Source organism: Flavobacterium piscisymbiosum (assembly GCF_020905295.1).
Taxonomy (GTDB): Bacteria; Bacteroidota; Bacteroidia; order Flavobacteriales; family Flavobacteriaceae; genus Flavobacterium; species Flavobacterium piscisymbiosum.
This window is the reverse complement of the sequence record NZ_JAJJMM010000001.1, coordinates 2248585-2306255: the sequence shown is the minus strand read 5'-3', so window position 1 is coordinate 2306255 and position 57671 is coordinate 2248585. Positions and strand designations below refer to the sequence as shown.

The following is a 57671-nucleotide window of genomic DNA, read 5'->3' as shown; positions in this document are numbered from 1 at the left end:
ACGGTACTCGCTGTTAGTAATTTCTGTTTCATCCATATAAAATGAACGAACCGTTACTGTTTTAGTCGGAGCATCTTCAACATTAGCTAAATCAGCATCTGATTTACCCATAATAAAAGATCCACCTGGAACTAACGTCATTCCATAAGGTTTTTCAGGATGCCATTTCCCTCCTGTAACACCAACTAACTCACCTTTGTCTCCTGACTTACCACAGCCAATTACCAGTGTTAACATTGCTGCAAATGCAATAAACTTCTTCATATAAATTTGGGATTATCTATTCATTATTATAAGTCCGTAAACGTATTTATTATTTATCTAAAAAACAATACTAGTTGCGAAATTTATTTTACCGTTCAAAAATAATGTTAAATAAAATAAAAAAAAAATATTTCATCGATAAACTAACAGAAAAAATCGACGTAAAACGTTAAATTTTATACTTTATGTTTATTTTCTTACTAATATATTTTAACATTTTTTTTAAACTCAAAAAAAACCGCAATTTTCTTTAAAATTTTACTTTACAAAGCGTTTTTTCGCTGTGCTTTCCACCATCTTTCTGGCAATTCTTGGTTACAAGCGCTCAAATATTCGTCGTATGAACACGGTAATAACGTATTTCTTTTCAATTTATTGTGACCATTTGATTCGAACGGAATTTCGATCCACCAACGATCTGTTTTATCGCTTTTATAAAAAACCAATTCTTCATCTTCAAGCGGAACAATATATTTCAAATACGTTGCCCGACTACCAAAAGGATATTCTTTCGATCGATAATGATATCCTTCGATAAAATACCAAACAATTTGTGCAATAATACCCGCTTCCGGCGCGGTACTATTATGATTAAAAACTCCAAAACAGGAAACTTTATCACTAATTCCGGCATATCTGGCCAATGAACATATTTCTTTTCCGTTGAATCCGTTTGGTTCAAAAGAAACCATATTCGCTGATGCTGATGATTTTACCGAATTAAGATCTATGCTTACCAAATCAGCATCTCTAAAAACCGGTTCTGCCAATGCTATTTTATTCGAAATTTCCCCTAAACGATACGCATCAAAAAACAACTTTTCGATCAAATCGATTTCTTCCTGAGAATTGTAATAGGTTTGATATCCTATATTACAGTAGTTAAAAAGATTATTTGGTTCATCGATAATAATCTTAGTCAGATAAGAATTAGCCGAAACGGTTTCGTTTTCTTTACCAAAATCAAATTTATTATCTACAGCAACCATGTTTACCATTTGCTCTAAATCATCGTACGCACGGTACAATGCATAGGTCAAATCCTGGGAACCTCCTATAACTATAGGAATCACTTTATTCTTAATTAAAGTAGAAGTTACCTTTTTTAAGGCAAAATAAGTATCCTCTACAGAATCCCCTGCAAGGATATCTCCTAAGTCAGCAATCGATGCATCCCAATTACCGGGAAACATATTATACAGTTTCTTACGAACTGCATTCAAATTAACCTCATTAATTACATTGCTGTTACGGCGATCTTCTAAAACACCTACTATTGCAATTGTAATTTTACTAATATCAGGAAACTGATCCTGTGTATGCAAAACAATTTTGCTTCCCAATTCTTGTGAAGACAACGAACTAATGAATTTTAAAATTCCGTCATTAACTGGTTCTAGAAAATCAAATTCCATTTATTTATTTCTTTTTAGCAGCTGTTTTTTTAGCTGGAGCTTTCTTAGCGGTTGTTGCTTTTTTTGCTGGTGTCTTTTTTGCCGGTGCTTTAGCGGCAATCATTTCCTGAACCTGAGCCAATGTCAATTTTGTTGCATCAACATCTTTACTTAATTCAATTTTGATTTTACCTTTTGTAATAACCGAACGACCCCAACGTGCTTTTTCAACCAAAATTCCTTCGTCTTCCCAATTGTGAAGCACTTTATCTATATTTTTCTGTAATTTATCTTCAATCAATTCTTCGATTTCTTGTTGTGATAAATTATCAAAATTGTATTTTTTACTTACGTTGATAAAAATTCCATTCCATTTAATGAACGGACCAAAACGTCCCACACCTTTCTGAACTCCTTCACCTTTGTAAATTGCGATTGGTGCATCAGCAATTGCTTTTTCATCGATTAATTCCTGAGCTCTTTCTTTTGAAAGACTTAACGGATCTTCTCCTTTTGGTAAAGAAATAAATACACTTCCGTGACGAACATAAGGACCGTAACGACCATTACTTACTTCTACTTCTTCTCCTTTATATTCTCCTAAGTTTTTAGGCAATAAAAATAAATTCAATGCTTCTTCAAGCGTAATGTTTCCGATATTTTGATCAGACATTAAACTTGCGAATTTTTTATCTTCGTCATCTGCTTCTCCAATTTGAGCCATTGGTCCAAATTTTCCTAAACGAACAGAAACTTGTCTTCCATCAGCATCTTTACCCAGAATTCTTTCTCCGCTTTCACGTTCTGCGTTCGCTTCAACCTCTTTTACATTTGGATGAAATTTATTATAGAACTCCTGCATCATGATTGCCCAGTCGATATTTCCTTCGGCAATCTCATCAAAATCCTGTTCTACTTTTGCAGTAAAATTATAATCCAGAATATTCCCGAAGTTTTTCACTAAGAAATCAGTAACAATTGTCCCAATATCTGTTGGAACTAATTTTCCTTTATCTGAACCTGTATTTTCTTTCAACAACTTCTCTCCTACCTTATTGGCTTGCAAAGTAAGTTGTGTATAATTACGTTCCTGACCTTCAAGAGTTCCTTTTTCTACATAATTTCTGTTGATGATAGTCGAAATAGTTGGCGCGTACGTAGACGGACGACCAATTCCTAATTCTTCTAATTTTTTCACCAAAGAAGCCTCTGTATATCTTGCCGGTGGTCTTGAATATCTTTCGGTTGCTGTAATATAATTGTTAACTAATTTTTCGTTTACTTTTAATGCAGGCAACATTCCTTCTTGTTCTTCTTCATCGTCATCATGACCTTCTAAATACACTTTTAAGAATCCTTCGAAAAGTAAAACTTCTCCTGAAGCAGTAAAAATTTCGCTGTGATTATTGGCTTCTATTTTTACGTTTGTTCTTTCCAATTGTGCATCACTCATTTGAGACGCCAATGTTCTTTTCCAGATCAAATCATACAAACGAGCCTGATCACGATCGATGTTTACCGTGTGACGTGACATATCTGTAGGACGAATTGCTTCGTGCGCTTCTTGTGCTCCTTTGCTTTTATTGGCAAAAGTTCTAGGCTTAGAAAATTCTTTCCCATATGATTTTATAATTTCAGCTTCGGCAGCATCCATTGCATCTTTAGAAAGGTTTACACTATCGGTTCTCATATAAGTAATAAGTCCGGCCTCGTACAAACGTTGTGCAAGCTGCATGGTGATTCCAACTGGTAAATACAATTTTCTCGCTGCTTCTTGTTGCAATGTAGAAGTTGTAAAAGGTGCTGTTGGAGATTTTTTGGTAGGTTTAGTTTCTAAATCAGCTACCTTATATTGTGATCCGATGTTTTTATTTAAAAAATCTTCGGCTTCTTTTTTTGTATTGAAATTCTTTGGTAATTTGGCTTTGAAAGATTTTCCAGCCTCATTCACAAATTCTGCTACGATAGAATAACTCGCAACTGCATTAAAGTTTTGAATTTCGCGTTCTCTCTCTACAATCAAACGAACTGAAACTGATTGTACACGTCCTGCTGATAAACCTCCTTTAATTTTTCTCCATAAAACGGGAGATAATTCATAACCTACTAAACGATCTAATACACGACGTGCTTGTTGTGCGTTTACTAAATTATAATCTATTTCTCTTGGATTCTCGATTGCTTTAAGAATCGCTGATTTTGTAATCTCATGAAAAACAATTCGTTTGGTTTTTTTTACATCTAGTTTTAATTCTTCCGCCAAGTGCCATGAAATAGCCTCACCCTCGCGGTCCTCATCGCTTGCTAGCCAAACCATTTCGGCATTCTTAGATAGTGTCTTCAACTTGCTTACTAAGGCTTTTTTATCGGGAGAAACTTCGTATTTAGGTTTAAACCCATTCTCGACATCTACTCCTATTTCTTTTGATGGTAAGTCAGCTATATGTCCGTAACTTGACTCTACCTGAAAATCACTTCCCAGAAATTTCTCGATCGTTTTCGCCTTTGCAGGTGACTCCACTATTACTAAATTCTTTGCCATTGCTCTATTTTTCTGCAACAAAAGTATCTATTTTTTTTAAATATCAACCTTGCTAATTGATTTTTGAGGTATTTTAATGTTATGTTTCCTAAAATTGCAGATTTATCTGTATTCCTACCTATAATATATATAGGTACAAATTTTAAAAGTTTATAACCACTAAATGTTCTTTTTTACCCGAAATTTATTAGCCCGGATTATAGTAAAAAGCTCGGAATAAAAAATGCAAAAGTTTCTTGTTTTAAAAAAGCGACTCCTGAAGCTTCGGGAGAAGCTCTTTTTTAAAACATTAGAAACTTTGCTTTTTTTATGTCCCGATAGCTATCGGGATGAAGCGGAAAGCTGGAAATAGCTTCTTAAAAACAAATTAGAAAAATTCAACCGCAGAGTTTGCTAAGTTTTTACGCAAAGTTCACAAAGTTAGATTGAGCTGAAAATTTCAGGCTAAGTTCACAAAGCTTTGAGGATTATGTTTAGATTTTTAATCTGCGGCGAAAAATTTAACCGCAGAGTTCACAAAGGTTTTACACAAAGTTCACAAAGTTAGATTGAGCTGAAAATTTCAGGCTAACTCCGCAAAGCTTTGAGAATCATTTTCTATTTTTTAATCTGTGGCGAAAAATTTAACCGCGGAATTCGCAAAGGTTTTACGCTAAGTTCGCTAAGTTTTGATTTAAGCTCAAAATTTCAGAAGAAGTTCACAAAGCTTTGTGTTAATCTAAAATCTGAATTCTAAAATCTAAAATCTTTTCTCTGCCATCTTGTCATCTTTATACCTTTTACGTTATCTTTGCACTTTGAAATTATACAATGGAAAAGATTATTGAGCAAAGCAAACAGGGCGAAAGTCTTGTTTTGGAGAATAAACCTGAGAATACTAAAAAACTTTTTATAGAAAGTTACGGTTGTGCGATGAATTTTTCGGACAGTGAAGTTGTAGCTTCTATTTTATCGATAAACGGATATAACACTACACAAACTCTTGAAGATGCTGATTTGGTTCTTGTAAACACTTGCTCGATTCGAGACAAGGCAGAACAGACTATTCGTAAGCGTTTAGAGAAATATAATGCGGTAAAACGTATTAACCCAAAAATGAAAGTGGGCGTTTTGGGCTGTATGGCCGAGCGTTTGAAAAGTCAGTTTCTGGAAGAAGAAAAAATTGTTGACCTTGTTGTTGGTCCTGATGCTTACAAAGATTTGCCGAATTTATTGGCAGAGGTTGAGGAAGGCCGCGACGCTATTAATGTAATTTTATCGAAAGAGGAAACGTACGGTGATATTTCGCCGGTTCGTTTGATGAGCAACGGAATCACAGCTTTGGTTTCGATCACTCGTGGCTGCGATAATATGTGCACATTTTGCGTTGTTCCTTTTACTCGTGGTCGTGAGCGTAGTCGTGAACCTCAAAGTATTATGAAGGAAATTCAGGATCTTTGGGATAAAGGCTTTAAGGAAATTACACTTTTAGGTCAAAACGTTGATAGTTACCTTTGGTACGGCGGCGGTTTGAAAAAAGACTTCGTAAACGCATCGGATATGCAAAAAGCGACAGCGGTTGATTTTGATCAATTGCTTGAAATGGTTGCTGTTGGTTTTCCTAAAATGCGTATTCGTTTTTCGACTTCTAATCCGCAGGATATGCATGAGAGTATCTTGCATGTTATTGCGAAATATCCAAATATTTGTAAGCACATTCACTTACCGGTTCAATCAGGAAGTGACCGAATTCTAAAAGAAATGAATCGTTTGCATACTCGTGAAGAATACATGACTTTGATTGATAAAATCAAGGCGATTATCCCAGATGCTTCGATTTCGCAAGATATGATCGCTGGTTTCCCAACAGAAACCGAAGAAGATCACCAAGATACAATGAGTTTGATGGAATATGTAAAATATAATTTTGGTTATATGTATTCGTATTCTGAACGTCCTGGAACTTTGGCAGGAAGAAAAATGGAAGATGATGTTCCGGAAGAAACTAAAGCGAGAAGATTGCAGGAAATTGTCGATCTACAACAAAAACATGCCTGGTTTAGAAGTGAAGAATTCGTTGGTAAAGTTGTAGAAGTTTTAGTTGAAAAAGTTTCTAAAAAATCAACCGAAGAATTCTCAGGAAGAAATTCTCAAAGTATTACGGTTGTTTTCCCTAAAGAGAATTATAAGATTGGAGATTTTGTAAACGTAAAAATTACAAGTTGTACTTCTGGAACACTTAAGGGTGAGGCAGTTGGACTTAGCAGCATGAATTAATTTTTTTTGCCACAGATTAAATGAATAAAATGATTTTTTTTGTATTATTTTTCTTATTTAAAGTTTAATGGTAAAAATTAATTAGTTTATGCAATATTATAGAGAAAAAGAGACTTATAAGATTATTGGAATATGCATGGAAGTCCACAATAATCTTGGACCAGGATTATTAGAAATAGTTTATAAAGATGCTTTAGAAATAGAATTTAGAGAAAATAACATCCCTTTCGAAAGGGAAAAAGAATATTCAATTGAATATAAAGGTAAAATCTTACCTCATAAATTTTACGCTGACTTCATTATTAATGAAGATATTGTTTTAGAGGTAAAAGCAATAAAAGAATTTTCGAGTGAACATATTGCTCAGATTTTAAACTATATAAAATTGTCAGGTTCAGAATTGGGATTACTTATCAACTTTCAAACAAAATCTCTTCAGCATAAAAGATTTATTTTATAATTTAGAGAATCTGAGTTAATCATTTAATCTGTGGCAAAAGAAAAAAAACATACATGGAAACAGTTCAAGCAATAAAACAACGATTTGAGATTATAGGAAATGATCCTAAATTAAATCGTGCCATCGAAAAAGCCATTCAGGTTGCTCCTACTGATATTTCGGTAATGGTAACTGGGGAAAGTGGTGTTGGTAAAGAAAATATTCCAAGAATAATACATTCGCTTTCGCACAGAAAGCATGGTAAATATATTGCGGTAAACTGTGGTGCAATTCCAGAAGGAACTATCGATAGTGAACTTTTTGGTCACGAAAAAGGCGCTTTTACAGGAGCTACAAGCACCCGTGAAGGTTATTTTGAAGTTGCCGATGGCGGAACTATTTTTCTGGATGAAGTGGGTGAATTACCACTGACAACTCAGGTTCGTTTGCTTCGTGTGCTTGAAAATGGTGAGTTTATAAAAGTAGGTTCATCACAAGTTCAAAAAACAAATGTTCGAATCGTAGCGGCTACAAACGTAAACCTATTTAATGCTATTGAAAAGGGAAAATTCCGTGAGGATTTGTATTATCGTTTGACCACTGTCGAAATTACTTTGCCGCCCTTGCGCGAAAGAAACGAAGACATTCATTTATTATTCAGAAAATTTGTTGCAGATTTTGCACATAAATACAAAATGCCACCGTTAAAGTTAGATGACGATGCGGTTCAGCTTTTGCAAAAATTCAGATGGAATGGAAACATTCGTCAGTTGCGAAATGTAGCCGAACAAATCTCGGTTTTAGAAACAAATCGTGATATTACTCTGGCGACTTTACAATCGTATTTACCAACTGAGGGCACTAATTTGCCGTCTGTAATTAGCGACAAGAAAAAAGAAAGTGACTTTAGTACCGAAAGAGACATTTTATATAAAGTGCTTTTTGATATGAAAAGCGATCTGAATGACCTAAAAAAACTGACTCTGGAATTGATGAAAAATGGTACAAAAGTGCAGGATATCAACCCTAACTTGATTCAGAAAATATACGGTTCGCAGGAAAATGAAAGCGAAATAGATTTTGAAGAAGAACCTAGAACCGCTGTTATGACGCCTGCAACCCGCGAAGATAATTATCAGATGCAGGACGATAACTACTTGTTTGCCGAAACCATTGAAGAAGAAGAGGTTTTACGTTTAGAACAAAAAGAAATCGAAATGATCAAAAAATCATTAGAAAAAAATAAAGGAAAACGAAAAGCTGCCGCTGATGAGTTAGGTATTTCGGAAAGAACTTTATATCGAAAAATTAAACAATTCGATTTATAAAAATAAATAAATTCAAAATTTAGAAAGGTTAAAATCTAAAAAACAAATTCCAAATTGCTTTATCTGTTCGCTAACGCCCAGTTTCAAATTAGTATATTTGAAAAAAAATATTCCTTCAGTTGGAATTTTAAAAAATTGGAATTTGATTACTTATTAATTTTATGAAAAAAATATATTCTTTATTAGCCTTAATGAGCCTTTTTATGTTAAGTGGCTGCTCTGTTTATAACTTTACAGGAACAGGGAAAATTGATGCAAAAACATTTCAGGTTAATTTTTTCCAAAATAATGCCGATTTGATTGAACCTGGAATCGACAGGCAATTTACATTGGCTTTGCAGGATTTAATTCAAAATCAAACCAATCTAAACTTAGTAAGTAATAGTGGTGACTTGGTTTACGAAGGAGAAATTGTAGATTACAGAACGACTCCAATGACAGCAACTGCCGTAACATCAGGTGGTGATGTAGGAGCAGCACAAAACCGTTTAACAATTCGTATCAATGTACGATTTACCAATAAAAATAAAGAAACAGATGATTTTGAGAAACCATTCGAATTCTATTATGATTTCCCGGGAAGCGGTTTACCAACAGGTGCTACTTTAAATGCTGCGCTTCAGGCTATTTTCGAAAGAATCACGCAGGATATTTTTAATGATTCACTAGCTAAATGGTAAAATTGTTTATTTGTTAAAATCGGTTAATGATATAATTGATTTTTTTAATGATTAAATAGTTAAACAAACAAGAGATTAAAAGAATAAAAAATGAATGTAACTGATTATACCTACTTAATGAACAAACCCGATGCTATCACCGAAAAGCAAGCGGACGCATTAGGAAGTGTTTTGAATGAATTTCCATATTTTCAAAGTGCGAGAGCATTACGATTAAAAGGACTTTACAATCAAAATAGCTTTAAGTATAATTATGCCTTAAAGGTTACAGCAGCACATACAACAGATCGCGCTGTATTATTTGATTTTATTACTTCAGAAGCTTTTACGTCTATCCAAAATGATCTTTATGATCAAAAACTAAGAGATCTTTTAGAAATTAAGGTTTACGATAGCGAAATTGTTTCTTTTGAAGAAATCAAAAAAGCAACAGAAGTTCGAATTGACCCAATTGAACAATCTATTCTGAATTCTATAAAAGGAGCCACAAATACTACTTTTACAGAACCAACAGCAACAGAAGAAAAGCCAATTATAATAATTGATGAACAGTCGATTTTGAATTCTTTTAAAGAGGTAACGCCAGATACTTTTGAAGAACCTGCAAAAATTGAAGAAAAAACAATTGAAATAATTGATGAGCAATCGATTTTGGATTCTTTTAAAGAAGTGACAACAACTACTTTTGAAGAACCCGTAAAAATCGAAGAGATCAAAGTAGAGCCAATTATAGCACCAATTACTGAGCAATCAATTTTAGATACTTTTAAAGAAGTAGCACCAACTGCTTTTGAGGAACCGGTAAAAATTGAAGAAGACACAATTGAACCTATTACCGAGCAATCTATTTTAGATACTTTTAAAGAAGTAGCACCAACCACTTTTGAGGAACCGGTAAAAATTGAAGAAAAAACAATTGATCCGGTTCTGGAGCAGTCTATTTTAGAATCTATAAAAGAAGTTGCCAATATAACTTTTGAAGAAGCAGTAAAAATCGAGGAACCAAAAGAGGAACCAATTGTTGAGCAGCCAGTTTTAACTTCGATTAAAGAACATACTCCAACCTTTTTTGAAGAAATAGTAGAAGAAGAGGAAATAACAGAACCAGAAATTCCTGCAGTAAGAGTTGATCCTATCGAACAATCTATACTGAATTCTATCAAAGAAGCAAATGCAGTAGTTTTTGAAGAACCAAAAATAGCAGAAGAACCAAAAGAAATTGAAGTTCCGGAAACTGTAAAAATCGCAGAGGAAAATCTGGAAATAGGAAAACCACTTGATTTTTCTGTTAATGAAAAGCATTCATTTCAAGAATGGCTTCAATTAGCAAAAACAGAACCAATAGACAGAACAGAAGGCCCTGAGGAAGCAAAAGAGACCCCCAAAACTGTCGAACCAAAACCTGAGACAAAAATAATTGATCCGGAGAAAAAGAAAAAGGCAGAAATAATCGATAAATTCATCGAGACGAACCCAAAAATATCTCCAATAAAACAAACTGCAATAACCCCTGCAGTACAATTCGACATTAACAAAGAAGATAATTCCTACTTAATGACGGAAACTTTGGCCAGAGTATATTTGGAACAAAAAAAATATACAAAAGCAATACAAGCATATGAAATATTAATTTTGAAATATCCAGAAAAAATTAGTTTCTTTGCAGACCGTATTTCGGATATTAAGATTTTACAACAAAATAACAATAATAATTAAGCAATGAGCACATTTTCAATTTTTTTAGTTTTAATCACAATAGTTTGTTTTCTATTGATTGTAGTAATCATGGTTCAAAACCCTAAAGGAGGCGGATTATCGTCTACAATTAGCGGAACTCAAATGTTAGGTGGAGTACAAAAAACAACTGACTTTTTAGATAAAAGTACCTGGACATTAGCTACTATTTTGATTGCTTTAATCTTGCTTTCAAGTTTAAGTTTTACAGGATCATTAAGTGATACTGACTCTAAAATTATTGACAAATCTGAAGTTCCTGCTACTAGCACACCTGCTGTTCCAGCTCAACAAACACCTGCTCCGGCAACTCCTGCAGCAAAATAATAATTTTGAAATAAATATAAAATGCCAGCCTGTCAAAGCTGGCATTTTTTTTAGGAAATAATGTCAGTTTTAAGAGCATGGCACAATTTCTGAAAGTTACTTTAGCATTAAAAAAATATAAACTATTAATAATATAAATCATGACTTTAAACATTAAACCGCTTTCAGACCGCGTACTTATTGAGCCTGTTGCAGCTGAGACTAAAACTGCGTCAGGGATTTTTATTCCGGATACTGCCAAAGAAAAACCACAAAAAGGAACTGTAGTTGCAGTAGGAAATGGATCTAAAGATCACACTATGACCGTAAAAGTTGGCGATACTGTTCTTTATGGTAAATATGCAGGAACAGAATTAAAACTTGAAGGAACTGATTATTTGATTATGCGTGAAGATGATATCTTAGCTATAATCTAAAAAAAAGATAGGTCTCAAGAATTAAGTATTAGGGAAACCTGAAACAAATAAAACATTAAACAAAAAAAGAAAATGGCAAAAGATATAAAATTTGATATTGAAGCACGTGACGGATTAAAACGTGGTGTTGATGCATTAGCAAATGCTGTAAAAGTAACTCTTGGACCAAAAGGTCGTAATGTAATTATTGGTAAATCATTTGGTGGACCAACTGTTACTAAAGATGGTGTTTCTGTTGCAAAAGAAATCGAATTAAAAGACCCATTAGAAAATATGGGCGCTCAAATGGTTAAAGAAGTTGCTTCTAAAACCAATGATTTAGCGGGTGACGGAACTACAACTGCTACAGTTTTAGCTCAGGCAATCGTAAAAGAAGGTCTTAAAAACGTTGCTGCAGGTGCAAACCCAATGGACTTGAAACGTGGTATCGATAAAGCTGTTGAAGCTATCGTTGCTGACCTTGCAAAACAAGCTAAAGTAGTTGGAAGTGATTCTGATAAAATCAAACAAATTGCTTCTATCTCTGCAAATAATGACGAAGTTATTGGTGAATTAATCGCTACTGCTTTCGCTAAAGTAGGAAAAGAAGGTGTTATTACTGTTGAAGAAGCTAAAGGAACTGACACTTTCGTGGATGTTGTTGAAGGTATGCAGTTTGACAGAGGATATCTTTCTCCTTACTTCGTAACAAATCCTGAGAAAATGGAAGTTGAATTAGACTCTCCATACATCTTATTATACGACAAAAAAGTATCTTCTTTAAAAGAATTACTACCAGTTTTAGAGCCAGTTGCTCAATCAGGAAAACCATTATTAATTATTGCTGAAGATGTTGACGGAGAAGCTCTTTCTACTCTTGTAGTAAATAAATTAAGAGGTGCTCTTAAAATTGCTGCTGTAAAAGCTCCTGGTTTTGGAGACAGAAGAAAAGCAATGCTAGAAGATATTGCTATCTTAACTGGTGGAACTGTAATTTCTGAAGAAAGAGGTTATACGCTTGAAAATACAACTATCGAAATGTTAGGAACTGCAAAAAGAGTTTCTATCGATAAAGACAACACTACTATTGTAAGTGGTGCTGGTGAAGCTGATATCATCAAAAACAGAGTAAACCAAATTAAAGGTCAGATGGAAACTACTACATCTGATTATGATAAAGAAAAATTGCAAGAGCGTTTGGCTAAATTAGCTGGTGGTGTTGCTGTTCTTTATGTTGGTGCTGCTTCTGAAGTTGAAATGAAAGAGAAAAAAGACAGAGTTGACGATGCGTTACACGCTACTCGCGCTGCTGTTGAAGAAGGAATTGTTGCTGGTGGTGGTGTTGCTTTATTAAGAGCAAAAGCTGCATTGGCTGATCTTAAAGCTGACAACGCTGACGAAGCAACGGGAATTCAGATTGTGTCTCGTGCTGTTGAATCTCCATTAAGAACTATTGTTGAAAATGCAGGCCTTGAAGGTTCTGTAGTAGTAGCAAAAGTTGGTGAAGGTTCTGGTGATTTTGGATACAATGCTAAAACTGACGAATATGTAGATATGCTAAAAGCTGGAATTATCGATCCTAAAAAAGTAACACGTGTAGCATTAGAAAATGCTGCGTCTGTTGCCGGAATGATCCTTACTACAGAATGTGCATTAATTGATATTAAAGAAGAAAGCGCTGGCGGAATGCCAATGGGTGGCGGTATGCCAGGAATGATGTAATCATTCTCACTTCTTAAATTTTAAAACGCCAGACATAAATCTGGCGTTTTTTTTGCCACAAATTACACGAATTTTCACGAATTATTTTTTTCTAATCTTTATATATATTTTCTTTTAGCCACAGATTAAAGGATTAAAAAGATTATTCTTTACCGCAAATTTCACAAATTACCGCAAATTATTTCCCTAGGTACTCTGCTTAAAAATTTGTGCTAATTTGTGAAATTTGTGGTAACCTTTTTTCTACACAAAGCATACCTGAAAATTCGTGAAATTCGTGGCAAACTTTCCTTTAGTTTAACATTCTGTTTTTCATTAAAAATTCAGTTATTAATACCTTTGCAGTTCTATTAAAATTGCAAAATGAGAAAATTTACCGCTCACCTATTACTTTTTACATCCTTACTTCTTACCACTTTTTCCTATTCTCAGACCAATAAAGACGCTTATGTAGTTTTGGTTTCTATGGATGGATTTCGTTGGGATTATCAAAAACAATTTAATCTTCAGAATTTAAAGCAAATTGCAAAGGAAGGTGTTCACGCCAAATCGATGAAACCTTCTTATCCGAGTAAAACTTTTCCGAATCACTATTCACTCGTAACGGGACTTTATCCCGATCATCACGGGATTATCAATAATGTTTTTTATGATGCCCAACTCAACGAATCCTTTTCATTATCAAGCAAGGCAAAAAATGATTCGCGCTTTTATGGCGGAAACCCAATTTGGAATGTAGCCGAACAACAAGGCGTAAAATCAGCTTCTTTTTTCTGGCCGGGTTCTGATATTGACAAAAGAAATCCTGGTATTTATAAAAATTACGATAATAAAATTCCATACGGAGCCAGAATCGATACGGTTTTAAAATGGTTACAGCTTCCTGAAAAACAACGTCCGCATTTGGTTACTTTGTATTTTGATGAACCCGATCATACCGGACATAATTTTGGTCCGCTTTCTCCGGAGAACAAAAAAATGGTGATCAAAATGGATTCTATTATGGGAGAATTGTCCCGAAGATTAGATCAGCTAGCCATCGGAAAACAAATCAATTTAGTTATTGTTTCAGATCACGGAATGGCCGCTATCAGCAATGATAAAAAAGTAGCCGTTCTAGATTACCTAAAACCGGAATGGCTGAATTATAAAGATGTAATTAACCCAATTATGAGTCTTCAGGCAAAACCGGGTTATCAGGATTCGATTGCAAATGCCTTAAAAAAAGTACCCCATATTAAATTCTGGAAATCTACCGAAGTTCCTAAAAGACTCCATTACGGAACCAATCCAAGAGTTCATGATTTTGTTATTGAAGCAGCTAAAGGATACAGCTTAGTAGGCAAAGAAAGTACACATATAAAAGGTGGAACGCACGGTTATGACAATAACGAAAAAGATATGCACGCCATTTTTTATGCAAAAGGCCCGGCTTTTAAAGTTGATAAAGAAGTAAAAACGTTTCAGAATGTTTCGGTTTATCCTTTAATTGCGCATATTTTAGGACTGCGGATAGATGAAGTTGACGGGAAATTTAGCGAAGTGAAATCGATGTTGGTGAATTAATTAGAGAATGTGCCAATTTAAAAATGAGATAATTGGAAAATTGAATTAACAGATTAATTTGCTATTATCAGAAACAAATGAATAGCGCCCAGCTTTAGCTGGGGATATTAAAAGAATAAAAAAAGGCTTTAGCCAAACTTAACATTTGGCTAAAGCCTTTTTTACAATCTGATTTTTTTTTACTCCAGCTAAAGCTGGAGCCTATTCAAATTAGAAATCGCTTTAATCTAATTCCAAAATTATCTAATTTTTAAATTGGCACACTCTCTAATTATCTAATTAAAAACCTGTCGAAACAGAAACTGATTTCCATTGCTCCAAATCTTTTTGAACCTCTGCAATTTTTACATTTGCCATATTATAGGCATCTTCTCCAACAAATAAATGCAACGCAGGATTTTCTTCTTTGCTCATTTTGATTAAAGCGGTTGCAAATTTTACAGGATCTCCCGGCTGATTTTCGTTGATACTATCTTTGTGAGCGATTTCAGATTCTCTAACCGCCTTATAGTCCGCAATTGGACTTTGTGGTAATAATAAAGAACTGTCTTTTAGGAAATCGGTTCTAAAATATCCCGGATATACAATGGTAGCATTGATCCCGAATTCTTTTACTTCTGCAGATAATGACTCGGTTAAACCTGCTACAGCAAATTTTGTAGAACAATAGATTCCCCAACCCGGAAAACCTCCGTGATAACCTCCAACAGATGAAATATTAAAGATATGTCCGGATCTGTTTGCGCGCATATACGGTACTGTATTCCTGATTACATTTAATAAACCAAAAACGTTTACCTCATAATTTTTTCTGGCTTCGGCATCGGTTAACTCTTCTAATGCTCCTAACAAACCGTAACCTGCATTATTTACTAAAACATCTATTGTTTTAAAATAACTTACCGCAACTTCAATTGCATTTTTGACACTTTTTTCATCAACCAAATCCATTTCAAGGGGAAGAAAATTTTCAGAAATACCTCCAAATACTTTAATCAATGCATCTTCACTTCTTGAGGTTGCAGCCACTTTATAACCTTCTGATAATAATTTTTTAGCCAATTCTAATCCAAGTCCTTTTGAAGCACCTGTGATAAACCAAACTTTGTTATTTTCCATGATTTTAAATTTTTACATTTTAATTACAGGACAAAGGTATTGGCGAAGTGCTATTTAAAAATTGAAGGAATCAAACCAGAAGTTACAAAAATCAAACAATTTCGGTTACACGATATGCTTTTGGTGAAACCTGAGTGCTTTTCTTGAAAAAATTGATAAAATGAGACAATTCTTCAAAACCTAAACACCATGCAATTTCATTAATATTCCAATTGGTTTGTTTGAGCAGAATCATGGCTTCCTGAACAATTCTTTCGGATATAATTTGCGATGTGGTTTTTCCGGTAGTTTCTTTTAATGCTTTATTCAAATGGTTTACATGCACATTTAACTGATTTGCATATTCAGATGGAGAACGGAAATTAATTTGCTGCGAAATAGATTCAATCGGAAATTGTCTTTCGAGCAATTCCATAAATAAAGACGAAACTCTAATTGTAGCATTTGATTTACTGTATAATGAAGCAGTTACCGTTTGTGTTTTGAGTGCCAGATGGATAATTTCGAACACCAAATTTCTAAGTACATCATATTTAAAAGCATAATCCGAGTCGATTTCATCAAACATTCTTAGATATAATATCTTTAAAGATTCAGCCAGTTCTTTCGAAACAGGAACAATTGGGTTTCCTCCAGGCTGGAATAAAGGATATTCTTTTAAATTACCAAACTGACTAAAAAAAGCATCGGTAAAAATGCAGAAAAATCCGGTTTGGTTTTCATCAATATGTTCCCAACTGTACGGAATTTGCGGATTGGCAAAAAACAAAGCCTGATCGTCAATCGAAACTATTTTATCAGCATAATGCACTTTGTTTTTTCCAATGATTAAACTTATTTTATAAAAGTCTTTTCGCGTATATGGCAAAGGATTACAAGTACTTCCGACATAATCATCGAGTTTAAAAACATTAAAATGTCCGATTTCTTTTTTAAGATTCTCAGGCATTCCTTTTATTTTTACAGTATAAAAATCTTCGAGGGTTTCTGTTCGTTTCATTTGACAAAGTTACGAAAATCAAACAAATTAGATAATGAGAAAATGTGACAATTAGATAATAAATGGCGTGTCACCCTGAGCGAAGTCGAAGGGCGCTCCTATTGGAACGTGGACCTCTCCCGAAGTTTCGGGACGCTCAGCCTGACAAACTACACAAAGAATTTAAAATTAGATAATTATAAACGTCTTGTAAACGCAACAAACCCGACAGGTTTTAAAAGTCTGTCGGGTTTCTCGTTTAAAAATTAATCTTAACGTGCCAATTGGATTGCCCTTCGACTTCGCTCAGGGTGACATTCGATAATTAATAATTAATAATTAACCATTTACCATTATTAAGAAACCACCTTATACGTAGGATCTTCTATAACATTAACTTTAATAACCGCTTCGGCATTTTTAAGCAACGTAATACAATCTGGACTTAAATGCTGAAGTTCTATTACTTTATTGAGCTGATTGTATTTTTTAGTCAAATTATTCAAGGCTTCAATTGCCGACATATCAGCGACACGACTTTCTTTAAAATCAATAATCACGTGATCCGGATCATTTGCAACATCAAACTTTTCGAAAAAAGCAGCTATCGAACCAAAAAATAATGGTCCGTAAATCTGGTAATGTTTTACTCCTGCTTCATCAATAAAATGTCTTGCACGGATTCTTTTGGCACTTTCCCAGGCAAAAACAAGGGCTGAAATAATAACACCAATTAAAACTGCTAAAGCCAGATTGTGCAATACAATTGTAATTACTGCAACCAGAATTCCAACAAAAATATCGTGCTTGGGCATCTTATTGATGACTCTAAAACTTGCCCATTCAAAAGTTGTAATCGCCACCATCATCATTACACCTACCAAAGCCGCCATAGGCAATTTACCAATTACCGGAGCACCAAAAAGTATGATTAATAAAATCGTTAAAGCTGCAATAATTCCTGAAAGTCGTGCTCTTGAACCTGCCGAAAGATTGACTAAAGTTTGCGCAATCATTGGGCAGCCTCCCATCCCGAAAAAGAAACCATTTAAAATATTCGAGCTTCCTTGTGCGATACATTCGCGATTGCTGTTTCCTCGTGTTCCGGTAATTTCATCGACAAGATTTAACGTAAGCAAACCTTCGGTTAAACCTACGGCGGCAACAATTACAGAATAGGGAAATATGACTTTGAAAGTTTCAAAGGAAAGCGGAATATTCGGAATATGAAAAGGAGGAAATCCACCCTGAACAGAAGCAATATCTTCGACCGTTTTGGTTTCGATATTAAAAATCAAAACAATAGCAAAAACTACCATTATCGCAACTAACGAAGCCGGAACTGCTTTGGTCAGTTTCGGAAAAAGTAATACGATTCCAATTGTAAGTGCAACTAAACCCAGCATAATATACAAAGGCGTTCCTTGTAACCACGAAACTTGCCCGCTGACAACCGTTTTAAATTGCTCAAGTTGCGACATGAAAATTACCACAGCCAAACCGTTTACGAAACCAAACATAACCGGCTGAGGAACCAACCGAATAAATTTTCCGAGTTTAAAAAGTCCGATACAAATCTGGACTACGCCGCCAAGTGCAACAGCCGCAAAAACATATTCTATCCCATGAGATTTCATTAAAGCAATCAAAACAATAACGGTTGCTCCTGCCCCGCCTGAAATCATTCCGGGTCTTCCGCCAAAAATCGCAGTAACTAAACCGGCTATAAAAGCAGCATATAAACCAACCAGAGGTGGAAAACCTGCCAGGATAGCAAACGACAATGATTCCGGAATCATCGTCATAGCGACTGTTAAACCTGCTAAAATTTCGTTTTTGTAATTGACTTTTTGTGTAAAGTCAAAGAGATGGAGCGCTTTTTTCATAAGCTGCAAATGTAGAAAATAATGCCCAAAAAGAATAGTAACCTTTTCAAATCTGAAAAAGTACTATACCAAACAAAATAAGCTTTTAAACAGTTAACTAAACTGTTTTAAAAGTAAAAGCAAAAGCGAAATAATAAAACTTGTCATAACTTAATTTTCAGAAAAACATCGTACAAAACTATCTATAAAATGGTATATAAAGCTACGTATTTATACCTGTTTTTTATTGATCCAACCTCATCACAAGAGGGACATCAAAAAAACATTAAAAACAAATTAATCTAATTGTACACAAGTATAACCCAGACAATTTACATAATCAATAATGTTTTTTGGCTCTAAATCTACACCTTCTACACGCAATATTTTGTCGCAATCTTCCAGATCAAAATTAATTTTATAATCGGGAAACTGGGTAAGAATTACGGCAATAATATAATTGGTATCTGCTTCTTTTTGAACATTTGTTTTAAAAACTTCAACTACCATAATTATTTATTTTTAATACTTTATGAAATAATAAATGAACTATAGAACTGCGCTATATCACAAATTCTGAACTAAAAAGGATTGTAAGAGATTCCCAATCTAAAATATCCCTGAGCATCTTCTTCGTGCTCATAAATATAATTAGACGTTCGTTCACCTCTTTCTGTTACACGAGTACTCAAAATATTATTAACACCTCCTTTTAAAAAACCAATTATCTGAGGCGCGATGCGGTATTCATAGGTAATACCAGACTTTAATTCTAACTGATTTAACTCGTAAATTCCTTTTAAATTTGAAGCATTTAAATTTAAATAAAAACTTTCAGAATTTAGTTCTGTTCCAAAGGAAATTCTTCCGTTTTCTAAAAGTTCTCTTCTGAACAATAAACGCTGGGGAAGAATGAAATCCAGATCCCATTTTGAGTCCTTAAATTTATGGTTAAGAGTAAAAAGTGGCGTGATCGGGATAATTGCCGAAGGATCGATCATAGCCAAAGCCCCAACGGTAATGGTAGTGTTTGCGGTTCTTTTAATAACAATATTGGCCGTTACAAACCCTTTTACACGCTGTACATTATCCTGATTTCCGTCGACAGTTGCGGTGGCATTGTAAATAACCGGTTTATTAAAAATTTTAGCCATATAAGTGGCGCTCAAAGCTCCGGCAAAATAATGAAATTCTTCTTTTTCTTTTGTGTATGTCGAAGCCGAAGCATAATTGTAAATATCGCCAAACTCATAGGTTTCGTATTTATAACGCAAAGATCCCGTTAGAACAAACCGTTTTGATGGTGTGGCAAAAAACGGAACATTGATCGCTACTTTTAAACGATTATGACCATCTATTCTACCTCTTTCAAAACGATCTCCAAAAAGCCGTGAATCATAATTTGTTGGTCCCAATTGTTCGTATTGTACGTCTAAAATTCTTGTGGTCGGAAATTTATCCGTTATTGCTTTTACTACGGTTTGCATAGGAGCTTCTTTATCCTGAGCCACCGTTCGTATCGACGCACATACGATTAAAACATAGATGATTTTTGCTTTCATAAAGGGAATAAATTAAAATTGTTCTTGGAATTAATACACAAAACCCGAAGCAAAAGTAATTGTGAAGCGGCTATTATAATAGCATATTTATACCAATGGCGTATCATTTATACGAATGGCGTTTGTATAATTTATGCTTTACAAAGTGCTACAAACTATAATATTAGATTAATTTTGCCGTTATGACGATTCTTAAAATTTATCAGAACTTTTTTCTCCGAAATATCATCGTAAACACCTTTATAGTTTTGATTATTTTGGCTTGTGTTTATGACGAAATAAAACTAGATGGTCACGATTGGTCTTATATGCTTAGTAAAATAGCCGTTGGGTATTTGCCTTGTATTATATGGGTTACCATCTTTAACATTTTTATCATCAGACCTTTTTTATTCAAAAAAAAGCTAAAAACATTCTTTACGCTATTTGTCATTTACTGGACTTCATTTTACTTTTTTATGAATTGGTTTTTTCCGCTGGTTGGTTTGGGAAATTTCAAAACGCTTCAAATATTATCTCTAATTATCAACGGAATGTTTTTTTATTTTATTCATGTTGTAATCACTAAAAAAATTACGGATGCAGATAAGGATATCATGAATTTCAAGTCTGAGCTTTCGTTTTTGAAACAGCAATTGAATCCGCATTTTTTACTGAATGCCATGAATAATTTATACGGAGAATCGTTATCTGATCCTGATAAATTGCCGGACAGAATTTTAAATCTTTCCGATATGCTTCGTTATCAGATTGAAGCGACCAAAAAAGATTATGTTTTTCTGGAAGAAGAAATTGCCTTTATAAAAAAATACATCGAATATTATACTTTCCAGAACGAACGCCTTGTGGTGACTCAGCATTTTGAGGGCGATTTTGATAGTATCGATATTCCACCTTTGTTCTTTTTGCCCTTGGTAGAGAATGCAGTTAAATTCTCTGCCGAAACGCCGAAACCTTTTATAAACGTTGATCTAAAGGTAAAATGCAACCAATTGACTTTTACTTTAAAGAACAATTATCTCGAATCAGGTTCACGGCTTTCGAGCACCGGAATTGGAATCGAAAACCTAAAAAGACGTCTCGAAGTTTACGGTTTACGACACGAACTAAACTGCAAGAAAGAAAAGAATATCTTTATAGTAAAATTAAAAATATGGCAATTACCTACCGCTGTCTTATCATAGACGATGAATCGCCGGCACATAAGGCGCTTGCATCGCACATCTCTAAATTTGACGACCTGGAACATTCCGGAAGTGCTTTTAGCGGTATGGAAGCGGTAAAAATGCTCAACGAAAACACCTATGATATTATTTTTCTGGATATTAATATGCCTGTAATTTCCGGTGTCGAATTGATGGAGTTACAACCCAAAAGACCGCTTACCATTGTAACCACAGCTTATTCTGACTTTGCTCTTTCGGCGTATCAAAATGATGCTATAGATTATTTACTAAAACCTATTTCGTTCGAAAAATTTTCGAAAGCGATCGAAAAAGCCAGGATTTATTTCTCCGGCGCTACCACAAAAAAAGAAACCACTACAGATACTAAAGTCCTTTCGCACCGCGTAAACGGACAAATGACAGAAACCCTTCTAAGCGATATTATTTATATCGAAAGCTTGGGCAACTACATGAAATTGTACAGCACCAAACTAAAATCGCCTATTATTATTTACGGTTCGCTCTCGAGCATTGCCGCAGAAATTGACAGCGCTAATTTCATTCAGGTACATCGTTCGTTTATTGTAAATATTACCAAAATTAAGGCTGTAACTTTTAAATCACTTACAATGCTTAATGGCGAAATTATTCCTGTTGGAAGGAAATATCAGATTTTATTGGATAATTTGGAAATTAGATAATTTTGCTTGGGCTGGGCTTGAAGGCACATATATATTCAATAAAAATTACCCAAACGATCCTAATGATAAAAATTATACTGATAGAAATAGAATATTAGCAAGAGGTTCAATCGAAAAGTATAATAAGCCACGAGGAAATCAAATACCAATAGGAAAACCTTGTAATTAAAATTTAATATGAAAAATATAATTATCCTTATTTCAATAATTACTACCAGTCTAATTTCAAATGCTCAAAATACTGTTGATGATTATGACTCTATAAACGCTTACTTAGATAGCCGAAATATTAATCCTAAAAAACCTAGTATGGTCATTAAGGAAAAAGGCAATAATAAAGGAGCATTAAGGATTTTTTACGGAGGTGACGAATTATCACATTACACTAACAACTATAGAAGCCCTTTATTTAATCAAAAAGCTTGGGAAGAAATGTGCAAAATATATTCTAACGACACTATTCCTCGATCTTGGAAACCTATAGATTTTCCTAATTATAATTTTATTTACCAAGAAAAGAAAGGCTTATGGAACTTTGAATTCTTTGATAAGTATGAAAGAAGTCCAATGAATGTTTACTTTATTTCTGAACCAATGTACTACAATCAAAATAAATATGTGATTTTCGAATTTTCTGAAGGAATTACTGGCACTGGTGGAATTCAAAGAAATCAAATTATAATTATGAAAAAAAATAAAGACAAATGGGAAGTTGTCGAAACTATCTACGATTATATATTACATTAATAATTCTGAATTTTAAATTCCCAAAAAAATATGTGATTTAGCATTTTCATTGACAATAACAACGATTTTCAATCCGTACGACTAACAATAAAAAAGCTGCAAAACCAAAATTTTGCAGCTTTTTTCATTTCAAACCTCAAACAAAAAGCAATTTACAATCACGCATTACAAATCCCACCAACCCTCATAGTTAATTTTCATTTTGTGGTATAAATCTTGATATCGCTTAAAAAAGCCTATATAAAAGCTATAAACCAAAAATTGCAATTCTTAGATCGCAATTATATTAGCTAAACCACTAATCACTAACCACAATTAACACATGAAAAAACTACTACTTACCCTTACGTTATTATTCAGCTTCTCTGGTTTTGCGCAAACCATCAACGGAATTCCCATTCAGGATCTCGATGTAGAATACCTTCAGATCATTGGAACTTCAGTATATATGTCTTCTAAAGTTAAGGTTTCGATCGACATTGGACAAAGAACAAAACTGATGTCGAGCAATAATGATACAGCGCGTTTAAAAGATAAAAACGGAGAAGTTTTGGTGTTTAATTCTATTATCGATGCTTTAAACTTTATGGCGGCGTACGGATACGAATTTATACATTCGAATATTGTAGCTGAGGGAGGAGAAAATGTTTATTATTATTTGATGAAAAAAAAGGCTAAATAGCCATACGCAACGATAGCGGAGATCTGCAATTACAAGTGTTCGAAACCTTATTGCTCCGAAAGAGCTTTGGCAATAGCATGGTGCGAAGCACTATGAATAAAAAACGATTATAATTTTAAGCCGTGTAAGGGCGCAAGCCTCATTTCAAAAAGTATGTTTAACCTATTTTACATGATGTTCTCCTGGAAAATACCTTTTTATTTGCATCTTCATTCTCTATTTTCTTTTACCCTTTCAGGGCAATTTGCACTTTTGGTTTAATTCGTAGCGCGTTGCACTACGCTATTGCACTTTAGGGCTTTCAGCCCATTTTTAAAAATTCCGCACACTCATGATTTGTAATCCGTGCAATAGCAATAAAATGCTAAGCAAAAAAACATTCTAAAAATCTCTAATCCTTTTTCCCATAAAAAACGCCTAATTCTCATTAGTTATAAATCATTTTCTTAAAAAAAATGCTTTCCTAGACCAATTTTTCTTACATAAATAATTATATTCGCGATGCCACTAAATCGTTAAATTAATTCCAGAAAAATGACTCTTTTTAAGTTCCTATTTCGAAAATCAAATATAGAATGCCCACGATGTCTGGGCAAAACATTTGTTGACTGGGACGATATACATCGTATGAACAAAGCACTCAAATGGACACCTGCGCCGTGTGCCTATTGTTTAGGCACTGGAAAGGTAGATAAAGAGATGCCTGCGAAAGTTGCGATAGATTATACGTACCTCACCATCGATTTGCCGGAATCAGAAATGGAAAAAATAAAAGAAGGTGATACAGAAATACTGGAAAAAGGCAGATTGCACGAACTTTTTCTAGATGATCTTATAAAATATGCCGAAAATCACTTTTTGCACAATCAAATGGATGCTGAAAGTATTGCCGATTTATACTTAAAAACAGAAGAGGAAAATGCTCTATACTCAGTAGAAAGAAAAAGCCTGATACTATACGTCGAAAAAATAATAGAATTTAAAAAAGCTGAATTTAATTAATTCAACAAAATTATCCTGTTCCTGTCCTACTTTGGTTCTATTTACGATTTAGCAATAAAAACCTTATATCTTCAGCTCTTTTGGATAAAAGAAACTTCAAAAACAGGTATAAATACGTATAGCCAAAACTTATTTTACGGATAATTTTGCAGTAAATAATTTTTACTTTGAGTTGTTTTCCGTAACCGGAAAATTATTAAAATGATGTCTTTTTTTTTTGGAACAATAAAGTGAGATTTCTAATCGATGCCAACGATTAAAAGTCTCACTTTTTTTATTTCTTTAGTTGAAATTTTTAAAGAAGAAAGTATTCTGCTAAAATTTAAAACTGAGAATTAACCCTAATCGATGCTTTTACTAAAGCCAGGGCCTTAATAGTACTTATAGGGAATTCTATAGTTTGATGATCCGGATTTTGCGCCACCAATTGCACGTAGGATTCTTTTTCTGATTGTTTGAGAAAACGTGTAAAAAAGAAATCATTACCATCGTTGTTGATATATACAAGGTACAGTTCGCCCCAAACAATATTTCTCTCTAGATGAAATACTTTTTTATACACTACTATATCCCCACTTTTTAGCACAGGATACATACTATCGCCAATAACATATAAGGCACCGTCGCACTCAGAAATTGTAGGTATTGAGACATGATCTACAGGAGTTTGATATTCGTTGTTGCCAAACAAATCGATAATTCCTGAAGTGGTTTGAATATTATAAAGAGGAATTGCTCTGTTTAATGAATTTTTATCTGTTTTTTTATAGAGTTTTGAATTGTTTTCTTCTAAAACATCAAATTTCAACATCTCTCCCTTACCTGTTAAAAGCCAATCGAGGTTAATATCTGTATATTTATTTAAGATATTTTCTAATTTATCAAGACCTATTGTTTTATTGTTTTTTAGCTGACTGGCAAAAGAACCATTAGACATACCCACTTGCTTCTCTAAGGCGCTTACCTTAATACCTTTATAATCAAGATAGTGTTTAATTCTTTGTATAGTATTTTCAGCCATAAAGCATAATTTTTTAGAAAAAATCTTACATTTATTAGTTATTTAAGAAATGTCCTACTATATTTGTTGCGCAATAAGAAACAAATTAAGCAATGGACAAACGTACGAAAAAAAACACAAAATACACTTACGATCCTAGCCTGATTAAGGCTTTGGTCGAAAAATACGGGTATACACCTTCTTATATTCGTCAATGTTTAAACCTTAATTCTAATAGTATTACTGCCGATATCATAAAAGCGGATTACAAAGAATTAGAAAAAAAACTAAAAGATATACTCCTGAATTTCAACAATAAAGCATAAAAATTAAACAATACAATAACTAACAAGAACGAAAAAAGGCAAGTAGCAAAAGTTCTAATTAACTAACATAATTTTAAAGTTTCTTCTATTATAAATGTTTAGTCACCGCTATAAAGGCAGCAAGGTGCTCCTCCATTCACTAAGCTGCCTGCAGTGATTCTTTAAAAATAAAGCTTTTAAAATTTTTCGTTTTTAAGCCAAAATCTTTTAACCTTTAAGAAATGAATACAAATTCATCCTTTTTTGTTTATGCTCTCCCAAAATCAAATTCGCTGGGACATTCTGTAAAAGATAAAGACATAGCTCACGGGCTTAAAAAAGTAGTTGATGCTTTCGAAAAAAATTTTGAAGGATATCAGTCCGGAAATATACAGTTAGAAATTTTCTACAAAAAAGATGATAAGCATGAATTGGTACTCGCACAGCAAACCATATCAAAAATGAATATTTTTCTGGGATTGCCTGTACATACATGGGAGAATTCAGGCGACGAATATCTTAAGAGTGCTATACGCTGGGAGAGTTCATCTAAAAGTATTTTCGACGTTTTAGACTATCTTGCCGTACATAAAAAGGAACTTTTACCGCTTTTTCATTTTACCGTATTGCAATTTTATCATTACGGCACAAAAATAACTGAGAATGCACAAATAACCTATATCGTAGATTCTGCCAAATTATTTATTGATCTTTATATGATCCTGCCCTATTCCTTACACGAAGAAAGGATGTATCAACTTATAGCCAGTTTATATAAAGAACTTCCCTTTAAGCTAAATCCTAAAAACTTCAGACGTCTTGGCCCTAAAAATAACAGGCGTGCTTTATGGAAACTTGATGATGAAACACAACAGCTTCTCGAATCGTATTTAGAAATTAATGAGGATTTATCTAGTTAAATATTTTTTATAATGTAAATCAATATCTCATCTTCTAATTCTTTAGATAAGTTTTCATGTTGGAGCTGATGCTGAAAATCACGCTCTATTTTTTTTCTGAATTTTTCGGCATTTATTTTACTGATACAATAATCATCACAAATCATTTTGAATCGATCATCTACCAAATACATGATCTTAATAGATTCGATATATTCGGCAAATTTTGCGTTGTACAATTCGTTTGGGAGGGACATAGAATGATTTTTTTAAATTAAGTAAACCACAAAGCAAAATAAAAACACTACAGGCATAAACTACATAATGACAGCTAACAAATTAATCTGAGAATTCTTAAAAGTTACGTTTTTCTTTTGTTTTTAATACATTACGTGCGATCAGTACTACTATAGATCATTCTATTTTTTATAAATCATTATTCTTTATAAATCTTAGGCAGTATTAAAAGTCTTATAAAATTATAAGGTTAAAAAGACATAAATCGTTTTTTAGAAACAAACTATGTTTCAAATTATAAAATGAAACAAGCTTTGATTATGCACCAAAAGTAAATGCATTGATATTGGGATATCTTAAATAAATTCCAAAAAATAGAAATTCCAAAATAAAACAAGGAAATTAAGATAAAATCTATAAAATTATTTCGTCGTTTAATCAAGAAAGTAATTAGAAAAATCCGTTTTTATCAGCGTTTTCGCTTTAGCGAATCAGTAAAATCAGTGTCTAATTGTGACGCGGATAAAACAGATTTACTTCGTAAAAACGCGAAAAAAAACGGATTTGACTTGCAATAATTTTATTTTCTAAAAGCATAACTTAATGACATTGCCCGAAGCTTCATAATAAACTCCAAATTCCAAAATAAAACAGGGAAATTCCAATCTTGAAGCTCAATGTCATTAAGTTAAGATAAAATCTATAAATTATTTAGCCGTTTAATCAAGAAAGTAATTAGAAAAATCCGTTTTTATCAGCGTTTTCGCTTTAGCGAATCAGTAAAATCAGTGTCTAATTGTGACGCGGATAAAACAGATTTACTTCGTAAAAACGCGAAAAAAAACGGATTTGACTTGCAATAATTTTATTTTCTAAAAGCATAACTTAATGACATTGCCCGAAGCTTCATAATAAACTCCAAATTCCAAAATAAAACAGGGAAATTCCAATCTTGAAGCTCAATGTCATTAAGTTAAGATAAAATCTATAAATTATTTAGCCGTTTAATCAAGAAAGTAATTAGAAAAATCCGTTTTTATCAGCGTTTTCGCTTTAGCGAATCAGTAAAATCAGTGTCTAATTGTGACGCGGATAAAACAGATTTACTTCGTAAAAACGCGAAAAAAAACGGATTTGATTTGCGATAATTTTATTTTCCAAAAACTTAACTTAATGACATTGCCCGAAGCTTCAGAATTCCAAATTCCAACCTTTGTCCCTTTGAACCCCTAATCAAGCTATATTCCCAAGTCCGTTCGGAAGTGGTCTGTAGGCGTAATAATGCAAAACTTCTTCGATTGCTATTTTGAGCGCCTCGTTTATTGGTACTAAAATAACGCCCATTCTAAGGTCTATCTGTTTCAATCGCATATAATAATCAGTAAAAATTGGAACATATTTACCGTTGTTAATAGCTTCTTCGGCTGCGATGAAGTTTTCCTGTTGTTGTTCTTTGATGATTTTGCAGGTAGCCAAACGTAGTTTTCCGTATTTATCAGTGTTGGCAGCATAGCCAAAAAGTCGGCATATTAGCCCGCGGTACCTATAATTACTGCAATTTCCTTTATGTTCTAACACAGAACGCGGACGGTATATAATGCAATTATGAGTAGAAGTCTGATTCAAAAGTGCTAAGGTTTCCTCGGCTTTGCCATTCAAAAACAAATGAAAAGCCCAAGGCAAAAATTCTAAAGGCGAAGCATCGATATTGGGTGTAGTGCAGCATTTCCCACAGCCTGCATTACAATACAAATGAGTTTCTGACTGAAAAGCAGTAATTTCAACTTCAAGACGGTCAAATAATGCTTCAACCTGCCTAACCTTATCTTCTATTCCCATCCTTTTTTTGGTAAGGTAGGTTAATAGAAATGGCTCTGGCCATGATGATGATAGTATTGGGAAAAGAAATTCCAATCCAAAATCTGGATAAATTCCAAATTCCAAAGTTTGCCTTCTTTAACTTTCTAATAAAACCTTAGAAACTTAATCTTTGTAGAGTTTCTTGCGAGGATTTCTCCTCCGTCGAAATGACAAGATTGTGTTTAAACTTTGCGTCTTAGCGCCTTTGCGCGATTAATTTTATTCTCTAAAAAACTTATCCCTTTGAACCTTTGTCTCTCTGAAACTTAAAAAAAGCCTTTGCTCCTCTGTCCCTTTCCTAAAAACCTTAGCAACTTAGTCTCTTAGCGTCTTAGTCCCTTAAAAAAACCAATTGCTCCGGAAGACCATAGCGCCCATAAAATTAATACCGGCTGAAAAAATAATCTGGTCAATCGCGCCTGATCTGTGTTCATTCCAAGAGCATCTATTCCGTTTAGATATTGCGCAATATTTCCAGGAAAAACCATTACATAAAAAATAGCCAGAAAAATTCCGATTTTTACTTTGTGACTGGTCATAAATACCACGGCAAGTCCAATAGCCATTTCTACAATTCCGGAAAGTATCACCACAAGATCTTTATCAAGCGGAACCCAATTAGGAACCTGCGCCTGAAAATCGGTACGCTGAAAAGTAAAATGCCCAATGGCGGCCATTATCATAAAAATTCCCAAAAGTATTCTAAAGAAATTTTGAGTTTTAGTAGTCTGTATATTTTCCATATTAAGGTGTTTCTTAGCTTAAAGTTTTAATTTCCTGTTTCAAAATCTGAGTTTTACTTCAAAGCGAACTCTTTCAAATTTACGATAATCTGTAGTACTTTAATTGCAAAATTCTGCCGGAATTGTTGTGTGATATCCATGTCATTACCGCCATTCAACCTTTAAAAGAAAATAATAAAACTTTAATACAAAATCCGTTCAGAAATCAAATTTCCGATGCTACTTTTGCGTTTTAGAAATACCACTAAATTTAAGCCCCAAAATGTATGAAGCGAGAACATTATATTCCCTTTAATAAGGAATTCTTACTCGAACAACAAATCGTTGCTTTCTCTGATGATCAAAAAAAGGTCGAAGATTTCAAAAAATTATTTGATATCATCGAGCACTATTTTCATTACGAAGCCTTTAACCTGAACCGAAACCTAAAGCAAAACTACGCTTTATTCGATCCGGATTTAAGCCTCAAAGAACGTCAGGCATTTTTAGGCAAAAGTGATTTTTCTGTTTTCAAACAAACCCTTCTAAAAGTTTTAGATCAGGGCAATTATCGCCGTGTAGATCAGGAAACTTTGGACAAATCCTTTGAAGATTCGGATTTAATTGGCCTGAATCTTTCGATAGATTTTAACGCCTTCAAAGATTACGAATTGTACGTTCGCGGTCACCATCAGGCAAAAGAAAAAGTAAAGAAATATATTTTCTGGAAGAAAGAAATCGAAATCGAATATTACGATCGTGTCCTGATTTACCTTAACTATAACGAGAAAGAATACTTAAGCGAAAACAAAGTCAAATTAGGCAAAATGCCTATAGATCCCGGAACAATCGCTTTAAAAATCTTTAAGCGTGTTCCTAAAAACGATCTCGAAACCATTTTCCCCAATGCTATCCCAAGAATGTCTACCAGAGACAAATTATTCTTTTGGGTTCCGGGAATTGGAGGCGGAATTTCGTTATTAAGTACCACCGTAATTCCGGCCTTAATTGGTATGTATGCAGCGTATCAATCCGGCGAAACGATCGATTTGCTCAACAGCAAAGCTTCGTTAAATCAGGGTTTAATTGCCCTTGGCGTTTTGTCGTTGTATTTATTTCGCCAATACAGCAATTTTGTAAACAAGAAAATCAAATATTCTAAAATACTTTCAGACAGTCTATACTTTAAGAATCTGGGTAACAATAGCGGCGCTTTTTATTCGCTATTAAATTCATCCGAAGAGGAAGTGCTTAAAGAAACCATTCTCGCTTATACTTTTTTATACCAAAGCGACCAACCTTTAACCGCCGAAGAACTCGACAACCAAATAGAATCCTGGTTCTCGACAAAACTCAACACCGATCTTGATTTTAATGTAAAAGATGCTTTATCGAAACTAAAAAACATTGGCCTTGGCATAGAAACCAACGGAAAATGGGACGTGATTCCGCTAGACAAAGCCCTTATTACGATCGATGAATTGTGGGATAATGTTTTTGAGTATGCAAATTCGTCTGTCAATATTTAGGAGCTGTTTCCTGCACCCGAGCCTGAAAGTGCGAATTGGCGAAGCAATACACTTGTATCTTTTATGTCCGCCGCGGCGGACACAAAAGAATACCGCTTATATCAGAGCTAGGGCACTTGTTTTCATGAGAAAACTTATCTTCTTATTGTCATACAATACCTTATTTAAAAAACTCATTTTTAATACATTATTACGAATGTCACCCTGAGCGAAGTCGAAGGGCGTTCCCATTAGAACGAGGGCTTCGACTTCGCTCAGCCTGACAATTGTTTAAAAAATAGGGATAACAAGATAATGTCGAACGTTAACCAGCGCATTTTTGTCATCCCGAGGCACGAAGGATCCCCACAAGAAACTAACACAAAGCATATCAAGATTGTCGAGCTACTCGTGTGGATCCTTCGTGCCTCAGGATGACAAAAACAAAAAATCTGTGTAAATCCGTGTTTTTGCGAAGCAAATCCGTGTCATCCGCGTGCTATGACAAAGATTGTCGAGCTTCTTGTTTGATCCTTGCTGCGTTAGTGAACTTCACTTGAAACGGATTATTTTTTAAGTCAAATTCATAAATCGATCAACGAAAAAGAAATTTGATTAGATTTACGCAACTAACCTCAAAACCAAAACAATGAGAACATTACAACAATGGTTTGATGAATATGCCGTAAGTCATCAAAACCCAAAAAACAAGGCAATACATTATATTTGTGTTCCTGCAATTTACTTTTCTATAGTTGGATTATTAATGAGTATTCCGAGTGGTTTTATTGCCAATACATTAAAACTAAATGCGCCTATTATCGAAAATTGGGCTGTTGTAGTGCTCATTTTTGTACTCATTTTTTATATTCGTTTATCGGTTTCAATGGCTTTTAAAATTGCAATTTTATCAGCAATATGTTTGGTTGTAAATTATTATATAGGCCAACTTGTTCCTTTATGGATTTTCTCTATAGGCGTTTTTGTGATCGCCTGGATTGGGCAATTCTACGGACATAATATCGAGGGCAAAAAACCTTCTTTCTTAAAAGATCTTCAGTTCCTGATGATTGGACCGGCCTGGGTGGTAGAGAATTTGTTTTCTAAGAAAGTAAACCAATAATGACAAAATCAATAGTTCTCCTTTTATTATTTTCGATAGTAAGCTGCTCCCAAAAAAACAAAGAACAAGGCGTGTCTCTTCCTAAAAAAGTCACCGCAAAAAAAGAGGTCATTAAACCTGAAACTAAAACAGATACCGCCAAAACTGTTTTAGAAGAAACGTTTACAGATAGTACTCAGGTTGGCATTAAAGGAAAATTTAAATTAATCGTCAACCAATTTCGATCTGATGACAGCACCTATGTTGAAATTCATCTTTTTGAAAAACGAAACAACAAATGGTCGATCAAACAAAAACTGGAATACCTGAAAGATGGCATAACAAATTGTGATGCCGAACTTACAGATTTCAATAACGACGGATTCAATGACCTTACTTTTCAATCTTCGGTTGCGGCAAGAGGCGCGAATGAAATAAGAAAACTGCTCATTTTTGATCCGTCAAAAAAGGAATTCGTTCTAATGAAAAACTCCGATCATTATCCTAACTTACAATATAACGAACTTTTAAATTGTGTTGATGCCTGGCTGGTTTATGGAGGAAGTTCAACGGTATTTTTAAAAATAGAAAAAGACAGCTTAAGAGAGTTTGCCGGGGTTTCACTAGACAATAATGAAAGGGAAATTTATACCATCGACAAAAAAGGAAAACGCAAAACCTTAAAAAAAGAATTTGTAAAAGATTTAGAAGTTTATACAAGATATAAAAACTACAATCCTTTGACTGAGTAGTGATTTAGAATAAGGTTCTAATAACGAGCACTTCGACTTCGCTAAGTCTGACAATATTTGCAATGATTTTTTTACCCAATCTTGTCATTTCGACGGAGGAGAAATCTCCGTAAGTAACTCCTCAACGTAAATCCAATCTATGTCGAGCTCCTCGCGAGGATTTCTCCTCCGTCGAAATGACAATCATTATGGTTATTTTGTGTAAAATTAAAGTTCTTACAACTGAAGGTAAATCTGCGCAATGAGGACTTCGACTTCGCTCAGTCTGACAATATTTACAATGATTTTTACGCAATATTATGTTTAAACTTTGCGTCTTAGCGCCTTTGCGAGATTAATTTTATTTTCTAAAAAAGCTTAACTTAATGGTATTGCCCAAAGCTTCGGGCGCAAGATTAACTCCTGAAAAAAAAATACTTTTATCATAGAAATTGCAACGACAAAACATAATTTTCATCTTTTAAATTCCTTTACAATTTTCCATTAACTTTATCATTATCAAACCAATACATCAACAACATGAAAATTGATATCAACAATGAAATTAAAATTGAAAGTTATGATGTTTTCACGTACAGAAGAATCAGACGTGCTATTGGTTATCTGGCGATAAGTCTTCCGATACTTCTAGTCGGTTTTTCTTTGATTTCTTACTTTCAAACTGATATTCAGCATTCTATCAGTCATTATTATTATACTCATTTACGAGAGTTTTTTACAGGAACTTTATGCGCTGTTGGTTTATTTTTAATTCGGTATAAAGGTCATGGAAATGTTTCGATCTGGAAAAACGATAATTTACTCACCAATATTGCCGGAATCATGGCTTTGGGCGTTGCTTTTTTTCCTACTAACCCCGACAAAAATAAAATAGACCCCAAGATTTACACGCTCATTTCTTCTAATCAGGAATGGCTCGGCTGGCTTCATTATGGTTTTGCTGCTATCCTATTCTTCATAATGGCTTTACTGGCCATTAATGTTTTTACGATAGGACAAAAAAACGAAACCAGAACTCCAAAAAGCATCTTAAACGAAAATAATATTTACAGAACTTGTGGTTATTCAATTATACTATTTGTTGTTTTGGTGCCCATATCAGAGAAACTAGAACGATTTGAATATTCGACTTTGGTTCTCGAAGCATTGTCTCTTTTTGCTTTCGGGATTGCCTGGTTAATAAAAGGGCGTGCATTAGGAGATAGTGGTATAAAAGGTAAAATGCTTTATCAGGAAGATAATCCGATTGATACTGAAAAAATATTGGAAGAATAAAATCGTAGGCAATGAATTTAAAAAACAGATCTTTTCATGTATTAATCAGATTTCATTTGCTTGACAAAAATATCTTAACTTTGGTCTATTAGTATAATGCTATTTTACTACAAATAACTAGTCCAGATGTTACGACCTTGGTCCTTAGAAATTCAGTTAGACAAAAAATCGAATACCGCACTTTATCTGCAAATTGCCGATGCAATCATCAATGCCATAAAATCAGGTAAATTATTCAGTGGCAATGCACTACCCGGAAGCAGACAATTGGCAGGTTTACTTCATGTAAATCGTAATACCGTAATTGAAGCCCTTGATGTTTTGATCGCCGAAGGCTGGCTGATTACAATGGATCGAAAAGGAACATTCGTAGCCGATATATTACCCGAAATTGGCCTTGAAAAAAAACAGCAACAAAAAGCAAATACTAATGAGGACGAGGTAAAGCCATATCTTATTTTTGATGATGGCCTCCCCGACAGCCGCCTTGCTCCTATGACAGATTTGGCGCGTGCTTACAGAGAAATATTCAACAGAAAATCGCGTTGGCAAATTATGGGCTACAGCAATGAATTTGGGAATACTGAATTTAGAAAAGCAATTGCCCAAATGCTGAATTTTAAAAGAGGAATGAATATTTCGCCCGATCAAATTTGTATTACGCGCGGCAGCCAAATGGCGATGTATCTTGCTGCGCATTCCTTATTCTCGAAAGGAGACTATGTTATGATCGAAAACCCGGGGTATAAACCGGCATGGAAAGCGTTTGAAAATGCTGGTGCAGCTTTGCTCCCGATAAGCATTAATTCTGATGGTTTAAATTTAGATGAAGTCGAAGAATACTTAAAAAAATACAATTCAATAAAAGCCATATATGTTACGCCACATCACCAGTTTCCTACTACGGTAACAATGAGCCTCAAAAAAAGATTAAAGCTTATTGAATTATCCAATCAATACGGATTTACGATTATCGAGGACGATTATGATCATGAATTTCATTTTGGTCAGCGCCCTATTTTACCCATTTCAAGTTACGAAAGTGCCCGAAACTTTATTTACATTGGCACTTTAAGTAAAATTGTGGCTCCGGCATTGCGTATTGGTTATTTGGTTAGCACTATTGAAAGGATTGAGAAAGTAGGCGAACATCGAAAAATAATCGATGTGCAAGGCGATAATATCATGGAAGAAGCAGTATTACATCTTATTAATGAAGGCATCATCAAAAGACATCTTAAAAAAACGAACTTGATTTATAAAGCAAAGAGAGATTATTTTGAAAGTCTTTGTCAGCAACATCTCAAAGACAAAATTACGTTCTCTAAACCAGAAGGAGGTTTGGCCTTTTGGATTGTTCCAAAATCAGAAATTGACATCGCATTTGTCTGCCAGCAATTATTAGCTAAAGGCATTAAGATTATGAATCCTGAGAATTTTAGTTTTACAAATTCTGCGTCCGGATTTAGATTGGGTTATGCGTCGCTGACAGAGCAACAAATGGAACAGGGAATTATAGCCCTTTCAGAATACCTATAAAAAAACTAAAAGCTAAAATACTTTCAGTCTAAATTCTTCAATTCTATTTTGGGAGAATAATTAATTGCAATTTTCCATTTCGATAATAGAAAAACCATTTTCACGAATTTGGTTTTCTACTTCTTGAGGAGCTTTATCTATATGACAAAACCTACATTCTTTTGAAGTTAAAGGCTGACCTTCTTGCGAAACGGTTTTTAAATAACTTTTACCAAATTCAAAAATCTCATTTTCATCATTTGTATTCTCGTCTACCAGAATATCAAAATGCATAATTTTTCCGTCTTTTCGGGTTACATAAGTATCCCATACTGCTACTTTCATATTATATACTATTAAATAATTGATTTTTTTTAATAGAACAAATTTACGCTGGTTATCTAGCAGCGACATAATCCAGTTTTTTCATTTATTACACATTACTGGTCTGGTTGTAATTTTAAAAACAAAGCAAAAACTGGACTACTTTAAATACCAAAAACTGGATCGCAGCTTTCGTCCATACAAGTCTTAATTTTGCCACATGAAAGAGATGATAATTTCCAATTTAAAAGAGGTTCACGATCGAATCGAAGCTGCCTGTAAACTTTCAGGCAGGAATCCGTTAGATGTACAATTGTTATTGGCGACTAAAACTGTTCCTGCTGATAAAATCAGGATTGCGATCGAGGCCGGTGAAACCTTAATTGGCGAAAACAAAATGCAGGAATTACGGGATAAAGATCCAGGATTAAAAGAATTGAGTATAGAACGTCATTTTATTGGTCATCTTCAAACCAATAAAATCAAAGATGTACTGAAATATGTTTCGTGTATACAATCTCTTGACCGATTGAGTCTTGCACAGGAACTCGACAAACAATTGCAAAAAGAAGGACGAAATCTGGATGTTTTTATTCAGATCAATACTTCATTCGAAGAAAGCAAATTTGGACTTAAACCTGATGAGGTCATCTCTTTTATTCGTGAAATGAAACAATACGAGACTTTAAAAATAAAAGGCCTGATGACGATTGGTTTATTAGATGTCGAAAAAGTAAAAATGCAGCCTTCTTTACGATTACTTCGAGAAATCAGGGATGAAATTTATAAGGCGAAAATAGAAGGAATAAGCGAATTAAAACTTTCTATGGGAATGTCTCAGGATCTGGAACTGGCTATTGCCGAAGGATCTAATCTGGTGAGAATTGGGACTTCGATCTTTGGAAACCGCTTTTTGGGAAAAGAGATATGGAATGAAAATATTGCAGAATAAAATCTAATTTTGCACCAAATAAAAATTCAGATGAATCTATACGAACTTACCGTAAACGATACCGAAAAAATAACTTTAGCCGATTTACTTTTTAGTGAAGAAAATAAAGCTGCCTTAAATCAAACCATCAAAGAGCATCAATATCTTGAAGAATTAAAAAAGTACAATCTTAAAGTAGATAACAAAATATTACTTCACGGTCATTCCGGCTGCGGTAAAACGACAACGGCAAAAGCGATCGCAACTGCTTTGAACAAAAATATCGTAATTATCAATCTGAGTACTTTAATCAATGCCCGAATTGGTGAAACTTCAAAAAATGTAAAAGCGATATTCGATAAAGCGATCAGAGAAAAATCTGTATTATTTTTAGACGAATTCGATCAGATTGGTAAAAGCCGGGATAGCGATGACAAAGACGTTGGCGAAATGAGACGTTTGGTAAATACTATTATTCAGTTGATTGATTATTTACCAACGGATAGTTTGCTTATTTGTGCTACCAATCATTATCATACCATTGACACCGCTTTATTGCGACGATTTCAATTGCGCTTACAATTCGAAATGCCAAGCGAAAGCGAATTAGATCTTTATTATGATAAATTACTAAGCAGCTTCCCTACTCATTTACAAGATATTCCACGCAGGTATTCTATTTCTTATGCTGAGGCCAAAGATTATGTTCATACTATAATGAAAAAGCAAATTATTGCAGAGTTGGAAGTTCAGAAGTTGTTGTAAAAAAAGAAAATATATAAATAAGAAGTCTGCAAAATCAATTTGGTTCTGCAGACTTTTTTTTGAACTTTTAACTAGCACATTAACTCCTTATAGATTAAACAAAACTAGTATCGTTATTATATTTTTAGTTGAATTGAACACTATTCGAAAGAAAAAATCAGACAAAACAACACAAAATGAAATTTATCGTTTAAAGACTATTCTGATCCTTTATATTTTGTTTAATTTTGAAATTCTTCCCTATATTTTTTTTAACACAATGGCACGATTATTTTCCATTTTATTTCTTTTACTTTCTTTTACTATTCATTCGCAGTCAACTAAAGAAATGATTGACAGTTTGAATGGTATAAATGATCATCAGAAAAAAGTAGAACTGTGTCGGAAAATTGCATTAAATCTTCAAAAATCTGATTGGGACAGGGCATTAAAATACATCGAATTAGCGGAGACGGAAGCAAAAAAAACAAAGGAATCAGAAGTTACTCTGGCAAATGTTTACATTACAACAGGTAAAATGTATGCATCAAAAGACGTTTTAGATATTGCTCTACAGTATTATTTGAAAGCGTATGATATTTATAAAAACAACGGCAATCTTGAGGAAATATCCAAATTAGAAAACAATCTGGCAATTATTTATGCGGTAGGAAATAACAAAGAAAAAGCATTAAAATTTTTCCTTAACGTTTATCGCTATCAGCAATCTAAAAATGATTCTGTTAAGCTTGTAAAAATCTTAAACAATATTGGTACTTTATATCTCAATACAAAATTAGATTCTTCCTTGTATTATTATCAAAAGGCGTATTCTATAAATAAGTTCATAAAAGACGATGCTTTAAAGATTAATGTCTGTACCAATTTAGCAAGAGCTTATGCTTTAAAGAAAGATAAGACCAATGCTGATTTTTATTTTGACAAAGCTTTTTCTTTATTAAACAATCATATTGATAATTTAGGACAGGCTTTCGTTTATGAATCTTTCTCTGAATATAAACTTAAAGAAAAAAAGTATGATGAGGTAATTGTAAATGCAAAAAAGGCATTAGAATTACGTAAAGAAAATCTATATACCTATTCAGGTCTAAACCTCAACAAAATACTTTATCAGGTATATGTTAGCAAAGAAGATTATAAAAATGCGGTGTATTATTTTCAAAAATACAATGCAATCAACGATAGTATACATGTCGAAGAAAAAGCTGTAAACATAGAAAGAATAAAACTTGAACAGGATTACAAAGTTCGTACCCAGATAAAAACACTTATTGAGCAAAAAAGGCTATTCAAGTATTTTGTAGTTGGTTTAATACTGGTTGTAGGCATATTGATTTTAATTATTTTATTGATAAAATATCGTAACAGAAATATCAAAAACCAGCTCGAACAAGAGAAGTTAAAATCGAATATGAAAGCCTTAAACGAAAGCCTTGAAGCCAAGAAAAAGGTACTCATAGGAAAGGCAATGGCAGAAATACATCGTACAGATAGTATTAATGAAATCCTGACTGATCTTAAACAAATTAAACTCAAAACGGTTAATAAAGAGATGCAGCAAGCTATTGATATAGTCTTAAAACGTCTTGAAAAAAATCTGAATACCGATATCTGGAAAGAATTTGAAATAAGTTTTGAGCAGGTTCATAAATCTTTCTTTGATAAACTAACGGTCGATTATCCTTCTCTTACTCCTAAAGACCGCAGATTATGTGCGTTGCTATATCTGGATTTAACCACAAAAGAAATTTCACAAATTACAGGTCAATCTTTCAAATCCATAGAAAATGCCCGAACAAGACTTCGCAAAAAGTTCGATTTAACCAATGAGAAAGTAAATCTTTCCACTTATCTCAATACCATTTAGTTCACATACTCCTTAATTTAAATTTAAACTAATCACCTGTTTTAGTTTACGTTATACTATTTTGAGTGTTTTTTGGGTGATGCTTTTTCGCCTGAGAGTGTTTTTGTAATAGTCCTTTTTTTCCAAAACAGATGGCTCCATTCTACATTTACCCAATCGATGTAAATACGCCGGAATGAACGCTAAGAAAAAAAAAGAACCTTCTAAAAGTTTAGAACAACTTTTAGAAGAAGCAAAAACAAAAAAGAAAACCCTTTTAAAAATTCTTGAAAAAATAACAAAAGACAATTCTAAAGATCAACCCCAAAATTGATTTCCGGAAACCGTTTCTATGGTTTACTATCAACCATAAAACAGCATGACTATTAACTAAGCAAACTGAAATATTAATTTTAAATTTAAAAGAATGAACCAAATTTACTTCAAGACCAAGTATTTGTTTGTGTTGTTAGGTTTCTTTGCCTGTTCCGTAGGAATGGCTCAGTCACCGTTGCAAAACAAACCACAAGGAAATCTAAAAACGGCATTAGGACCGTCAGTCACGAGCCAGACAAAAGAACAGGTTTCTAAGACAAATAGTGACCCTAATTTTGGTCAGGATCCTAGTAATCTCATTACGCAGCAAGACCCGAAAATAAATGGTAAAGAACTTTCTCAGGAAGAAAGTGATGCAATAAAAAAGCAATTACAAGAAAGCGAAAAATTATTTGGGCAAAAACTAAATAATACCATTGAGAAAACAAATCCGCAGGATTCTGTGAGTACAAAAGTGAAGTCTTTTGCTAAATCTGCCAATCTAACGGCTAAAAATATATTCGAAGTAAAAAAAACCGATTTTGATTTATCGACTTCAGACAAAATGCAGTTAAAATCAATCTCTGATAATCATGGCAGAACGCTTGCCACTTATCAGCAATTGCATAATTCTGTTCCTGTCGAAGGCGCAATTTACAAGGTTAGAGAAAATAAAACCAAGATTGATGCTTTTGGCTTCACTGCCAAGAAATTATCAGTAAGCAACAAGTATAAAATAAATGCATCAACAGCTTTAGAAAATGCACTTAAAACTGTAAATGCTAAACAATATATTTGGGAGAGTAAAAAATTAGGTGCCGCAGTTAGTAAAGATATTAGCACTAAACCGCAGGGGGAGCTGGTTTATGTTGGGCCTAATTTTTCTTCCGAACTTAAAGACTATTACCTGGCCTGGAAATTTGATATTTATGCAACTAATCCGCAATCCAGCCACACTTTTTATGTAGATGCAAACTCAGGAAAAGTAATTCTTTCTATCGATTTAAGCAGTCATGCTTCCTTTACGGGACAAAGCTTAGGTAAAGGTAAATCAAGATATTCTGGAGATGTAGAATTTAATACAAAACAATATGCTGACGGATACAGACTAGAAGGACTACAAGGCAAATACAATGTACCAATGTTTACCTGGAATATGAACCACGCCGATAATGCTTCGGATGAAGTAATCACAGAATTTATTGATGATGATAATATCTGGAATGAGTTGCATAATAAAGATCATGATGAAGTTGCTATGGATATTCATTGGGGTATGCAAAAAACCATAGAATATTATGGCGAAAAATTTAACCGAAATAGTATTGATGACAAAGGAATGAGCATTATTGGTCTGGCACATCTAGGAACCAATGTCGAAAATGCTTCCTGGACTGGTGGTTGGGCACAATTTGGAGATGGTTTTGATAGTCCGTATGTTGGTTTAGGAATTACAGCACACGAATTAACTCACGGTGTAACACGTTTTACAGCTGGTTTAATTTATCAGGGAGAATCTGGTGCTATGAATGAATCTTTCAGTGATATCTTTGGTGTAGCTGTTGAGTTTTATGTTGGAAAAGATAAAAGAGAAGACATCTGGATGATGGGGAATGAATTGTATACTCATGGCAGCATGAGAAGCATGTCTAACCCAAAGGCTCAGGCGCAGCCAGACACTTATGGAGGAGTAAATTGGGTGAATCCAGCAGCTGTTACTTACGATAATGGTGGTGTACATACGAACAGTGGAATTACAAATTACTGGTTCTATCTTTTAAGTGAAGGCGGACAAGGCGTAAATGATCTTAATAACAGCTATGATATTAAAGCTATCGGACTTGATAAAGCAGAGAAAATTGCCTACATAACGCTTACAGAGTATTTATCTCCTTCTTCAAACTTTAGAGATATGCGTCAGGCAACTTTAATGGTTACAGAAGATCTATACGGATTAGGTTCTGAAGAATACAAACAAGTTACTAATGCCTGGTATGCGATTGGCATTGGAGCTGCTTATTCAGATACCCAAATATCTGTGGTTTCAGTTGAAAATCCTTCAGTTACTTGTGGGTCTTTAAAAGGAAATGAACCTTTTTATATTAACATTAAAAATACCGGAACTACTGTAATTAAAGCAAACAAAACTTTAAATTACAAATTAAGGTTAATGACAACTGGTTTTGGTGGTAGGTATAATGTTATTTACACCAACGATGGTGCTGTTAATTTTGATAAAGATCTGGCGGTTGGCGAAGAAAGGACTATAAAAATCCAGGACAATATTCCTTATATTATAAGTGCAATCATCGTAAACTATGTAGAAGTTAAGATTGATCTTAATCCTATTACAGCGTTTGGTCCAAAAGATGGGGTTTCTTTTGTTTCGAATTTTATAGTTCCACCTTCACAAAAAGATTTTGACATTAAAGTTGTGGGATTAAATCTTCCGGCATATACGGGAGGAACTTTGTCAGCAAGTCATCCTTTGGCAATCACGATCTATAATTTAGGGTGTAAGGATATACCGGCTGGATCGCAATTAAAAGTAGGATATCTAAATACGCTTCCTGGAAATGTAACTGTATGGAAAGATATTACACTGGATGCCGTTTTTAAAGGAAACTCAGAAATGACAATTCCTTTTAATGTTAATATCGACTTATCGGCAGTTGGATTGCATACGTATTCAGCTTTTGTAACATACAGCCAGGACCCTGTAACAACTAATAATAATGGTACGAATGCAGTTTATAACGGTATTGTAAATCAATTTCCGTATTATCAGGATTTTGAAGAAACACCGGGAGGCTGGTATTCAAATTCACTACAAACCAATCAAAAGTTTATATGGCAGCCCTCTACGTATTCTTTCAGAGATACCAAATCGAAATATTTGTGGGGATGTGTCCCTTTTGGAAGTACTGAAAAAATAGCTCCAAATGCTGATTTTACATTACAATCGCCAATATTTGATTTTACAAATATTACTTCTCCTTATGCTGAGTTTGATTTGGTAAATGTATTTTATAAAGGATATGACGGATTAATTGTTGAATATTCTGAAGATAATCAAAACTGGAAAAAAGTTACAGGTGTTAATTATCCTGAAACTTTACATTATAATGATTTAGTATCAGGACCTTGGTTTACCGGAATTAATAATGATTTTAAGAAAAAACCAATTATAATACATTTAGATGAACTTGCAGGTAAAAAAGGAGCTTTCCGTTTCCGCGTAATGATGAGCGATTATGACAGTGGCTTTTTAGGAGCTATTATAGACAACATTCGTGTAAGCAATGCGACATATGATTTGGCAGTGACAACAGCAAAAGCAGAAGCCGGAACATGCGATATTAATAATGATAATGTAACGGTAACGGCTAAAATCGCTAATTATTTCAAAACAACCGAAGAGAAAGTAAATGTTACAGTGAAAATTCTTGATAGTGAAAAAAATGAAATTTTTTCAAAAATTGAAAAAGTAACATTGGCATTCACTAAATATGGAGATACATTAAGCTATTCGATTCCAAATATCAATTTAAAATCTATTGGCAGAAATACCATTACGGTTTCTGTTTTTCCTGAAGATATGAATCAGGATGTTAGGCCGGAAAACAATTCTTTTACATTCAATTTCGATAATTGGAATAATGAGGACATGAAAGTATCTGTACTTCCATATACAATGGATTTTGAAGAGGCAACGAAATATAAAGGATGGAGAGCTACTGAAAACATCAATAGTGCAGGTTGGCAATACGGAACCAGTAAAGATTTAGGTTCACCAGGATGGTTTTTAGAAGGTCATGATCACTTTATGGCGAGTAATGATGACAAATGCAATTGCGACGCTTCAAATGATATGTTGATTTCTCCTGTATTTGATTTGAGTAATTATAAAGAAGCACATCTAGTATTTGATGGCTTTGGTGACGGACAAAGACTTTCTGACGGATATGTAAAAGTAAGTACCGATGGAGGTAAAACCTGGGAACAGATATTTAAAATGTCTTATATCACTAATTGGATAGAGTACCATGTAGATTTAACACCATATGCAGGAAAACCTTGTGTTCTTATAGCATTTGTACACGATGATAATGGACTGTTTGCTAACGGTTTTGCAGTAGATTATATTAGAATCAAAGAAACAGCAGATTATTTGCAGTTATCTAATCTAAGTGTAGCCGAAAAAGTATTTGAAGATGCTCCTACACACCAATTTTTTATGAATGTCAAAAATTTATCATATAGCACCGTTAATAAAGCGACTTTAGAGTATCAAATTTCTCAAAATGGTATAGCGGTGGGGCAACCGGTAGTGTTAGAAAAAGGAGATCCGATATTTCGATATCAGACTATTGTTTACACCATAAATGGTATTCCGCAATTACCGGCAGGAAATTATGAAATTAATGTAAAAGCATACGTAGATGGCCAGCCAAAGGCTATGATAGAAAGTCTTAAAGGAACTTTTGAAGTTATTGCAAAGGCTCCAGACTTAGATACTGAAACTTTTTCAAATATGCCGGAAGGATCATTATTTGGAGCAAAAGGATTTGTTTCAAGCCAAAGTGATAAAACTTTTCCATGGAGCGTAGTGGTTACTCCGGGTAATCAATACTTAGCGATTCCTACAAAAGATCATACGGGAGATACTGCTGCAAAAATGCTTTACCATCCGCTTGAAAATGGTTCTAACTATGGCGAATTAATCATGCCGCTATATAAGTTGTCTGATAATGCAACTGCCATGGAGTTTTATTATGCAGTCGACAGTAATACCAACAACGATCTTAGTATAGACATTAAAACCTTAGGAGGCGAATGGATTGAAGCTTGGAAAATCACGAATCAAGGAAAACATTCGGACAAAGAATGGCAAAAAGGAGTCGTTAATTTTAATAAATATAACGGAAAATCTGTCATGATACGATTTAGACATTCTTTGACAGAAGGTTATTCTTATATGGTATTAGATGATTTAAAATTAATCTCAGACCCTATTGTAGATGTATCAGTTCAAATATTGTCACCAAAAGATATTTGCGGCGGATCTGAATTTAAAGTGAAACTAACCAATGAAGGACAAATTGCAATTGCAGCAAAAGCAATTCAGTTAGATTTAGGATATACAAACACGCTTGAAAATATTTCAGAAATTGTTGATGCCGGAATTCCTGTGGGAGAAAGTATAGAGTATATTTTTAAAAAACAACCAAAACTTGATGAAAGTGGTGACTCTCACTTATTTAATCTTATTGCGAAATTAGAAAGTGATTTTATTCCGATGAACAACGAAATAAAAAACTATCTATATCAGGGAGTATCAGCAGATATTAAAATATTCGATAGTCCAATAATTCATGGATATGCAGGTAAAAGTTTGTATCTAAATGCAAAAACTAATTTTACTGGTAAAAAATTGAAAGTTGCTTCATACAAATGGAGTACGGGTGATGTTTCTAATGCTATTGAAATTACCAAAGAAGGAGATTACACTGTAACATTAGTAACAGAAGACGGATGTATACTGACAGAAACTATAACGGCAAAATTTGACAGTTTCGAATCAGATTTAGCAAGCGGAGGTCTTTGTGGTCCTGAAGTTGTGTTGAATCCAGGAAATTACAATGCTTACGAATGGTTTGACGGTTCAACAGAACCAACTCGTGTAATAACTGAAAGTGGTAATTATTTTGTAACGGTTTACAATGAAAACGGAATTGGTAAAACTTTTAGCACTACCATTTCTATTCTCGAAAACAATATTGTACCGGAAATTCAGGTAACAGGTGACAAAAAATTAACCTCTAATGTTGAAGCAGCATCTTATCAATGGTTTTTAAATGAAAGACCAATACCAAATGCAACCGAAAAATCGATCATTACCTTCTGGGAAGGAAATTACAGCCTTCAGGCAACTAATGCTAACGGATGCAATAGTCTGTCAAAACCGTTTGACTCAAAAGGTATGCTTTTAGGAAAAATAACAAATCCTTTTAGAGTGTTCCCTAATCCTGCTGTTGATAATGTAAATATTTTTCTTGGAGATAACCTTCAAGGAGAAACAAAAATCAACATTTACGCTATGGATGGCAAGACAGTATCTACAAAAACGTACACCAATGTGCCATCAAACATAAATGTAAGTACATTAACTCCTGGAGTTTACATTTTAGACTGTACGATACAAGGTAAAAAATATTCAGCCAAGATTATTAAAAAGTAACTCAATTACTGATAGAACGGTAGCTCTCTTTTGAGAGTTACCATTCTTAAAAACAACTAAAAGCTATGAAAAAATATACGCTAATACTATGCACATTATGGTTAAGTGCTACTTGTATGGCTCAAAATCAAAAAGTTAAACTGGGCGTAAAAGCAGGTTTAAATATTTCGAGCCTTACTTTTGATGAAAGTGAATTGAACTCATCAAGCAAAACAGGATTTACCGCGGGATTTATGGTCGACATTCTTATGGCGAAAAACTTCTCGATTCAACCTGAATTATTGTACAGCGAGCAAGGAGTAAAAAGTTCTTTTTCGGATCCGGATGTAACCAATTCGAATTATAAAGGTACCATTAAACTGAACTACTTAAACATTCCTGTAATGCTAAAATATTATGTAGTAAAAGGACTAAGCCTACAGGCAGGACCTCAAATAGGAATACTTTTAAAAGCAAACAATAAATATCAGGATAACTTTTTAGGTTATAACAATCATGAGAGTTTTGATCTTAAGAAGTATTCAAGCAGTATTGATACTTCTGTAAATCTTGGATTGGGTTATCAGTTTAAAGATAAATTTTACGCAGACGCAAGATATAATATTTCGTATTCGAATGTTTTCAAAGAAAGCGACGTAGATTATTTCATTACTAATGATATGAAGAATCGGGTTTTTCAAGTAACGGTTGGCTATTTTTTTTAATTGAATTATTGTTTTTGAAGCTATCAGAAATTTTCAAAGATTATGTTTTTATTGTTTTTAAAACATACTTTACTAGATTACTGAAAAACTTTTAAGGAAATAATAGTTAATAATTAGGAGTGAAAATTAAGTTTTTCACTCCTTTTTTGTTTTGAATTTAAATGATTTTTGTGAAATTTAAATTCCCCCTGAAAAAATATTTTTATATTATTTCTTATATTCGCTAAAAATAAACCGATCATTTTAAGCAAGTTAACATCAGATTTAAATTAATTTAATGAAATAATTGTAAAAGGAATATAATTGACATACTTATAAAACATTAAAAAAAATGGAAAATAAAAAATCAATCTCATTTGCCTTGTTGGTGGTAGCAATCATTTTGGGCGTAACATTATTTAAACAATTCGACTTTAAAAATCTAAAATTTGAGCAGCCAGCTTTGGCAGTTATTTATATAATTGTGTTCGTATGCTCTATTTACTTTTTGGTAAAAAAGCCGAAAAAAAGTTCTGAAAAATAAAAAACTACTTCAGATATAAATCTTGTGATATAAAACCCTTTATACAAGTTTAAACTTCTACTTAATCATTTAATTAATTGTGTAATTGATTTTTAAGAGCGTACAATTTATTTCTTAGATTTTTCAACAATAAAGGATCCGAAGCTTTAGTGCTTACCTCTGTTAAAAATATGGCTTTCCCGATAGTCATCTTTAACGCATGCCCTTGTTTGTTAAAAAGCTCTGAGATTAGTTTTGAAGTCTGCAACATAGGATGAATTGATTTTAGCATACTAAAGAAAAGACCGTTATTTCCATGAAAATAGATTGGAAGAATAGGCACGTTTGCTTTCGAGATAACCTTCCCTACTACAGGATGCCACTCTGGGTCTGTAATTTTACTGGTCTTAAAATCATAAGATGAAACTTCTCCGGCAGGAAAAATGGCAACAGGAGTACCTTCGCTCAATGCTTTGAGTGTCATTTTTAGTCCTGTAATACTTGCAGAATTTTGTACGTTTTCAAATGGATTAACAGCAATAATACATTTTGCCAGATTCGGAATTTCCTTTAATAAAAAATTACCCATATACATGGTATCAGGACGTCTTTTGGCAATTGTACTTAATAAAGCTAAGGATTCAATACCGCCGTAAGGATGATTTGCAATCACAATAAAAGCTCCTTCACTAGGAATATTCAGTAATTCTGCGCCATCAAATTGTACCTTGACACCAATTCTTGTTAAAACATAATCTGCAAAATCTGCGCCTTCGAGATTACCTCCCTCTTTTACAATGGTATTCAAATTATTAATCTTCATTACTTTCATTAAATAAGAAGATAAACCGGGAATTGGAATTTTAGAAAGACCAGCCGCTTCAGAAAATTTTTCTTTGGATATCAATGTCATATGCTATAGCTATTAAGGTTGAGTGTAAAAACTAATAAAAACCCTAAAAGGAATTGGCACTAGTAATGATTATTATTTATTAAGGAAATTTGGTTTATTTATAACTTCAGGATTGCAACAAGAATTTTGATTTATGAACAGAAAAATCATTCTATAATCTACATATTCTTTATTGCGATCGCGGTAAAGATACTCGATTTTATATGCGAACATAGAATATGGAAATAAAACAACAATAAAAACCACAAATTTTAAAAGTAGCTTAACATTAAACGATTTTAAATATTTAAGCTTAACAATATCAATGGTATTAATTGAATGAAGCTTATTGGTGCAGTATTGAATAAAAAATTGCATTTACATTTTGTCCCGATTTTGACTATTTTAAATGATCTTTTTGATAGTGAGAAAAACATCTATCAGTATACCTTTACATTTATGATAATGAAAGTAAAAAAAGGATCAATTGGACGTTATGCCATCTTCTTTTTCACAATTTTTTGTGGTGCTTTCTTTATGCTTAAAAGTGAAAATCATCTGTTATTAAAAACGAATAATGGTACATATTCACAAAAAACAGATAACCAAATTTCGAATTCTGTTTTTAATGTATTCGATATTCAAGAAGGACTTGCGATAGATGATGATTTAAATCAACCACTATTAGACATTAATATATTATTTGAAGAATGGAGTGCTTATACTTTAAATCTTCATTTTTATTCTACACAGCCGGTTAGTATAACCAGTCATAACTATTCGTATATCACTTTACCTCGATATATTTTATTTCATTCCCTACGAATTCCTAGTTGTTAACTTCTTTTTAGACTTCATTTATAAGTTTGTAATTAGGGGTAAAATTTAACTTATGCTTTTGCTAAAAGCAAGTTGCTAAGTTTCTTTCCAAAGTCAGCGTTTTAGGTTAATACTCTAAATATGGCTGCAAAAATCCAAAAACAGATTATTGGTATTACCCTATTGATTCTTATTGATAAGTATCAAACTATAAATGAATCGTTTACAGATTAATATTCGCTTTGCACACATTCATTGTATCTTTTTTAATTTTTTAACAAGATAAATAATACAATAAATTTAATTTTTAAATAAAAATAATTATGCACTTAACACCAAGAGAAATTGAGAAACTCATGTTGCACACAGCAGGAGAACTTGCTCTAAAAAGAAAGGCCAGAGGTCTAAAATTGAATTATCCGGAAGCAGTGGCTTTAATTAGTCATTTTTTACTGGAAGGCGCAAGAGATGGCAAAAGAGTTGCCGAGCTAATGCGTGACGGAGCTCAGATTCTAACAAAAGATGATGTAATGCCGGGAGTAGCTGACATGATTCATGATGTCCAGATTGAAGCTACTTTTCCTGATGGAACCAAGTTAGTAACCGTACATGATCCAATTCGTTAATCCCAATTTATTATGACTCCAGGAGAAATTTTTGTAAAAGAAGGCACAATCATCTGCAATGAAGGCAGAGAGACTGTAAAAATAAAAGTGACCAATACAGGAGACCGCCCTATTCAGGTGGGTTCCCATTTTCACTTTTTTGAAGTGAATAAAGCGATGAGTTTTGATCGTGAAAAGGCTTTTGGAAAAAGACTGAATATTGTTGCCAGTACGGCCGTTCGTTTTGAACCGGGAGAGGAAAAAGAAGTGATACTTGTAGCAATTGGCGGAAACAAAAAAGCAATGGGCTTTAATAATCTTGTTGACGGATTGGTAGATTCTGATACTACGAAAAAAGAAAGTTTAGCTAAAGCGAATCAATTAAATTTTAAAAATTCATAACATGAGCTTAAATGTAGACAGAAAGCAATATGCTAATATATTAGGTCCAACTACTGGAGACAGAATTAGATTGGGAGATACTGAAATAATCATTGAAATCGAAAAAGATTTTACACATTATGGCGATGAAGCTGTTTTTGGAGGTGGAAAAACGGTTCGTGACGGGATGGGACAAAATGTTGAACGCACAAGAGATCAGGGCGTATTAGACCTTTGTATCACCGGAGCAACTATTATTGACCACTGGGGAATTGTAAAGGCAGATATTGGAATCAAAGATGGTAAAATCATAGCGATAGGCAAGGCGGGAAATCCAGATACCATGGATGGAGTATCTCCTAACATGATTATCGGTGCATCTACAGAGGTTCATGGTGGTAAAGGTTATATCGTAACTGCCGGAGGAATTGATACACACATTCACTATATCTGTCCACAACAAATTGAAACGTCTCTTTACAGTGGTATTACAACCATGATTGGCGGAGGAACAGGACCAAATGACGGAACAAACGCAACGACTTGTACGCCAGGTAAATTCAATATTCAGAGAATGTTGGAATCTGCAGAAGAATTTCCTATGAATTTAGGCTTCTTTGGTAAAGGAAATTGCTCGGCAGAAGCACCGCTTGAGGAACAAATTGAAGCAGGAGCTTTAGGTTTAAAAATTCATGAAGACTGGGGAGCTACAACCGGAACAATTGATACTGCACTTAAAGTAGCGGATAAATATGATGTTCAGGTGGCTATTCATACTGATACTTTAAACGAAGGTGGATTTCTGGAAGACACCATGAAAGCGATCAATGGAAGAGTAATTCATACTTTCCATACTGAAGGTGCCGGTGGTGGACACGCTCCGGATATTATCAAAGCTGCAATGTATCCAAATGTATTGCCTGCTTCTACAAATCCAACACGTCCTTATACCGTTAATACGATAGACGAACATCTAGATATGCTTATGGTATGTCACCATTTGAGTAAAAATATCCCTGAAGATGTAGCATTTGCTGATTCTCGAATTCGTCCTGAAACTATTGCTGCCGAAGATATTTTGCATGATATGGGAGTATTCAGTATTATGAGTTCCGATTCTCAAGCTATGGGAAGACCTGGAGAAGTAATTACCAGAACATGGCAAACGGCAAGCAAAATGAGAGATCAGCGTGGTCAGTTAGAAGAAGATAAAAATACACAAAATGATAACTTCCGTACCAAACGTTATGTAGCCAAGTACACTATTAATCCTGCTATTGCTCACGGTATTTCTAAATATGTTGGATCTATTGAGCCAGGTAAAATAGCTGATTTAGTTATCTGGAAACCAGCTTTATTTGGTGTTAAACCAGAGATGATTGTAAAAGGAGGTTTTGTAATTGCTGCAAAAATGGGCGATCCAAATGCGTCTATCCCTACTCCACAACCTGTGATTTACAGAAATATGTTTGGAGCTTATGGTCGCGCTAAATTCACCACTTGTGCAACTTTCGTTTCTCAGGCTTCGATTGATAATGGATCTATTGCTGATTACAAGCTGGAAAAAATGATTCTTCCTGTAAAAAATTGCAGAAACATCTCTAAAAAAGACCTTATCCATAATGATAAAACACCGGTAATTGAAGTGAATGCCGAAAACTATCATGTAACGGTAGATGGTGTACATGTTACTTGTGAGCCGGCAGAAACGCTTCCATTGACTCAATTATATTATTTATTTTAATAGTAGTAGACATCTAAAAAGACCTAACAGATTTTAAAAAGCTGTTAGGTCTAATATAAAAAATAAAAAACGATGACCATCAGTGAAACTTTAGGTACTATTTCGAATAGTACAATTAACGGACGATCAATAGATTATCTTGACTTAGAATGGTTTGAATCAACAAAGAGAATTCAACGTAAAAAGACACGTCAGGGAGAAGATATTGCCATAAAATTCCTGAGAGAAGGGCAACGCCTTCGAGAGGGAGATATTCTTTTTGAAAATGAAAAGAAAATAATTGTGGTCAATATTCTGGAAACAGAAACTATTGTTATTTCTCCGTCTTCAATGCTCGAAATGGGAACAGTGTGCTACGAAATTGGAAACAAACATATTCCGCTTTTTATACAAGAAGACAAAGTGTTGTTGCCTTTTGAAATGCCAATGTTCAGATGGCTGGAAGTAAGCGGTTTTAAACCCGAAAAACAATCCGTGAAATTATTGAATCTGTTAAAATCGAATGTAGAACCACACGGACATGGAAGTTTGGGTTCAACAATTTTTACTAAAATCCTAAAAATGGCAGCTCCAAAAGATGAATAATATAAAATTTTTAGCCAGTCTTTTGCATATTTCCGACCCTACATTGCCTATTGGAGGATATTCTCATTCTAACGGACTTGAAACGTTTATACAAAATAAAATTGTACACAACGCAGCAACTGCACAGGAGTTTGTAGAAAATATGCTTAAGTATAATCTCAAATACAACGACGGTGCTTTTGTAAAATTGGCCTATGAAGCTACTGAGGCTAATGATTTAAAAGCCATTTTAGATCTGGATCAGGAATGTAACGCTTTAAAGTGCCCAAGAGAAATTCGTCAGGCAAGCCAGAAATTGGGATTGCGTTTGATTAAAATCTTCAAAAGACGTGAGAATTTTCAGTTAATGGAAGCTTATGAAAAAGCGGTTCGAAATGGTGATGCAAATTCTCATTACTCTATTGTTTTTGGAATGTTTTGCTCTCTGTTAAAAATTCCTCTGCAAGAAGCCCTTTTTGGATTTTACTACACTTCTACCGCCGGAATGATTACCAATGCTGTAAAGTTAGTACCACTGGGACAATTGGATGGGCAGGATATTTTATTTCGTCTGTATCCGATAATGGAAAAAACGGCTCAGGAAACCATAACATTAGAGCGAGAGTATGTAGGACTCTGCAACACCTCTTTTGACATTCGCTGCATGCAGCATGAAAGACTGTATTCAAGACTATACATGTCATAATTAAAATTAAAAATCAATTTATAAAAAAATGAAAAATAGAAAATATATAAAAGTAGGCGTTGCCGGACCAGTAGGTTCTGGAAAAACTGCTTTATTAGAACGATTAAGCAGACACTTATACGGAACGTATGATCTTGGTGTGATTACAAATGATATCTATACCAAAGAAGATGCAGAGTTTATGGCTAAAAACAGTCTTTTGCCTCATGAACGCATTATTGGGGTAGAAACAGGAGGATGCCCTCACACAGCTATTCGCGAGGATGCAAGTATGAATCTTGAAGCAGTAGATGAATTGGCAAACCGCTTCTCAGATATTGAATTAATTTTTATCGAAAGCGGCGGAGATAATCTATCGGCAACTTTTAGCCCGGATCTTGCCGATGTAACCATTTTTATAATTGATGTTGCCGAAGGTGAAAAAATTCCAAGAAAAGGAGGACCAGGTATCACAAGATCAGATTTACTGGTGATTAATAAAATTGATTTGGCTCCTTATGTAGGTGCAAGCCTTGAAGTGATGGAAAATGATGCGAGAAGAATGAGAAAAGGAGCCCCTTTTATATTTTCAAATCTTAAAACAGATGTCGGTGTACCGGAAATTATAGGCTGGATCAAAAAATATGCTTTACTGGAAGAATGTGAAGAACCGAATCTACTAAGATAATGAACAGTCGCTTACATATTATAGCAGGTTATAAACAAGGAAGTTCTTATGTAAAAGACCTCTATGTGTCTCCTCCTTTTCGTGTAGTATCAGTAGGACAGCGCAAAACCGACAATAAGCTTTATCAAATTGTGATGAGTACCTCGCCGGGAATTCTATGCGGTGATCGTTACCAATTAGATATTGATTTAGAAAAAGGAGCCGCGTTGCAGCTGCAGTCACAATCATATCAAAGATTATTTAATATGAAAAATGACGCTGTGCAGCAGCTTACTATCTCGATGGAGGATGATACTTCTTTTGCCTATGTCCCACATCCGGTGGTTCCTCATGAAAATTCTGATTTCAAAAGTAAAGCCGAAATCCGTATTGGTACAAACAGTCAGTTGATAATTAGTGAAATAATCACCTGTGGAAGAAAGCATTATGGAGAGCTTTTTAAACTGAGACGTTTTCAGAATCTTACAGAGATTTATCATAAAAATAAATTGGTTGTAAAGGACAATGTGCTTATTCAACCCGATCTGATTCCGATAAACGGCATAGGAAATCTGGAAGAATTTACGCATCAGGGAACTCTTATCTTTTATAGTACAAAAGAAAATACGAATAAAAATCTCTTAGTCGAAACTATCTATTCTATTATTGAATCTCAAAGTGAGATCGAAATCGGCATTTCGGCAATGGAAGATAACGGATTCGTTATTCGAACACTGGGACATGGTGGTGAAGTAATGTATAATTTTTTCCTTAAGGTCCAGGAAATCCTTTGGGAATTAGAATAAAAAATAAGTTATGAATACTACTATTTGGGCATTAATACTGAGTGCTGTATCTATAAGTTTTATACACACCGCATCAGGACCGGACCATTATTTACCATTTATTGTTTTGTCGAAATCTAAACAATGGAGCAAAAGCAAAACAATTCTACTCACGATTGCCTGTGGTTTTGGCCACGTTTTGAGCTCTTTGGTTTTGGGAACTATTGGGGTTTTTATGGGATGGCAGCTTAATAAATTCTCCTGGTTTCAGGAAATCAGAGGTAATATTTCGGGTTGGGCATTGCTCCTTTTTGGAGTAATCTATCTCATATATGGAGTTATTCAAACCATAAAAAACAAACCTCACAAGCATTTTGATGTATTAGGAGATGATGTTTATGTGTATGAACATAATCACGGAGAAGTAGTTATGCCTCAAAGCCGGATAAAAGTAACTCCCTTTGTGTTGTTCATGATTTTTGTCATGGGACCAAGTGAACCACTTACACCACTTCTTTTTTATTCGGGATTAAATCGTTCTGTGACCGAAATTCTTGCATTAGTAATACCATTTGCACTTACAACTGTTGCAACAATGCTGGGCATGGTATTGCTTGGGCGATACGGATATTCAACCTTTTTCAAGACCGACAAACTAGAACGCTATATGAGTGTTGTAAGTGGCGCTGTAGTCACTATATGCGGTATTGGAATGGTCTTTTTAGGATGGTAAATTCAAAACAAAAAACAATTCAAAATGGATAAAATTTTCACAAAATTTCCCTTTATCGACAATGTATTAAAGGGAATGGGGCAAATTATGCTTCAGGAAAACAGATGGACAGGACTCTTATTTCTTATTGGTATTTTTATAGGAAGCTGGCAGGGAGGTGTTGCTATTTTGCTGTCTACAAGTGCTGGAACATTTACAGCTATGAAACTGGGTTATGACAAATCCGAAATTAATGCCGGATTATATGGTTTTAGTGCAGCTTTGGTGGGAGTAGCTTTGTCTTTTTTCTTTCAGACCACAATATTAATCTGGACTCTTATTGTTTTAGGAGGTGCACTGGCAAGTATTATCCAGCATTTTTTTATTAGCAAAAAAATTCCGGCGTTTACATTTCCATTCATTGTTATAATTTGGTTATCCGTTTTTGTATTACATCATTTTACAGATATCCCACCTTCGGAAATGATTACCGCAAAACCGGAAAATGTTGCCTATAGCGAATTTATAACACCCATAAATGGCTTTGGTGAAGTCATTTTTCAAGGAGGATTATTATCCGGAGTCATTTTCTTTATCGCAATTTTTATCAGCTCCCCCGCAGCTGCTTTATATGGTCTTTTGGGATCTTTATTGGGGGCTTATTTTTCATACATGGATGGCGAATCAATCGAAGGTATTCACATGGGACTATTCGGTTTTAACGCAGTACTTTCGGCGATTGTTTTTTCAGGTTTCAAAAAAACAGACGGATTGTGGGTATTAATCGCAGTCCTGATTACAGTTGCTATTGATGACTTCCTGATTGATCATAACATCCTGACTGAGGTAGGCGGAGTACTGACTTTTCCGTTTGTGGTAGGAACATGTCTTACATTACTTATTAAGAGTTTTTTTATTACTAAAAAACAAAACTAAAATCATCCTCTTTACAACATTATTAAATTCAAAATAATCATGCATTTCTTGCTTTGACAGCAGAATTGCATCAGCTAAAACTTACTCCAATTATTAAAATAAATAAACAAAATGGCATCAAATAAAATAAACTCATTACTAGCTAGAAATACCGAAAATGCACCAAAAAGTATCGGACCATATTCACAAACTGTAGCGTTTTCACATTATAATAATCTTTCAGCTCAATTACCAATCGACCCAAAATCTTGTAAAATAGTAGCTGGTGGTATAAAAGAACAGACTGAACAGTGTTTTAAAAATATCAAGGCAATTTTAGAGAGCATCGATCATGTTATGAATGATGTCGTTAGAATTACTGTATTCGTTAAAAACATCAAGGATATTGATACTGTAGACCAAGTTTACAAAATATTCTTCCCTACTTATGTTCCAACACGAACTACAGTTGCAGTTGCAGCTTTACCTATGAATGCTTTAGTACAAATTGAAGCGCTTGTTTCAAATGGCGAGGGTACAATTCCTAATGCACCACAGGCAGGTAATCTGATAAAACTTATCAATAACACCACAAATGCACCTATATGTAGTTTGTCTGCACAAACAGTATCATTCTCTCATTATAATAATCTTTCGGCTCAATTACCAATCGATCCAAAAACAGGCAGATTGGTAACAGGAGGTGTAAAAGAGCAAACTCGACAATGTTTAAAAAATATCAAAGCAATTTTAAACAGTATTGATGTTCCTTTTGATGATATTGTTAAGATTAATATCTTTCTTCAAAACCTGTCAGATATTGAAGCTGTAGATGAGGTTTATACAACATTTTTTCCAGACTCGGCTATTGCCAGAGCTGTAGCTTATGTTCCAGCAAGAACAATCGTTGCCGTTTCTGATTTATCTATGCATGCTTTAGTGCAAATTGAAGCAGTAGTGTCACACGGAGACGGGACGCCTCCTCAAGCTATCGAAGACAGACATGGAATTGTCATAAAAGCAAACAATACCGAAAATGCGCCAAAGAATTCTTTGTCTACACAAACCGTAGCATTCTCACATTACAATCACCTTTCAGCTCAATTACCAATCGATCCAAAAACGGGTAAAATGGTAGCCGGAGGTGTAAAAGAGCAGACAGAACAATGCTTAAAAAACATCAAAGCAATTTTGGAAAGTATTTCACATGGTATGGAAGATGTGGTTAAGGTTAATATTTTCCTTAAAAACATCACAGATAGCGACCTTGTAGATGAGGTGTATACAACATTCTTTCCAAACGGTATTCCTGCACGAAGAACAGTTGGTGTATCAGCATTACAAAAAGATGCCTTAATCCAAATTGATGTAGTGGTTTCAAATGCAGAAGGAACACCTCTAAAAATATAACAGTTATCATTAGATGAGTATATCCTCTCATTTTGATAACATTCAACTCAAAATAATTTATTAAAGGGGAATAATCCTATTCTCCCCTTACCCTTCTGCTTTATTTCTTTAGCTTTTTTTTATTCCTAAATAAACTAAAAAAGTATTTAGCATCGGGCAAGTACGGTTGTTTCTTAATGAATTCAGAAATCAAAATTACCTTATACTTAAAATAAA

53 protein-coding genes (1 of these 53 running past the window's edge) are annotated in these 57671 nt (G+C 34.0%); 39 read left to right on the top strand and 14 right to left on the bottom strand.

Features of this window, described 5'->3' with window-relative positions:
* From porK to topA, 3 genes are all read right to left on the bottom strand, one after another.
* Positions 1–264, bottom strand: partial view of a T9SS ring complex lipoprotein PorK/GldK gene (gene porK / locus LNP81_RS10245; RefSeq protein WP_230035541.1) — the start only. 1140 nt of this gene lie to the left of the window's left edge; 264 of the gene's 1404 nt are visible here — the first part of the coding sequence; it begins with the start codon at positions 262–264; its stop codon lies off the left edge, out of view.
* Between the two features lie 263 nt (positions 265–527).
* Complete coding sequence (locus LNP81_RS10240) at positions 528–1679, bottom strand: formimidoylglutamase (RefSeq protein WP_230035539.1); 1152 nt, start codon at positions 1677–1679, stop codon at positions 528–530.
* A gap of 4 nt (positions 1680–1683) precedes the next feature.
* Entirely contained in the window at positions 1684–4200 is a 2517-nt protein-coding gene (topA, locus tag LNP81_RS10235; protein ID WP_230035537.1) for a type I DNA topoisomerase, read from the bottom strand.
* Positions 4201–5010: 810 nt separating this feature from the next.
* Between topA and miaB the strand changes: the two genes are divergently transcribed.
* The 9 genes from miaB (at position 5011) to LNP81_RS10190 (ending at position 14647) form a co-directional block, all read left to right on the top strand.
* Complete coding sequence (gene miaB, locus LNP81_RS10230) at positions 5011–6456, top strand: tRNA (N6-isopentenyl adenosine(37)-C2)-methylthiotransferase MiaB (RefSeq protein WP_230035535.1); 1446 nt, start codon at positions 5011–5013, stop codon at positions 6454–6456.
* A gap of 88 nt (positions 6457–6544) precedes the next feature.
* The gene (locus tag LNP81_RS10225) at positions 6545–6916 is read left to right on the top strand and encodes a GxxExxY protein (protein ID WP_230035533.1); all 372 of its coding nucleotides are present in this window, start codon (positions 6545–6547) and stop codon (positions 6914–6916) included.
* Positions 6917–6969: 53 nt separating this feature from the next.
* A complete protein-coding gene (locus LNP81_RS10220; RefSeq protein WP_194618651.1) occupies positions 6970–8223 on the top strand; it encodes a sigma-54 interaction domain-containing protein in 1254 nt (417 codons plus the stop codon).
* A gap of 161 nt (positions 8224–8384) precedes the next feature.
* Complete coding sequence (locus LNP81_RS10215; RefSeq protein WP_230035531.1) at positions 8385–8903, top strand: LptE family protein; 519 nt, start codon at positions 8385–8387, stop codon at positions 8901–8903.
* A 90-nt stretch (positions 8904–8993) separates the two neighbouring features.
* Positions 8994–10619: a tetratricopeptide repeat protein gene (locus tag LNP81_RS10210; RefSeq protein ID WP_230035529.1), complete on the top strand. Its 1626-nt coding sequence runs from the start codon at positions 8994–8996 to the stop codon at positions 10617–10619.
* 3 nt (positions 10620–10622) lie between these two features.
* Positions 10623–10964 carry a preprotein translocase subunit SecG gene (secG, locus tag LNP81_RS10205; protein ID WP_230035526.1) on the top strand — a complete coding sequence of 114 codons (342 nt, stop codon included), beginning with the start codon at positions 10623–10625 and terminating at the stop codon, positions 10962–10964.
* 140 nt (positions 10965–11104) lie between these two features.
* Positions 11105–11380 (top strand): co-chaperone GroES, encoded by a 276-nt coding sequence (locus tag LNP81_RS10200; RefSeq protein ID WP_007806577.1) that lies wholly within the window; start codon positions 11105–11107, stop codon positions 11378–11380.
* Between the two features lie 72 nt (positions 11381–11452).
* A complete protein-coding gene (groL, locus tag LNP81_RS10195; protein ID WP_029273328.1) occupies positions 11453–13081 on the top strand; it encodes a chaperonin GroEL in 1629 nt (542 codons plus the stop codon).
* A gap of 363 nt (positions 13082–13444) precedes the next feature.
* Positions 13445–14647, top strand: a complete 1203-nt coding sequence (locus tag LNP81_RS10190; RefSeq protein ID WP_230035524.1) for an alkaline phosphatase family protein — start codon at positions 13445–13447, stop codon at positions 14645–14647.
* A gap of 279 nt (positions 14648–14926) precedes the next feature.
* Here LNP81_RS10190 and LNP81_RS10185 read toward each other — a convergent pair whose 3' ends face one another.
* From LNP81_RS10185 to LNP81_RS10165, 5 genes are all read right to left on the bottom strand, one after another.
* Complete coding sequence (locus LNP81_RS10185) at positions 14927–15766, bottom strand: SDR family NAD(P)-dependent oxidoreductase (protein ID WP_230035522.1); 840 nt, start codon at positions 15764–15766, stop codon at positions 14927–14929.
* A gap of 91 nt (positions 15767–15857) precedes the next feature.
* On the bottom strand, positions 15858–16766 hold the full coding sequence (locus LNP81_RS10180) for a helix-turn-helix domain-containing protein (RefSeq protein WP_230035520.1): 909 nt from the start codon (positions 16764–16766) through the stop codon (positions 15858–15860).
* Between the two features lie 335 nt (positions 16767–17101).
* Positions 17102–18631 (bottom strand): SulP family inorganic anion transporter, encoded by a 1530-nt coding sequence (locus LNP81_RS10175; protein WP_230035517.1) that lies wholly within the window; start codon positions 18629–18631, stop codon positions 17102–17104.
* A 276-nt stretch (positions 18632–18907) separates the two neighbouring features.
* Positions 18908–19120, bottom strand: a complete 213-nt coding sequence (locus LNP81_RS10170) for a hypothetical protein (RefSeq protein WP_230035515.1) — start codon at positions 19118–19120, stop codon at positions 18908–18910.
* Positions 19121–19191: 71 nt separating this feature from the next.
* Positions 19192–20172, bottom strand: coding sequence for a hypothetical protein (locus tag LNP81_RS10165; protein WP_230035513.1), 981 nt, complete (start codon positions 20170–20172; stop codon positions 19192–19194).
* Positions 20173–20354: 182 nt separating this feature from the next.
* Between LNP81_RS10165 and LNP81_RS10160 the strand changes: the two genes are divergently transcribed.
* The 5 genes from LNP81_RS10160 (at position 20355) to LNP81_RS10140 (ending at position 24470) form a co-directional block, all read left to right on the top strand.
* Positions 20355–21356, top strand: a complete 1002-nt coding sequence (locus tag LNP81_RS10160; protein WP_230035511.1) for a sensor histidine kinase — start codon at positions 20355–20357, stop codon at positions 21354–21356.
* Positions 21326–22039, top strand: a complete 714-nt coding sequence (locus tag LNP81_RS10155; protein WP_230035509.1) for a LytR/AlgR family response regulator transcription factor — start codon at positions 21326–21328, stop codon at positions 22037–22039. The genes LNP81_RS10160 and LNP81_RS10155 overlap by 31 nt, the downstream gene beginning before the upstream one ends.
* Positions 22040–22216: 177 nt before the next feature.
* Positions 22217–22786: a hypothetical protein gene (locus LNP81_RS10150; protein ID WP_230035507.1), complete on the top strand. Its 570-nt coding sequence runs from the start codon at positions 22217–22219 to the stop codon at positions 22784–22786.
* A 322-nt stretch (positions 22787–23108) separates the two neighbouring features.
* Complete coding sequence (locus LNP81_RS10145) at positions 23109–23468, top strand: hypothetical protein (RefSeq protein ID WP_230035505.1); 360 nt, start codon at positions 23109–23111, stop codon at positions 23466–23468.
* A gap of 627 nt (positions 23469–24095) precedes the next feature.
* Positions 24096–24470: a hypothetical protein gene (locus tag LNP81_RS10140; RefSeq protein WP_230035503.1), complete on the top strand. Its 375-nt coding sequence runs from the start codon at positions 24096–24098 to the stop codon at positions 24468–24470.
* 322 nt (positions 24471–24792) lie between these two features.
* Here LNP81_RS10140 and LNP81_RS10135 read toward each other — a convergent pair whose 3' ends face one another.
* Positions 24793–25491 carry a S24 family peptidase gene (locus LNP81_RS10135; protein WP_230035501.1) on the bottom strand — a complete coding sequence of 233 codons (699 nt, stop codon included), beginning with the start codon at positions 25489–25491 and terminating at the stop codon, positions 24793–24795.
* A gap of 92 nt (positions 25492–25583) precedes the next feature.
* Here LNP81_RS10135 and LNP81_RS10130 point away from each other — a divergent pair, with 92 nt between their 5' ends.
* Positions 25584–25796, top strand: a complete 213-nt coding sequence (locus LNP81_RS10130) for a hypothetical protein (RefSeq protein WP_230035499.1) — start codon at positions 25584–25586, stop codon at positions 25794–25796.
* A gap of 221 nt (positions 25797–26017) precedes the next feature.
* Positions 26018–26695 (top strand): hypothetical protein, encoded by a 678-nt coding sequence (locus LNP81_RS10125; protein WP_230035496.1) that lies wholly within the window; start codon positions 26018–26020, stop codon positions 26693–26695.
* Here the strand turns inward: LNP81_RS10125 and LNP81_RS10120 are convergent.
* The 3 genes from LNP81_RS10120 to LNP81_RS10110 form a co-directional block, all read right to left on the bottom strand.
* Positions 26692–26931 (bottom strand): hypothetical protein, encoded by a 240-nt coding sequence (locus LNP81_RS10120; RefSeq protein WP_230035494.1) that lies wholly within the window; start codon positions 26929–26931, stop codon positions 26692–26694. The two genes, LNP81_RS10125 and LNP81_RS10120, sit on opposite strands and share 4 nt — an antisense overlap.
* A 1213-nt stretch (positions 26932–28144) precedes the next feature.
* Positions 28145–28750, bottom strand: a complete 606-nt coding sequence (locus LNP81_RS10115; RefSeq protein WP_230035492.1) for a YkgJ family cysteine cluster protein — start codon at positions 28748–28750, stop codon at positions 28145–28147.
* Positions 28751–29094: 344 nt separating this feature from the next.
* Positions 29095–29514 (bottom strand): DoxX family protein, encoded by a 420-nt coding sequence (locus LNP81_RS10110; RefSeq protein ID WP_230035490.1) that lies wholly within the window; start codon positions 29512–29514, stop codon positions 29095–29097.
* 266 nt (positions 29515–29780) lie between these two features.
* Between LNP81_RS10110 and LNP81_RS10105 the strand changes: the two genes are divergently transcribed.
* The 5 genes from LNP81_RS10105 (at position 29781) to pdxR (ending at position 35669) form a co-directional block, all read left to right on the top strand.
* On the top strand, positions 29781–31022 hold the full coding sequence (locus LNP81_RS10105; RefSeq protein ID WP_230035488.1) for a TMEM143 family protein: 1242 nt from the start codon (positions 29781–29783) through the stop codon (positions 31020–31022).
* Between the two features lie 628 nt (positions 31023–31650).
* The gene (locus tag LNP81_RS10100) at positions 31651–32124 is read left to right on the top strand and encodes an Mpo1 family 2-hydroxy fatty acid dioxygenase (protein WP_230035486.1); all 474 of its coding nucleotides are present in this window, start codon (positions 31651–31653) and stop codon (positions 32122–32124) included.
* Positions 32124–32855 carry a hypothetical protein gene (locus tag LNP81_RS10095; protein ID WP_230035484.1) on the top strand — a complete coding sequence of 244 codons (732 nt, stop codon included), beginning with the start codon at positions 32124–32126 and terminating at the stop codon, positions 32853–32855. Before LNP81_RS10100 ends, LNP81_RS10095 begins: the two co-directional genes overlap by 1 nt.
* 519 nt (positions 32856–33374) lie before the next feature.
* Positions 33375–34130 (top strand): hypothetical protein, encoded by a 756-nt coding sequence (locus LNP81_RS10090; RefSeq protein WP_230035482.1) that lies wholly within the window; start codon positions 33375–33377, stop codon positions 34128–34130.
* A 126-nt stretch (positions 34131–34256) separates the two neighbouring features.
* Positions 34257–35669, top strand: coding sequence for a MocR-like pyridoxine biosynthesis transcription factor PdxR (gene pdxR, locus LNP81_RS10085; protein WP_230035480.1), 1413 nt, complete (start codon positions 34257–34259; stop codon positions 35667–35669).
* A 60-nt stretch (positions 35670–35729) separates the two neighbouring features.
* On the opposite strand, the gene LNP81_RS10080 is transcribed toward pdxR, so the two are convergent.
* On the bottom strand, positions 35730–35993 hold the full coding sequence (locus tag LNP81_RS10080) for a DUF2024 family protein (RefSeq protein ID WP_230035478.1): 264 nt from the start codon (positions 35991–35993) through the stop codon (positions 35730–35732).
* 199 nt (positions 35994–36192) lie between these two features.
* Here LNP81_RS10080 and LNP81_RS10075 point away from each other — a divergent pair, with 199 nt between their 5' ends.
* The 7 genes from LNP81_RS10075 to LNP81_RS10045 all read left to right on the top strand — a co-directional run bounded on the left by LNP81_RS10075 (position 36193) and on the right by LNP81_RS10045 (position 47297).
* Positions 36193–36924 carry a YggS family pyridoxal phosphate-dependent enzyme gene (locus LNP81_RS10075; RefSeq protein WP_230035476.1) on the top strand — a complete coding sequence of 244 codons (732 nt, stop codon included), beginning with the start codon at positions 36193–36195 and terminating at the stop codon, positions 36922–36924.
* Positions 36925–36954: 30 nt separating this feature from the next.
* Positions 36955–37668: an AAA family ATPase gene (locus LNP81_RS10070; RefSeq protein ID WP_230035474.1), complete on the top strand. Its 714-nt coding sequence runs from the start codon at positions 36955–36957 to the stop codon at positions 37666–37668.
* A gap of 259 nt (positions 37669–37927) precedes the next feature.
* Positions 37928–39535, top strand: coding sequence for a tetratricopeptide repeat protein (locus LNP81_RS10065; RefSeq protein WP_230035472.1), 1608 nt, complete (start codon positions 37928–37930; stop codon positions 39533–39535).
* A gap of 175 nt (positions 39536–39710) precedes the next feature.
* Entirely contained in the window at positions 39711–39848 is a 138-nt protein-coding gene (locus tag LNP81_RS10060) for a hypothetical protein (RefSeq protein ID WP_230035470.1), read from the top strand.
* Positions 39849–39941: 93 nt separating this feature from the next.
* On the top strand, positions 39942–46070 hold the full coding sequence (locus tag LNP81_RS10055; protein ID WP_230035468.1) for a M4 family metallopeptidase: 6129 nt from the start codon (positions 39942–39944) through the stop codon (positions 46068–46070).
* A 65-nt stretch (positions 46071–46135) separates the two neighbouring features.
* Positions 46136–46774 (top strand): porin family protein, encoded by a 639-nt coding sequence (locus LNP81_RS10050; RefSeq protein ID WP_230035466.1) that lies wholly within the window; start codon positions 46136–46138, stop codon positions 46772–46774.
* A gap of 331 nt (positions 46775–47105) precedes the next feature.
* Positions 47106–47297 (top strand): hypothetical protein, encoded by a 192-nt coding sequence (locus LNP81_RS10045; protein ID WP_230035464.1) that lies wholly within the window; start codon positions 47106–47108, stop codon positions 47295–47297.
* Between the two features lie 73 nt (positions 47298–47370).
* On the opposite strand, the gene LNP81_RS10040 is transcribed toward LNP81_RS10045, so the two are convergent.
* Positions 47371–48189, bottom strand: a complete 819-nt coding sequence (locus tag LNP81_RS10040; protein WP_230035462.1) for a 1-acyl-sn-glycerol-3-phosphate acyltransferase — start codon at positions 48187–48189, stop codon at positions 47371–47373.
* A gap of 318 nt (positions 48190–48507) precedes the next feature.
* Here LNP81_RS10040 and LNP81_RS10035 point away from each other — a divergent pair, with 318 nt between their 5' ends.
* The 11 genes from LNP81_RS10035 to LNP81_RS09985 all read left to right on the top strand — a co-directional run bounded on the left by LNP81_RS10035 (position 48508) and on the right by LNP81_RS09985 (position 57455).
* Positions 48508–49008: a hypothetical protein gene (locus LNP81_RS10035; protein ID WP_230035460.1), complete on the top strand. Its 501-nt coding sequence runs from the start codon at positions 48508–48510 to the stop codon at positions 49006–49008.
* A gap of 302 nt (positions 49009–49310) precedes the next feature.
* Positions 49311–49613, top strand: coding sequence for an urease subunit gamma (gene ureA / locus LNP81_RS10030; RefSeq protein WP_089353443.1), 303 nt, complete (start codon positions 49311–49313; stop codon positions 49611–49613).
* Between the two features lie 12 nt (positions 49614–49625).
* On the top strand, positions 49626–49994 hold the full coding sequence (gene ureB / locus LNP81_RS10025) for an urease subunit beta (RefSeq protein ID WP_230035458.1): 369 nt from the start codon (positions 49626–49628) through the stop codon (positions 49992–49994).
* Between the two features lies 1 nt (position 49995).
* Positions 49996–51717, top strand: a complete 1722-nt coding sequence (ureC, locus tag LNP81_RS10020) for an urease subunit alpha (RefSeq protein ID WP_230035456.1) — start codon at positions 49996–49998, stop codon at positions 51715–51717.
* A 72-nt stretch (positions 51718–51789) separates the two neighbouring features.
* A complete protein-coding gene (gene ureE / locus LNP81_RS10015; protein ID WP_089353446.1) occupies positions 51790–52302 on the top strand; it encodes an urease accessory protein UreE in 513 nt (170 codons plus the stop codon).
* Positions 52295–52987: an urease accessory protein UreF gene (locus LNP81_RS10010; protein WP_230035454.1), complete on the top strand. Its 693-nt coding sequence runs from the start codon at positions 52295–52297 to the stop codon at positions 52985–52987. Before ureE ends, LNP81_RS10010 begins: the two co-directional genes overlap by 8 nt.
* A gap of 28 nt (positions 52988–53015) precedes the next feature.
* Entirely contained in the window at positions 53016–53654 is a 639-nt protein-coding gene (gene ureG, locus LNP81_RS10005; RefSeq protein WP_230035451.1) for an urease accessory protein UreG, read from the top strand.
* Positions 53654–54439: an urease accessory protein UreD gene (locus tag LNP81_RS10000; protein WP_230035449.1), complete on the top strand. Its 786-nt coding sequence runs from the start codon at positions 53654–53656 to the stop codon at positions 54437–54439. The genes ureG and LNP81_RS10000 overlap by 1 nt, the downstream gene beginning before the upstream one ends.
* A 10-nt stretch (positions 54440–54449) precedes the next feature.
* On the top strand, positions 54450–55151 hold the full coding sequence (locus LNP81_RS09995; RefSeq protein ID WP_089353450.1) for a hypothetical protein: 702 nt from the start codon (positions 54450–54452) through the stop codon (positions 55149–55151).
* 24 nt (positions 55152–55175) lie between these two features.
* Complete coding sequence (locus tag LNP81_RS09990) at positions 55176–56066, top strand: urea transporter (protein ID WP_230035447.1); 891 nt, start codon at positions 55176–55178, stop codon at positions 56064–56066.
* A gap of 111 nt (positions 56067–56177) precedes the next feature.
* Positions 56178–57455, top strand: a complete 1278-nt coding sequence (locus tag LNP81_RS09985) for a RidA family protein (protein ID WP_230035445.1) — start codon at positions 56178–56180, stop codon at positions 57453–57455.
* Positions 57456–57671 lie beyond the last annotated feature (216 nt).

Coding starts and splice junctions, on each gene's coding strand:
- LNP81_RS10240 (WP_230035539.1), bottom strand. CDS start 1,679: ATGGAATTTGATTTTCTAGAACCAGTTAATGACGGAATTTTAAAATTC.
- topA (WP_230035537.1), bottom strand. CDS start 4,200: ATGGCAAAGAATTTAGTAATAGTGGAGTCACCTGCAAAGGCGAAAACG.
- miaB (WP_230035535.1), top strand. CDS start 5,011: ATGGAAAAGATTATTGAGCAAAGCAAACAGGGCGAAAGTCTTGTTTTG.
- LNP81_RS10225 (WP_230035533.1), top strand. CDS start 6,545: ATGCAATATTATAGAGAAAAAGAGACTTATAAGATTATTGGAATATGC.
- LNP81_RS10220 (WP_194618651.1), top strand. CDS start 6,970: ATGGAAACAGTTCAAGCAATAAAACAACGATTTGAGATTATAGGAAAT.
- LNP81_RS10215 (WP_230035531.1), top strand. CDS start 8,385: ATGAAAAAAATATATTCTTTATTAGCCTTAATGAGCCTTTTTATGTTA.
- LNP81_RS10210 (WP_230035529.1), top strand. CDS start 8,994: ATGAATGTAACTGATTATACCTACTTAATGAACAAACCCGATGCTATC.
- secG (WP_230035526.1), top strand. CDS start 10,623: ATGAGCACATTTTCAATTTTTTTAGTTTTAATCACAATAGTTTGTTTT.
- LNP81_RS10200 (WP_007806577.1), top strand. CDS start 11,105: ATGACTTTAAACATTAAACCGCTTTCAGACCGCGTACTTATTGAGCCT.
- groL (WP_029273328.1), top strand. CDS start 11,453: ATGGCAAAAGATATAAAATTTGATATTGAAGCACGTGACGGATTAAAA.
- LNP81_RS10190 (WP_230035524.1), top strand. CDS start 13,445: ATGAGAAAATTTACCGCTCACCTATTACTTTTTACATCCTTACTTCTT.
- LNP81_RS10185 (WP_230035522.1), bottom strand. CDS start 15,766: ATGGAAAATAACAAAGTTTGGTTTATCACAGGTGCTTCAAAAGGACTT.
- LNP81_RS10180 (WP_230035520.1), bottom strand. CDS start 16,766: ATGAAACGAACAGAAACCCTCGAAGATTTTTATACTGTAAAAATAAAA.
- LNP81_RS10175 (WP_230035517.1), bottom strand. CDS start 18,631: ATGAAAAAAGCGCTCCATCTCTTTGACTTTACACAAAAAGTCAATTAC.
- LNP81_RS10170 (WP_230035515.1), bottom strand. CDS start 19,120: ATGGTAGTTGAAGTTTTTAAAACAAATGTTCAAAAAGAAGCAGATACC.
- LNP81_RS10165 (WP_230035513.1), bottom strand. CDS start 20,172: ATGAAAGCAAAAATCATCTATGTTTTAATCGTATGTGCGTCGATACGA.
- LNP81_RS10160 (WP_230035511.1), top strand. CDS start 20,355: ATGACGATTCTTAAAATTTATCAGAACTTTTTTCTCCGAAATATCATC.
- LNP81_RS10155 (WP_230035509.1), top strand. CDS start 21,326: ATGGCAATTACCTACCGCTGTCTTATCATAGACGATGAATCGCCGGCA.
- LNP81_RS10150 (WP_230035507.1), top strand. CDS start 22,217: ATGAAAAATATAATTATCCTTATTTCAATAATTACTACCAGTCTAATT.
- LNP81_RS10145 (WP_230035505.1), top strand. CDS start 23,109: ATGAAAAAACTACTACTTACCCTTACGTTATTATTCAGCTTCTCTGGT.
- LNP81_RS10140 (WP_230035503.1), top strand. CDS start 24,096: ATGAACAAAGCACTCAAATGGACACCTGCGCCGTGTGCCTATTGTTTA.
- LNP81_RS10135 (WP_230035501.1), bottom strand. CDS start 25,491: ATGGCTGAAAATACTATACAAAGAATTAAACACTATCTTGATTATAAA.
- LNP81_RS10130 (WP_230035499.1), top strand. CDS start 25,584: ATGGACAAACGTACGAAAAAAAACACAAAATACACTTACGATCCTAGC.
- LNP81_RS10125 (WP_230035496.1), top strand. CDS start 26,018: ATGAATACAAATTCATCCTTTTTTGTTTATGCTCTCCCAAAATCAAAT.
- LNP81_RS10120 (WP_230035494.1), bottom strand. CDS start 26,931: ATGTCCCTCCCAAACGAATTGTACAACGCAAAATTTGCCGAATATATC.
- LNP81_RS10115 (WP_230035492.1), bottom strand. CDS start 28,750: ATGGGAATAGAAGATAAGGTTAGGCAGGTTGAAGCATTATTTGACCGT.
- LNP81_RS10110 (WP_230035490.1), bottom strand. CDS start 29,514: ATGGAAAATATACAGACTACTAAAACTCAAAATTTCTTTAGAATACTT.
- LNP81_RS10105 (WP_230035488.1), top strand. CDS start 29,781: ATGAAGCGAGAACATTATATTCCCTTTAATAAGGAATTCTTACTCGAA.
- LNP81_RS10100 (WP_230035486.1), top strand. CDS start 31,651: ATGAGAACATTACAACAATGGTTTGATGAATATGCCGTAAGTCATCAA.
- LNP81_RS10095 (WP_230035484.1), top strand. CDS start 32,124: ATGACAAAATCAATAGTTCTCCTTTTATTATTTTCGATAGTAAGCTGC.
- LNP81_RS10090 (WP_230035482.1), top strand. CDS start 33,375: ATGAAAATTGATATCAACAATGAAATTAAAATTGAAAGTTATGATGTT.
- pdxR (WP_230035480.1), top strand. CDS start 34,257: ATGTTACGACCTTGGTCCTTAGAAATTCAGTTAGACAAAAAATCGAAT.
- LNP81_RS10080 (WP_230035478.1), bottom strand. CDS start 35,993: ATGAAAGTAGCAGTATGGGATACTTATGTAACCCGAAAAGACGGAAAA.
- LNP81_RS10075 (WP_230035476.1), top strand. CDS start 36,193: ATGAAAGAGATGATAATTTCCAATTTAAAAGAGGTTCACGATCGAATC.
- LNP81_RS10070 (WP_230035474.1), top strand. CDS start 36,955: ATGAATCTATACGAACTTACCGTAAACGATACCGAAAAAATAACTTTA.
- LNP81_RS10065 (WP_230035472.1), top strand. CDS start 37,928: ATGGCACGATTATTTTCCATTTTATTTCTTTTACTTTCTTTTACTATT.
- LNP81_RS10060 (WP_230035470.1), top strand. CDS start 39,711: ATGAACGCTAAGAAAAAAAAAGAACCTTCTAAAAGTTTAGAACAACTT.
- LNP81_RS10055 (WP_230035468.1), top strand. CDS start 39,942: ATGAACCAAATTTACTTCAAGACCAAGTATTTGTTTGTGTTGTTAGGT.
- LNP81_RS10050 (WP_230035466.1), top strand. CDS start 46,136: ATGAAAAAATATACGCTAATACTATGCACATTATGGTTAAGTGCTACT.
- LNP81_RS10045 (WP_230035464.1), top strand. CDS start 47,106: ATGGAAAATAAAAAATCAATCTCATTTGCCTTGTTGGTGGTAGCAATC.
- LNP81_RS10040 (WP_230035462.1), bottom strand. CDS start 48,189: ATGACATTGATATCCAAAGAAAAATTTTCTGAAGCGGCTGGTCTTTCT.
- LNP81_RS10035 (WP_230035460.1), top strand. CDS start 48,508: ATGAAGCTTATTGGTGCAGTATTGAATAAAAAATTGCATTTACATTTT.
- ureA (WP_089353443.1), top strand. CDS start 49,311: ATGCACTTAACACCAAGAGAAATTGAGAAACTCATGTTGCACACAGCA.
- ureB (WP_230035458.1), top strand. CDS start 49,626: ATGACTCCAGGAGAAATTTTTGTAAAAGAAGGCACAATCATCTGCAAT.
- ureC (WP_230035456.1), top strand. CDS start 49,996: ATGAGCTTAAATGTAGACAGAAAGCAATATGCTAATATATTAGGTCCA.
- ureE (WP_089353446.1), top strand. CDS start 51,790: ATGACCATCAGTGAAACTTTAGGTACTATTTCGAATAGTACAATTAAC.
- LNP81_RS10010 (WP_230035454.1), top strand. CDS start 52,295: ATGAATAATATAAAATTTTTAGCCAGTCTTTTGCATATTTCCGACCCT.
- ureG (WP_230035451.1), top strand. CDS start 53,016: ATGAAAAATAGAAAATATATAAAAGTAGGCGTTGCCGGACCAGTAGGT.
- LNP81_RS10000 (WP_230035449.1), top strand. CDS start 53,654: ATGAACAGTCGCTTACATATTATAGCAGGTTATAAACAAGGAAGTTCT.
- LNP81_RS09995 (WP_089353450.1), top strand. CDS start 54,450: ATGAATACTACTATTTGGGCATTAATACTGAGTGCTGTATCTATAAGT.
- LNP81_RS09990 (WP_230035447.1), top strand. CDS start 55,176: ATGGATAAAATTTTCACAAAATTTCCCTTTATCGACAATGTATTAAAG.
- LNP81_RS09985 (WP_230035445.1), top strand. CDS start 56,178: ATGGCATCAAATAAAATAAACTCATTACTAGCTAGAAATACCGAAAAT.